At 71.1% G+C, this 55,335-nt stretch carries 58 protein-coding genes, 1 tRNA gene and 1 other RNA gene (1 of these 60 only partly in view); 21 read left to right on the forward strand and 39 right to left on the reverse strand.

The window, feature by feature from the left end; all coding sequences use genetic code 11:
• Together AB0368_RS23850 and glnA are read right to left on the reverse strand one after the other, a co-directional pair.
• Window positions 1-194: toll/interleukin-1 receptor domain-containing protein (locus tag AB0368_RS23850; protein WP_366156161.1), on the reverse strand; the 194-nt coding region annotated here is incomplete at its 3' end.
• Window positions 195-315: 121 nt separating this feature from the next.
• A complete protein-coding gene (gene glnA, locus AB0368_RS23855; RefSeq protein ID WP_366156162.1) occupies window positions 316-1,740 on the reverse strand; it encodes a type I glutamate--ammonia ligase in 1,425 nt (474 codons plus the stop codon).
• Window positions 1,741-1,981: 241 nt separating this feature from the next.
• Between glnA and AB0368_RS23860 the strand changes: the two genes are divergently transcribed.
• Window positions 1,982-2,368, forward strand: a complete 387-nt coding sequence (locus AB0368_RS23860) for an RDD family protein (RefSeq protein ID WP_366156163.1) — start codon at window positions 1,982-1,984, stop codon at window positions 2,366-2,368.
• A 34-nt stretch (window positions 2,369-2,402) separates the two neighbouring features.
• On the opposite strand, the gene AB0368_RS23865 is transcribed toward AB0368_RS23860, so the two are convergent.
• From AB0368_RS23865 to AB0368_RS23890, 6 genes are read right to left on the reverse strand one after another with little or no spacing between them, the layout of a single operon-like run.
• On the reverse strand, window positions 2,403-3,587 hold the full coding sequence (locus AB0368_RS23865; protein WP_366156164.1) for a glycosyltransferase 87 family protein: 1,185 nt from the start codon (window positions 3,585-3,587) through the stop codon (window positions 2,403-2,405).
• Window positions 3,584-5,047, reverse strand: a complete 1,464-nt coding sequence (gene mptB / locus AB0368_RS23870) for a polyprenol phosphomannose-dependent alpha 1,6 mannosyltransferase MptB (RefSeq protein ID WP_366156165.1) — start codon at window positions 5,045-5,047, stop codon at window positions 3,584-3,586. Before mptB (AB0368_RS23870) ends, AB0368_RS23865 begins: the two co-directional genes overlap by 4 nt.
• Entirely contained in the window at window positions 5,044-6,450 is a 1,407-nt protein-coding gene (gene mptB / locus AB0368_RS23875; protein ID WP_366156166.1) for a polyprenol phosphomannose-dependent alpha 1,6 mannosyltransferase MptB, read from the reverse strand. The genes mptB (AB0368_RS23870) and mptB (AB0368_RS23875) overlap by 4 nt, the downstream gene beginning before the upstream one ends.
• Window positions 6,447-7,865, reverse strand: coding sequence for a hypothetical protein (locus AB0368_RS23880; protein WP_366156167.1), 1,419 nt, complete (start codon window positions 7,863-7,865; stop codon window positions 6,447-6,449). The genes mptB (AB0368_RS23875) and AB0368_RS23880 overlap by 4 nt, the downstream gene beginning before the upstream one ends.
• A complete protein-coding gene (locus AB0368_RS23885; protein ID WP_366156168.1) occupies window positions 7,858-10,890 on the reverse strand; it encodes a bifunctional [glutamine synthetase] adenylyltransferase/[glutamine synthetase]-adenylyl-L-tyrosine phosphorylase in 3,033 nt (1,010 codons plus the stop codon). Before AB0368_RS23885 ends, AB0368_RS23880 begins: the two co-directional genes overlap by 8 nt.
• 1 nt (window position 10,891) lies before the next feature.
• Window positions 10,892-11,677, reverse strand: coding sequence for a type 1 glutamine amidotransferase (locus tag AB0368_RS23890; protein WP_366156169.1), 786 nt, complete (start codon window positions 11,675-11,677; stop codon window positions 10,892-10,894).
• 65 nt (window positions 11,678-11,742) lie between these two features.
• Between AB0368_RS23890 and AB0368_RS23895 the strand changes: the two genes are divergently transcribed.
• Window positions 11,743-12,903 (forward strand): low temperature requirement protein A, encoded by a 1,161-nt coding sequence (locus AB0368_RS23895; RefSeq protein ID WP_366156170.1) that lies wholly within the window; start codon window positions 11,743-11,745, stop codon window positions 12,901-12,903.
• Window positions 12,904-12,907: 4 nt separating this feature from the next.
• Here the strand turns inward: AB0368_RS23895 and AB0368_RS23900 are convergent, their stop codons facing one another.
• Together AB0368_RS23900 and AB0368_RS23905 are read right to left on the reverse strand one after the other, a co-directional pair.
• Window positions 12,908-13,333: a DUF350 domain-containing protein gene (locus tag AB0368_RS23900; RefSeq protein WP_366156171.1), complete on the reverse strand. Its 426-nt coding sequence runs from the start codon at window positions 13,331-13,333 to the stop codon at window positions 12,908-12,910.
• Window positions 13,334-13,414: 81 nt separating this feature from the next.
• Window positions 13,415-14,767 carry a glutamine synthetase family protein gene (locus AB0368_RS23905; RefSeq protein ID WP_366156172.1) on the reverse strand — a complete coding sequence of 451 codons (1,353 nt, stop codon included), beginning with the start codon at window positions 14,765-14,767 and terminating at the stop codon, window positions 13,415-13,417.
• A 166-nt stretch (window positions 14,768-14,933) separates the two neighbouring features.
• On the opposite strand from AB0368_RS23905, the gene AB0368_RS23910 reads away from it, so the two are divergent.
• From AB0368_RS23910 to AB0368_RS23920, 3 genes are all read left to right on the forward strand, one after another.
• Window positions 14,934-16,733, forward strand: a complete 1,800-nt coding sequence (locus tag AB0368_RS23910; protein ID WP_366156173.1) for an NAD+ synthase — start codon at window positions 14,934-14,936, stop codon at window positions 16,731-16,733.
• A gap of 111 nt (window positions 16,734-16,844) precedes the next feature.
• The gene (gene panB, locus AB0368_RS23915) at window positions 16,845-17,687 is read left to right on the forward strand and encodes a 3-methyl-2-oxobutanoate hydroxymethyltransferase (protein ID WP_366156174.1); all 843 of its coding nucleotides are present in this window, start codon (window positions 16,845-16,847) and stop codon (window positions 17,685-17,687) included.
• Between the two features lie 62 nt (window positions 17,688-17,749).
• Window positions 17,750-18,199: a VOC family protein gene (locus AB0368_RS23920; protein ID WP_366156175.1), complete on the forward strand. Its 450-nt coding sequence runs from the start codon at window positions 17,750-17,752 to the stop codon at window positions 18,197-18,199.
• 36 nt (window positions 18,200-18,235) lie between these two features.
• On the opposite strand, the gene AB0368_RS23925 is transcribed toward AB0368_RS23920, so the two are convergent.
• Together AB0368_RS23925 and AB0368_RS23930 are read right to left on the reverse strand one after the other, a co-directional pair.
• Entirely contained in the window at window positions 18,236-19,663 is a 1,428-nt protein-coding gene (locus AB0368_RS23925; RefSeq protein WP_366156176.1) for an RNB domain-containing ribonuclease, read from the reverse strand.
• A gap of 65 nt (window positions 19,664-19,728) precedes the next feature.
• Window positions 19,729-19,860: a hypothetical protein gene (locus AB0368_RS23930; protein WP_366156177.1), complete on the reverse strand. Its 132-nt coding sequence runs from the start codon at window positions 19,858-19,860 to the stop codon at window positions 19,729-19,731.
• On the opposite strand from AB0368_RS23930, the gene AB0368_RS23935 reads away from it, so the two are divergent.
• Window positions 19,859-20,890, forward strand: a complete 1,032-nt coding sequence (locus tag AB0368_RS23935; RefSeq protein WP_366156178.1) for a hypothetical protein — start codon at window positions 19,859-19,861, stop codon at window positions 20,888-20,890. The genes AB0368_RS23930 and AB0368_RS23935 overlap by 2 nt on opposite strands.
• On the opposite strand, the gene AB0368_RS23940 is transcribed toward AB0368_RS23935, so the two are convergent.
• Complete coding sequence (locus tag AB0368_RS23940) at window positions 20,883-21,089, reverse strand: hypothetical protein (RefSeq protein ID WP_364685196.1); 207 nt, start codon at window positions 21,087-21,089, stop codon at window positions 20,883-20,885. The genes AB0368_RS23935 and AB0368_RS23940 overlap by 8 nt on opposite strands.
• 169 nt (window positions 21,090-21,258) lie before the next feature.
• On the reverse strand, window positions 21,259-22,284 hold the full coding sequence (locus tag AB0368_RS23945) for an aspartate-semialdehyde dehydrogenase (protein ID WP_366156179.1): 1,026 nt from the start codon (window positions 22,282-22,284) through the stop codon (window positions 21,259-21,261).
• A 111-nt stretch (window positions 22,285-22,395) separates the two neighbouring features.
• Between AB0368_RS23945 and AB0368_RS23950 the strand changes: the two genes are divergently transcribed.
• Window positions 22,396-23,196 carry a methyltransferase domain-containing protein gene (locus AB0368_RS23950; protein WP_366156180.1) on the forward strand — a complete coding sequence of 267 codons (801 nt, stop codon included), beginning with the start codon at window positions 22,396-22,398 and terminating at the stop codon, window positions 23,194-23,196.
• Here the strand turns inward: AB0368_RS23950 and AB0368_RS23955 are convergent.
• From AB0368_RS23955 to AB0368_RS23985, 7 genes are all read right to left on the reverse strand, one after another.
• On the reverse strand, window positions 23,193-23,807 hold the full coding sequence (locus tag AB0368_RS23955) for a M15 family metallopeptidase (protein WP_366156181.1): 615 nt from the start codon (window positions 23,805-23,807) through the stop codon (window positions 23,193-23,195). The genes AB0368_RS23950 and AB0368_RS23955 overlap by 4 nt on opposite strands.
• A gap of 78 nt (window positions 23,808-23,885) precedes the next feature.
• Window positions 23,886-24,500 carry a GTP cyclohydrolase II gene (gene ribA / locus AB0368_RS23960; protein ID WP_366156182.1) on the reverse strand — a complete coding sequence of 205 codons (615 nt, stop codon included), beginning with the start codon at window positions 24,498-24,500 and terminating at the stop codon, window positions 23,886-23,888.
• Between the two features lie 101 nt (window positions 24,501-24,601).
• On the reverse strand, window positions 24,602-25,738 hold the full coding sequence (locus AB0368_RS23965) for a hypothetical protein (protein WP_366156183.1): 1,137 nt from the start codon (window positions 25,736-25,738) through the stop codon (window positions 24,602-24,604).
• A gap of 71 nt (window positions 25,739-25,809) precedes the next feature.
• Entirely contained in the window at window positions 25,810-26,724 is a 915-nt protein-coding gene (locus AB0368_RS23970) for a serine/threonine dehydratase (RefSeq protein ID WP_366156184.1), read from the reverse strand.
• Between the two features lie 34 nt (window positions 26,725-26,758).
• Entirely contained in the window at window positions 26,759-27,820 is a 1,062-nt protein-coding gene (locus tag AB0368_RS23975; protein WP_366156185.1) for a type I glyceraldehyde-3-phosphate dehydrogenase, read from the reverse strand.
• 649 nt (window positions 27,821-28,469) lie between these two features.
• Window positions 28,470-28,826, reverse strand: coding sequence for a hypothetical protein (locus AB0368_RS23980; protein ID WP_366156186.1), 357 nt, complete (start codon window positions 28,824-28,826; stop codon window positions 28,470-28,472).
• 87 nt (window positions 28,827-28,913) lie between these two features.
• Window positions 28,914-29,144, reverse strand: coding sequence for a hypothetical protein (locus AB0368_RS23985; RefSeq protein WP_366156187.1), 231 nt, complete (start codon window positions 29,142-29,144; stop codon window positions 28,914-28,916).
• 81 nt (window positions 29,145-29,225) lie between these two features.
• Here AB0368_RS23985 and AB0368_RS23990 point away from each other — a divergent pair, with 81 nt between their 5' ends.
• The 6 genes from AB0368_RS23990 (at window position 29,226) to AB0368_RS24015 (ending at window position 33,195) form a co-directional block, all read left to right on the forward strand.
• Window positions 29,226-29,669 (forward strand): MarR family transcriptional regulator, encoded by a 444-nt coding sequence (locus AB0368_RS23990; protein WP_366156188.1) that lies wholly within the window; start codon window positions 29,226-29,228, stop codon window positions 29,667-29,669.
• A 97-nt stretch (window positions 29,670-29,766) separates the two neighbouring features.
• The gene (locus AB0368_RS23995) at window positions 29,767-30,156 is read left to right on the forward strand and encodes a hypothetical protein (RefSeq protein WP_366156189.1); all 390 of its coding nucleotides are present in this window, start codon (window positions 29,767-29,769) and stop codon (window positions 30,154-30,156) included.
• A complete protein-coding gene (locus AB0368_RS24000) occupies window positions 30,153-31,202 on the forward strand; it encodes a hypothetical protein (protein ID WP_366156190.1) in 1,050 nt (349 codons plus the stop codon). The genes AB0368_RS23995 and AB0368_RS24000 overlap by 4 nt, the downstream gene beginning before the upstream one ends.
• A gap of 89 nt (window positions 31,203-31,291) precedes the next feature.
• Entirely contained in the window at window positions 31,292-31,714 is a 423-nt protein-coding gene (locus AB0368_RS24005) for a hypothetical protein (protein WP_366156191.1), read from the forward strand.
• Between the two features lie 402 nt (window positions 31,715-32,116).
• The gene (locus tag AB0368_RS24010) at window positions 32,117-32,722 is read left to right on the forward strand and encodes a hypothetical protein (RefSeq protein WP_366156192.1); all 606 of its coding nucleotides are present in this window, start codon (window positions 32,117-32,119) and stop codon (window positions 32,720-32,722) included.
• Window positions 32,716-33,195 carry a hypothetical protein gene (locus AB0368_RS24015; protein WP_366156193.1) on the forward strand — a complete coding sequence of 160 codons (480 nt, stop codon included), beginning with the start codon at window positions 32,716-32,718 and terminating at the stop codon, window positions 33,193-33,195. The genes AB0368_RS24010 and AB0368_RS24015 overlap by 7 nt, the downstream gene beginning before the upstream one ends.
• Window positions 33,196-33,277: 82 nt before the next feature.
• Here the strand turns inward: AB0368_RS24015 and rnpB are convergent.
• Window positions 33,278-33,678: RNase P RNA component class A (gene rnpB, locus AB0368_RS24020), an RNA gene on the reverse strand.
• 92 nt (window positions 33,679-33,770) lie between these two features.
• On the opposite strand from rnpB, the gene AB0368_RS24025 reads away from it, so the two are divergent.
• Both AB0368_RS24025 and AB0368_RS24030 read left to right on the forward strand, forming a co-directional pair.
• On the forward strand, window positions 33,771-34,523 hold the full coding sequence (locus AB0368_RS24025) for a sulfite exporter TauE/SafE family protein (protein WP_366156194.1): 753 nt from the start codon (window positions 33,771-33,773) through the stop codon (window positions 34,521-34,523).
• Between the two features lie 40 nt (window positions 34,524-34,563).
• Entirely contained in the window at window positions 34,564-35,025 is a 462-nt protein-coding gene (locus AB0368_RS24030; RefSeq protein ID WP_366156195.1) for a MarR family transcriptional regulator, read from the forward strand.
• 19 nt (window positions 35,026-35,044) lie between these two features.
• Here the strand turns inward: AB0368_RS24030 and mctP are convergent, their stop codons facing one another.
• From mctP to AB0368_RS24070, 8 genes are all read right to left on the reverse strand, one after another.
• Entirely contained in the window at window positions 35,045-36,691 is a 1,647-nt protein-coding gene (gene mctP, locus AB0368_RS24035) for a monocarboxylate uptake permease MctP (RefSeq protein WP_366156196.1), read from the reverse strand.
• Window positions 36,684-36,920: a DUF3311 domain-containing protein gene (locus tag AB0368_RS24040; RefSeq protein WP_366156197.1), complete on the reverse strand. Its 237-nt coding sequence runs from the start codon at window positions 36,918-36,920 to the stop codon at window positions 36,684-36,686. The genes mctP and AB0368_RS24040 overlap by 8 nt, the downstream gene beginning before the upstream one ends.
• 144 nt (window positions 36,921-37,064) lie before the next feature.
• Window positions 37,065-38,363: a glycoside hydrolase family 18 protein gene (locus tag AB0368_RS24045; RefSeq protein ID WP_366156198.1), complete on the reverse strand. Its 1,299-nt coding sequence runs from the start codon at window positions 38,361-38,363 to the stop codon at window positions 37,065-37,067.
• 81 nt (window positions 38,364-38,444) lie between these two features.
• Window positions 38,445-39,548, reverse strand: coding sequence for a bifunctional RNase H/acid phosphatase (locus AB0368_RS24050; protein WP_366156199.1), 1,104 nt, complete (start codon window positions 39,546-39,548; stop codon window positions 38,445-38,447).
• Window positions 39,545-40,279, reverse strand: coding sequence for a C4-type zinc ribbon domain-containing protein (locus AB0368_RS24055; protein WP_366156200.1), 735 nt, complete (start codon window positions 40,277-40,279; stop codon window positions 39,545-39,547). Before AB0368_RS24055 ends, AB0368_RS24050 begins: the two co-directional genes overlap by 4 nt.
• The gene (locus AB0368_RS24060; RefSeq protein WP_366156201.1) at window positions 40,276-41,136 is read right to left on the reverse strand and encodes a Nif3-like dinuclear metal center hexameric protein; all 861 of its coding nucleotides are present in this window, start codon (window positions 41,134-41,136) and stop codon (window positions 40,276-40,278) included. The genes AB0368_RS24055 and AB0368_RS24060 overlap by 4 nt, the downstream gene beginning before the upstream one ends.
• 90 nt (window positions 41,137-41,226) lie before the next feature.
• Window positions 41,227-41,814, reverse strand: a complete 588-nt coding sequence (locus AB0368_RS24065) for a flavoprotein (protein ID WP_366156202.1) — start codon at window positions 41,812-41,814, stop codon at window positions 41,227-41,229.
• Window positions 41,815-41,827: 13 nt separating this feature from the next.
• Window positions 41,828-43,057 (reverse strand): helix-turn-helix domain-containing protein, encoded by a 1,230-nt coding sequence (locus AB0368_RS24070; protein WP_366156203.1) that lies wholly within the window; start codon window positions 43,055-43,057, stop codon window positions 41,828-41,830.
• 244 nt (window positions 43,058-43,301) lie between these two features.
• Here AB0368_RS24070 and AB0368_RS24075 point away from each other — a divergent pair, with 244 nt between their 5' ends.
• Window positions 43,302-43,997, forward strand: a complete 696-nt coding sequence (locus AB0368_RS24075; RefSeq protein WP_366156204.1) for a bifunctional DNA primase/polymerase — start codon at window positions 43,302-43,304, stop codon at window positions 43,995-43,997.
• Between the two features lie 261 nt (window positions 43,998-44,258).
• Window positions 44,259-44,720: a GNAT family N-acetyltransferase gene (locus tag AB0368_RS24080; RefSeq protein ID WP_366156205.1), complete on the forward strand. Its 462-nt coding sequence runs from the start codon at window positions 44,259-44,261 to the stop codon at window positions 44,718-44,720.
• Here AB0368_RS24080 and AB0368_RS24085 read toward each other — a convergent pair.
• A complete protein-coding gene (locus AB0368_RS24085) occupies window positions 44,717-45,298 on the reverse strand; it encodes an XRE family transcriptional regulator (RefSeq protein WP_366156206.1) in 582 nt (193 codons plus the stop codon). The genes AB0368_RS24080 and AB0368_RS24085 overlap by 4 nt on opposite strands.
• A 47-nt stretch (window positions 45,299-45,345) precedes the next feature.
• Here AB0368_RS24085 and AB0368_RS24090 point away from each other — a divergent pair, with 47 nt between their 5' ends.
• Window positions 45,346-46,296, forward strand: a complete 951-nt coding sequence (locus AB0368_RS24090; protein WP_366156207.1) for an NAD(P)/FAD-dependent oxidoreductase — start codon at window positions 45,346-45,348, stop codon at window positions 46,294-46,296.
• A 71-nt stretch (window positions 46,297-46,367) separates the two neighbouring features.
• Here the strand turns inward: AB0368_RS24090 and AB0368_RS24095 are convergent, their stop codons facing one another.
• From AB0368_RS24095 to AB0368_RS24110, 4 genes are all read right to left on the reverse strand, one after another.
• Complete coding sequence (locus AB0368_RS24095) at window positions 46,368-47,219, reverse strand: hypothetical protein (protein ID WP_366156208.1); 852 nt, start codon at window positions 47,217-47,219, stop codon at window positions 46,368-46,370.
• Between the two features lie 337 nt (window positions 47,220-47,556).
• Window positions 47,557-47,850, reverse strand: a complete 294-nt coding sequence (locus AB0368_RS24100; protein ID WP_366156209.1) for a barstar family protein — start codon at window positions 47,848-47,850, stop codon at window positions 47,557-47,559.
• Window positions 47,851-48,167: 317 nt separating this feature from the next.
• Window positions 48,168-48,854, reverse strand: coding sequence for a hypothetical protein (locus AB0368_RS24105; RefSeq protein WP_366156210.1), 687 nt, complete (start codon window positions 48,852-48,854; stop codon window positions 48,168-48,170).
• A gap of 184 nt (window positions 48,855-49,038) precedes the next feature.
• Window positions 49,039-49,665, reverse strand: a complete 627-nt coding sequence (locus tag AB0368_RS24110) for a maleylpyruvate isomerase family mycothiol-dependent enzyme (RefSeq protein WP_366156211.1) — start codon at window positions 49,663-49,665, stop codon at window positions 49,039-49,041.
• 128 nt (window positions 49,666-49,793) lie between these two features.
• Between AB0368_RS24110 and AB0368_RS24115 the strand changes: the two genes are divergently transcribed.
• From AB0368_RS24115 to AB0368_RS24125, 3 genes are read left to right on the forward strand one after another with little or no spacing between them, the layout of a single operon-like run.
• A complete protein-coding gene (locus tag AB0368_RS24115) occupies window positions 49,794-51,008 on the forward strand; it encodes an MFS transporter (RefSeq protein WP_366156212.1) in 1,215 nt (404 codons plus the stop codon).
• Between the two features lie 54 nt (window positions 51,009-51,062).
• Window positions 51,063-51,599 (forward strand): DUF5565 family protein, encoded by a 537-nt coding sequence (locus AB0368_RS24120; RefSeq protein WP_366156213.1) that lies wholly within the window; start codon window positions 51,063-51,065, stop codon window positions 51,597-51,599.
• A gap of 46 nt (window positions 51,600-51,645) precedes the next feature.
• Window positions 51,646-52,116 (forward strand): GNAT family N-acetyltransferase, encoded by a 471-nt coding sequence (locus AB0368_RS24125; protein WP_366156214.1) that lies wholly within the window; start codon window positions 51,646-51,648, stop codon window positions 52,114-52,116.
• Here AB0368_RS24125 and AB0368_RS24130 read toward each other — a convergent pair.
• The 4 genes from AB0368_RS24130 to AB0368_RS24145 all read right to left on the reverse strand — a co-directional run.
• Window positions 52,117-52,191: transfer RNA gene (locus AB0368_RS24130), tRNA-Val, on the reverse strand.
• 22 nt (window positions 52,192-52,213) lie between these two features.
• Window positions 52,214-52,684, reverse strand: a complete 471-nt coding sequence (locus AB0368_RS24135) for a peroxiredoxin (RefSeq protein ID WP_366156215.1) — start codon at window positions 52,682-52,684, stop codon at window positions 52,214-52,216.
• Window positions 52,685-52,747: 63 nt separating this feature from the next.
• Complete coding sequence (locus AB0368_RS24140; RefSeq protein WP_366156216.1) at window positions 52,748-53,182, reverse strand: DUF3052 domain-containing protein; 435 nt, start codon at window positions 53,180-53,182, stop codon at window positions 52,748-52,750.
• 95 nt (window positions 53,183-53,277) lie between these two features.
• On the reverse strand, window positions 53,278-55,335 hold the 3' portion of the coding sequence (locus tag AB0368_RS24145) for a thiamine pyrophosphate-dependent enzyme (protein ID WP_366156217.1). Its footprint extends 249 nt past the window's final position; 2,058 of the gene's 2,307 nt are visible here — the last part of the coding sequence; the start codon falls outside the window, past its right edge — the gene reads right to left on this strand; the stop codon is at window positions 53,278-53,280.

Raw genomic sequence — 55,335 nt, forward strand, 5'->3', positions numbered from 1 at the left:
TCCAACTCCACCGTGTAACCCGCGTCGAGCAAGGTCCACGCCACCCACTCCGCCCACGCCCGATCCCGGCCCGCGTGACTGACGAACACATCGACCCGGCCGTCCGGATCCGGCGCACTCGCCGGACAGGCAGAAGCAGGCGTTCGAGCCGTCACAGATCCACTGTGCCCTAGTCGACGCCCACCGGCCACCACCGGACGAGTGACCGGAACAGGAAAACGGCGGCCACGTCGGCTGGGAGCCGAGCATGACCGCCGCCCTCTACGTCGTACCCGAGATCAGACCAGCGAGCGTTTCCGCCGCCACGAGCTCACATCAGACGTTGTAGTACATCTCGAACTCGTGCGGGGTCGGGCGCAGCCGGACCGGGTCGATCTCGTTCGCGCGCTTCCAGTCGATCCAGGTCGAGATCAGGTCGTCGGTGAAGACGCCGCCCGCCGTCAGGAACTCGTGGTCGGCCTCGAGGCTGTTCAGGACCGCGTCCAGCGAGCCCGGGACCTGCTTGACGTTGCCCCACTCCTCCGGCGGGAGGTCGTAGAGGTCCTTGTCGATCGGGGCCGGCGGCTCGATCTTGTTCTTGATGCCGTCCAGGCCGGCCATCATCTGGGCCGAGAAGGACAGGTACGGGTTCGACGACGGGTCCGGCACGCGGAACTCGACGCGCTTGGCCTTCGGGTTGCTGCCCGTCACCGGGATGCGGGTGCAGGCGGAGCGGTTGCGCTGCGAGTAGACCAGGTTGACCGGGGCCTCGTAGCCGGGCACCAGGCGCCGGTACGAGTTGACGGTCGGGTTGGTGAACGCGAGCAGCGACGGCGCGTGGTGCAGCAGGCCGCCGATGTACCAGCGGGCCGTGTCGGACAGGCCGGCGTAGCCGGTCTCGTCGTAGAACAGCGGCTCGCCGTTCATCCAGAGGCTCTGGTGGGTGTGCATGCCGGAACCGTTGTCGCCGAACAGCGGCTTCGGCATGAAGGTCGCGGTCTTGCCGTGCTCCCAGGCGGTGTTCTTGATGATGTACTTGAACATCTGCATCTGGTCGCCGGCGTGCAGCAGCGTCGAGAACTTGTAGTTGATCTCGGCCTGGCCCGCGGTGCCGACCTCGTGGTGCGAACGCTCCACGGTGAAGCCGACGTCGATCAGGCGGCGGACCATGGCGTCGCGCAGGTCGGAGTAGTGGTCGACCGGGGCCACCGGGAAGTAGCCGCCCTTGTACGCGGTCTTGTAGCCGCGGTTGCCGCCCTCCTCCTCCTTGCCGGAGTTCCAGGCGCCCTCGATCGAGTCGATGTAGTAGAACGACTCGTTCGCGGAGGTGGAGTGGCGGATCGAGTCGAAGATGTAGAACTCGGCCTCGGCACCGAAGTACGCCGTGTCGGCGATGCCGCTGGAGGCCAGGTAGGTCTCGGCCTTCTTCGCCACGTTCCGCGGGTCACGCGAGTAGGCCTCGCGGGTGAACGGGTCGTGGATGAAGAAGTTCAGGGCCAGGGTCTTCTGGATCCGGAACGGGTCGATGAAGGCCGTCGTCACGTCCGGCAGCAGCATCATGTCGGATTCGTGGATGGCCTGGAACCCGCGGATCGACGATCCGTCGAAGGCGAGGCCGTCGGTGACAACACTGTCGTCGAACGATTCCACCGGCATGTTGAAGTGCTGCATCACGCCGGGAAGGTCACAGAACCGTACGTCGACGAACTTGACGTCCTCGTCTTTGAGGTATCGCAGGAGTTCCTCGGGATTGGCGAACACACGTCCTCCTGGCACAGGTTTTCGAACCGGGGCGGCGTGAGCCGCCACGTGGCAAGGCTGGTCGCGACGCTATGGGGCGGGAGTTGCCCGGGCGTATCCCTATTGTTTCCGCCGTGTTACGGCACCTGAATCCGGCCGCGACCAACCGGACCCTATCGCCGGTGACACGCCGCCGGGAGCAGATCGGCCCACGGGTACGCCCCCAGCATGACCCCGCATACCGGCGATTACGCTGATCAACGTGGCGACCCGCGCGAACGAGTCCGTGACCGAGCCCGCCGACTTCGGCCGGCGCTTCGCGGCGCTGATCATCGACTGGGCGCTGTGCCTGCTGGTGTCGAGCCTCTACGCCGATCCGCGCGTGGTGGCTTGGCCGCCTGTGGTCGTACTCATCGTCATCAACGCTCTATTCATCGGCCCGTTCGGACAGACCCCCGGGATGGCCCTGGCCCGGCTGCGCTGCGTCTCGTTCACCGACGGCGGGGCGATCGGCATCCCGAAGGGTCTGCTCCGCGGCCTCCTGCTGGCGCTGCTGATCCCGGCGCTCGTCATGGACGCCGACCGCCGGGGCCTGCACGACCGCGCCGCCGGCTCGATCGTGGTCAAACAACCGAGGCGCCGGCGCTGAGTGCGGGTCCAGTGAGGAGGCCCACCGGCAGCACTCAGGTGGACGCCGGGGAGACCTCGGGCGTCCGCGGTCTGCCGATTCCCTGCTCATCGGGCTGATCCGTCGCAACCGCATCGGCCGTGGCGGGCATCCACACGAGCAGCGCGACGCCGAGCAGCACGTAGAGGTTGGCCCCGATGACCGCGAGCGGCGGCTTGGGCCCGTTCTCGTACAGGAAAGTCACGCGGGTGCACACGAGGGCGTAGCCGGCCACGCCGACCCGGAAGACCCACGGGTCGGTACGGGCCACCTCGACGCACCGGACCAGCGCCGGCAGCAGCCACACCCAGTGGTGCACCCAGGTGACCGGGCTGATGAGGCACCCGAGGATGCCGGTCAGCGCCAGGCCGCCGAGGGGGTCGGCACGGCGTACCCGCCAGGCCCAGAGCCCGACGGCGAGCAGGACGCACACGACCCAGAGCTTGGACTCGACCGCGTCGACCGGCAGCCGGGCGAGCATGCCGCGAAGCGACTGGTTGGAGACGTATTCCAGGTTCCCGACCCGGTTGGTGTCCCAGAGCGCCGCGGTCCAGAATTCGCGGGAGGCGTCCGGCCACAGGGCCCCGGCTGACAGGGTGGCCGCGGCGGCGGTCGCGGTGGCCGTGGCCGCGGCCCGCCACCGGCGGGTGACCAGCAGATAGAGGATGAAGACGGCGGGAGTCAGCTTGATCGCGGCGGCGAGCCCGATACCCACGCCTGCCCAGCGCCGGCCCCGCGCTACCCCGATCAGCACGTCACCCGCGACGAGGGCGAGCAGCAGCAGGTTCACCTGGCCGAAGCCGAACGTCTCCCGGACCGGCTCGAAGAACAGGGCGAGACAGACGGCGACGGCCAGGGCGTACCACGGCGTCCAGCCCCGGCGGCGGATCAGCGGAGCGACGAACCACCACATGACCACCACCGTCGTGACGACGGTGGCGACGGACGCGACCGCGGCGACCAGCCACAGCGGCAGCCACGCCATGGGCGCCATCAACAGCCCCGCGAACGGCGGATAGGTGAAGCCGTACGGCGTGCCTCCCTTGACGTAGTCGTAGACCAGGCCGCCGTCCCGGAACCAGTAGCGGACCGCGCCGGCGTAGACGCCACAGTCGAAGTAGAAGTGGTGTATCGCCGTCCAGACGAGCGATGCCGCGGTGGCGGTCGCCGCTACGGCAAGGATCACGGTCCGGCGGGTCACGCGACCACCCTACGGTCCCGCCGCCGGCGTACGGCGACCACCACGATCACGACCAGGGCGAGCGTGACGACGAACGCGCCGGGCAGGCGGGTGTAGAGCGCCCAGTTGTAGCCGGCGGGTGTGGTGAGCGTCGCCGCGAAGGCGCAGAGCCCTAGCAGACACCGATTCTCCGGGCGGGTCGCGGCGAGGACGGCCAGTGGCCAGGTGGCGTACCAGGGATGGAAGACCGGGGCGCACAGGACCGTCGCCGCGAGCGCGAGGCCCGCGCCACCGAGGGCGTCGCCGCGGCGGAAGGCCCGCCACCAGAGCAGCACCAGGATGACGGCGAGGAGGAGCACACCGACCAAGCGGGTCACCGGTACGGCGTCCAGCCCGGTGGCGAACTCGACGGTCAGTCCGACGGCCGTGGAGGGTGATCCCCAGGTCACGCTGTCGCCGCTGCGCAGCAGTCCGGCGACCCAGCCGGCGCCGCGGCCCGACACGACCGCCAGCAGGACCGTCGTCAGCAGGAGGCCGCCCCCGATCGAGGCCGTCGGCGGCCACAGCTCGCGCAGGTTCCGGCGGCCCGGCGCAGGCGGAAGCGCGACTGAAAGCGCGGGAGGAAGCGGTGCAAGCGCGGCCAGGACCGCGAACGGCACCACCACGACCGCCGTGGCTTTGACCCCGACCGCCAAGCCCAGGAGCGCGCCGGCCGCAACCAGGGCCGCCTGGCGCGGAACCGCGCCGGCCGCGACGAGCCCGGCCGGCGCGGGGCGGGCGGCGGCGAGCGCGAGCCCGGCGACGATCAGGGCGATCATGAGCGCGTCGTTGTGGGCACCCGAGACCAGGTGCACGAGCACGAGCGGGCAGGCGAGCACCGTCCAGGTCGTGCGGGCCGGGTCGGCGCCGCAGCGGCGGGCGAGGGACGGTAGGCACGCGGCGAGGAGCGCCACGCCCGCCACGGCGACGATCCGCAACCCGGCCACCACCCCGGCGAGCGAGTCCCCGGCGAACGCGACCACGCGCGCGGCGAGGACCAGGAACAGCGGTCCGTACGGCGCCGGCGAGTCCACCCATGACGACGCCACCGAGCTCAGCCACGGGCAGCCGGCCTCGCCCACCCCGCCCGCGTACGGGTCACCGCCTGCCTGCTGGACGTACCCCTGGCACGCGTACGAATAGACGTCCGCGCTGCCCAGCGGCAGGAAGGGGAGCACGGGCAGGAACCACAGCCCGGCCGTGACCAGGACCCAGCGGGTCGACGGCACGACGTGCCGGCCGGTCCACCAGGCGGCGATGAGCAGGGCCGTGCCGAGCACCCAGAGGATCGGCAGCAGCGCCCCGCGCTGGCCGCTGAGCAGCGTGAGTGGATTGACGCTGGGCACCCGCTCGAAACCCGCCCCGCCCAGGTACGCCGTACCGGCCGTGGCGATGCTGCCGACGAACCCGCCCCACCGCACGAGCCGGGGCGTGATCGTCATGAGGGCACTCCGACCGGGGCGGGACGGCGCAACCACCGCACGGAACGCCACGCGATCCAGCCGGCCAGGCCGGTCACCAGGAACGCGAACGGCACCTGCAGCGGTTTCCACGCGCCGTCGCCGTCGGGCAGGATCAGGAACATCGAGGCGATGATCGTCACCTCGAGCCGGCGCATCCGTACCGTCGTCACGGCGAAGAGGGCCAGCGTCCAGAACAGGTACCAGGGCTGGGTGATCGGCGCGAAGAAGATGACTGCGAGGCAGGCGAGCCCGGCGCCGTGCAGCGGGTCGCCACGCCGGAAGTGCCACCAGATCGCGACGAGCGTGACCAGCAGCAGGATCAGAGCGACCGCGCGGACGGCCGGGACGACGTCGAGCGTGACGCCGAACCACTTCGCGACGGCGTTCGCCGCGATCCCGACGGCGGTGGGCGGCGACGTCCAGCTGCGCGACTCCCCCGCGCCGGAGAGCGCGACCGCCCACCCGAAACCGAGCCCGGAGACCACCGACAGCGCCACGAGGGCCGCGGCCGCGCCGCCGACGACCGCACCGCCGCGACGCAGGAAGCGCAGCAGGCCCTCGCGGGTCAGGTCGAGCCCGCCGGCGGCGAGCAGGGCGGCGAACGGCAGCACCACGCCGACCGTGGTCTTGACCGCGATCGCGGCGCCGACCAGCGCGCCGCCGGCGATCAGCAGCCGGGTGGGACGCCGGCCGGCGATGAGCGCCAGACCCGCCAGGAGCAGCGCGATGGTCAGCGCGTCGTTGTGGCCGCCCCCGACGAAGTGCACCGGGACCAGGGGGCAGCAGAGCACGAGCCACAGGGCCCGCTCCACCGGTACGCCCGTGCGGCGAGCCAGCGCGGGGACCACCACGGCCAGCGCCGCCACCGCGAGGACCGCGTACAGGCGGAAGATCCCGAGGGCGACGGCCTGCGAGCCGAAGGAGGCGGCCAGGCCGGTGAGGAGGATCCAGAGCGGCCCGTACGGCGTGGGCGTGTCCCGCCACACCACCGACACGGAGTCGATCCACGGGCACGGTTGCGCCGCGACGCCCACCTCCGACGGGTTGAAGCCGGCGTCGAAGAGGGCGCCCTGGCACGCGTACGCGTACATGTCCCGGCTGGCCAGCGGCGGCACGACCAGCAGCGGGACGATCCACAGCGCGGCCGTCGCGACGATCCAGCGGCTCGTGACGGTGAGGCGGCGCCCGTACCACCAAGCGGCGCACAAGGCGGTGAGCCCGGCGATCCAGAGCAGCATGATCAGGACGCCGTTCGGGCCGCGCAGGATGCTCAGGACCGAGACGTCGCGCCGGATCCACGTCGGCGCCCCGAACAGGACGGCGTCGGCCGCCACGCACACCGCGCCGAAGAAACCCAGCCACCGCACCTTCGCCGGAGTCATGGGTTCGCCCGCAGGATCGTCACTCCCTCGACCACCGTGCCGAGGTGGTAGTGGGCGGCCAGGTCCGCGGCGATCCCGCCGCTCGGGTCCACGGCTTCCGGCGGGGTGTCGAGGACCACCAGGGCGGGTCGCTGCGGCGACGTGAGCATGGCGCGCAGCCGCGGCAGCGCGTCCGGAATCTTGTCGATCGGCTTTCCCCACAGGTACGGATACGGCGACTCCCGGTGGGCCGCGAAGTACAGGTACGCCTCCGACTCCAAGACGTAGATGCGCTCGTCCGGCGTGGTGGAAGCCCTGATCACGGCCGCGATCCGGTCGTCTCGGGCGGCCAGCGCATCGTACGGGATGGTGTCCGCCCGGCGCCCCGGCGACATCGGCACCAGCGTGGCGAGCCACACCAGCGTGGGCAGCACGACGACCGCCCCGAGGGCCCGCCGCCGCCACGGCGACCGCACTCCCACCACCGCAGCCGCCGCGAGCAGCACCAGAGCGGGCAGCGGCTGGACGAAGTAGTGCGGCCAGTACGAGCCGCCGAGGTTGATGCCCACGAATCCGGCGGCCAGCCAGGCGCCGAGCAGCCACCGGCCGCCCCGGTCGAACCGGCGCCATCCCAGCACCGCCACGATGAGGATCAGCGTCAGGTCGAGCGCCACGTCGCCGGCGTGACGGCCGAGGTCGCTCCAGCGCGTCGACGCGTTGGAGCCGTCGCCGCCCATGGCCGACAGCTGATAGCCGACGAGCGCCGTCCAGTAGAAGTTCCAGCCGACCGCGATGCCGTGCAGCACGGACGCGATCAGCGGCACCGCCGCCGCCGACAGGAAGGCCACGGCCGCCCGCCCGCTGCGGACCAGGATCACGATGACCAGCCCGACGACGATGCCGTCGATGCCGGACTGCTTCATGGTCAGCGCGAGGCCGGCGCAGGCACCGGCCGCCGCGAGGACCCACAGCGGCCGGTCCCGCCGCCACCACCAGACGGCAAGCGCGATGGACACCGTCGACGGGATGCTCGCGAGCAGTTCGCCGTTGAGGGTCATGCCCTCCAGGTGCGGGGCCAGCCCGGCGACCGCGTAGAGCCAGGCCGCGGCGATCCCCACCGCCCGGTTCACCAGCATCCACCCGATCGCCGCCAGCGCGGCCGTGATGATCGCTCCCCCGGCGACCATGCCGGCCCGGATCGCCCACGCGGAGTCGTCGATCGCCAGCAGCGCGCGGTAGGTCAGCAGCAGGCCTTGCGGCCGGTCGAGCCAGGCCGTGTCGTAGAGGCGGTCACCCCGGGCCCACTGCCGGGCCACGTACGCGTAACCGCCCTCGTCCGTCGACAGGCCGGTGAAGACGAAGGGCAGGCGTACCAGGATCGCGACCACCACGGCGGCCAGGACCGGCCGGACGCCGCCGAGGTGCCGGTCAAGCATCGAGGACGCGCTCCATCGCCGCCCGCGACCGCCGGGTGATCCGCAGATAGCGGTCGACGAACTCCCCCGGATCGCCGCCACCCAGCAGCTGAACCACCCCGGCGAGCTCGACCCCGTGCCGCGGCAGCTGATCGGTCGGCCGCCCCCGAACCAACGTCAACGCGTTGCGGACCTGGGCGGCGAGGGTCCACCCCGCGGTCATCGCCGCAGCGTCGACCCGGTCGACCAGCTTGGCCTTCAGCTCGGCGGTGAGCGCCTCGAGCGTGCGGGTCTTGCGCAGCACGGGCAGCGCGTACGCGTGCCGCAGTTGCAGCAGCTGCACCGCCCACTCGACGTCGGCGAGCCCCCCGCGCCCGAGTTTGGCGTGGGTGTTGGGGTCCGCGCCGCGCGGCAGCCGCTCGACCTCGACCCGCGCCTTGATCCGCCGGATCTCGATGACCTGCTCGCGGGTCAGCCCGCCGTCCGGGTATCGCATGCCGTCGGCGAGCTGCTCGAAGCGGCGGCCGAGATCCTCGTCGCCGCAGACGAAACGGGCGCGCAGCAGTGCCTGCGCCTCCCAGACCCGCGACCAGCGGGCGTAGTACTGCGCGTACGCGTTCAGGCTGCGGACCAGCGGACCCTGGCGGCCCTCGGGTCGCAGGTCGGCGTCCACGCCCAGCGGCGGGTCCGGTGCGGGGGCGCCCAGGGTCCGGCGCAGCTCCTCGGCGATCGCGTGGGCCGCCGCGCTGGCCTGCCCCTCGGGGGCGCCCTCGGGCGGCTCGTAGACGAACAGCACGTCGGCGTCGGACGGGTAGCTCATCTCGTACCCGCCGAGCCGGCCCATGCCGATCACCGCGAACCGCAACCCCTCGGGTCCGGGGTGGACGCGCCGGGCCGCGTGCAATGCGGCGCCCAGCGTGGCGTCGGTGACGGCGGACAGGGCGATCCCGATCGCGTCGACGTCCAGCGGTTGGGCCGGCGCGAGCTCGCCGGCGCCGCTCAGGATGTCGGCGCAGGCCAATCGGAACAGCTCCCGCCGGCGCAGGGCCCGGACCGCGGCGATGGCCGGGGCCGGGTCGGTGTCGCCGTCGCGCAGGTGCCGCTCGACGGCGGCGATGAAACCGTCGCGCAGCACCTCCGGCGGCCGGGGCTGGAGCTCGGCGTCGTTGGCGAGCAGGCGCAGCGCCTCGGGGTCGCGAATGAGCAGGTCGGTCGCGTACCGGGAGAGGCTGAGCACCCGGGCGAGCCGGCGCGCGACCGGGCCGCCGTCGCGGAGCAGGCGCAGATACCAGGGGGTGCTGCCGAGCTTGTCGGAGACGTGCCGGTAGTTGAGCAGGCCGCGGTCGGGCTCGGGCGCGTCCGCGAACTCCTGGAGCAGCATCGGCAGCAGGGTGCGCTGGATCGCCGCGGTCCGGCTGACGCCACCGGTCAGCGCCTGCAGGTGCCGCAGGGCGCCGGCCGGGTCGGCGAAGCCGAGGATCTCCAGGCGGCGGCCCGCCGACTCCGGGGTCATCCGCAGCGCCTCGGCGGGCACCCGCGCCACCGCTTCGAGCAGCGGTTGGTAGAGCAGCTTGACGTGCAGGCGGCGCACCTGCGCGGCGTGGCTCACCCAGTCGGAGCGGAACGCCTCGACGGCGTCGCGGCCGGCCAGCGCCTTGTAGCCCAGGGCCGCGGCGAGCCAGCGCAGGGCCTGGGGGTCGTCCGGGACCGTGTGCGTACGCCGCAGGTTCTGCAACTGCAACCGATGTTCGACGGTACGCAGAAAGCGGTAGCCGCGAAGCAGCGTCTCGCCGTCCTCACGGCCCACGTAACCGCCGGCGACCAGCGCACGAAGGGCGGGCAGGGTGGCGCCGTCGCGCAGGGTCTCGTCGATGCGCCCGTGCACCAGCTGCAGCAGCTGTACGGCGAACTCGATGTCCCGCAGGCCGCCCGGGCCACGCTTGATCTCCCGGTCCACCTCCTTGGGCGGCACGTTGTCGATGATCTTCCGGCGCATGTCGCGGACGTCGGCCACCGCCTCGGGGCGCTCGGCGGCGTGCCACACCAGCGGCGCGAGGTCGTCGATCCACTCCTGCGCTATGCCGAGATCTCCGGCGGCCGGCCGGGCCTTGAGCAGCGCCTGGAATTCCCAGGTACGCGCCCAGCGGCGGTAGTAGGCCTGGTGGCTGGCGAGCGTGCGGACCAGCGGGCCGCGGTTGCCCTCGGGCCGCAGCGCGGCGTCCACCGGCCACGCGACCATCCCGCAGATCTCGATCAGCTTGGCCGCCACGGTGGTGCCCGCGGACAGGTCCTCGTCGCCGGCGGCCACGAAGATGACATCCACATCGGACACGTAGTTGAGCTCGCCGCCGCCGCATTTGCCCATCGCGACGACCGCCAGCCGCGGCTCGGCGGTGCCCGGCAGACCGGCCACGGCGATCGCGTACGCGGCTGCCAGCGTCTCGTCGGCCAGCCGGGACAGCGCGGCCATCGTCGGTTCCAGGCCGCGGCCGCCGGTCAGGTCCGCGGCGACGATCCGCAACAGCGCGATCCGGTACGCCGTGCGCAGCGCCGGAACGGTCGGCGGCCCCTCCCCCGTCGAGTCGCCGAAGTCCAGGTGCCCCTCCGCGTTCGGCGGCAGGCCGGTCTTGCCCGTGGCCAGCACCCGCCACTGGTCGTGGTTGGCGACGAGGTGGTCGCCGAGCGCGCTGGAGGCGCCCAGCACGGCGACCAGGCGGCGGCGCAGGCCGGCGTCGGTGTCCAGCGCCGACAGGATGGCGTCGGCGTCGGGACTGGCGGGGATCTCCTCCCCCGGGCCGGTGACCGGGCCGCCGTTACCGCGCAGCGCCGCCCGCGACACCGCGTCGACGAGCCGGTGAAGCTGGCGCAGGGCGAGGTTCGGATCGGCCGCCGCGGACAGCGTCTGCAGCAGCTCCGCGGCGGCGCGGTCGGTGGGCTCCTGCGCCTCGGCGTTCCACAGCCGCAGCCCGTGCGGGCCGAGCAGGTCGGCCGCGCGCGCACCGTTGTCGGCGAAGCCGTACCGGGCGAGCCGGCTGGGCCTGGTCATCTCACTGACCCAGCAGCGGCAGCGTACGCGGAGAGCCCGGAACCGGTATGTCGGCGCCGGCCAGCTCGCCCTTGGCCAGCGCGGCGAACCGGGCCGCGAACGGCTGCCAGACCTCCTCGACGTCGGCGAGCACGCCCGCGGTGGCCGCCACGACCGCCTCGGCGTTGTAGCCGAGCTCCGCGAGGACCGCGTGGTCGGAACGGGCCCACCCGGCGATCATGTCGGCGTCGCACTCGATGTGGAACTGGAGGCCCCACGCCCGGTCGCCGAGGCGGAACGCCTGGTGCGGATACCGGGTGGAGGCGGCGAGCAGGACGGCGGCGATCGGCAGCTCGGTGATCTCGTCGGCGTGCCACTGCACCACGTCGGGCAGCAGCGGCACCCACTTGAACAGCGGGTCGGTGTCGGCCGCGTCACGGCGCCCGACCAGGCCGGGGCCGATCTCGGGACCGGAGGTGCTGCGTTCCACCAGGCCGCCGTGCGCCTGGGCGAGCAGCTGGGCGCCGAGGCAGACACCGAGCGTCGGCACACGGTGGCGTACGGCCTTGCGCAGCAGTCCCTCGAGGGCGGGAAACCACGGGGCCCCCGGGCGGCCGGCCGCATCGGCGTACGCGCTCTGATCCCCGCCGAGAACGACCAGGGCGAGGAACCCGTCGAGCGACTCGGGCAGCGGATCGCCCGCGTGCGGCCGCACGATTGTCAGCTCGAGGCCCGCCTCGGCGAACCATTCACCGAGCCGGCGCAGATCGTCGGACGGGTCGTTCTCGATCACCAGTGCTGTGCCCACCCGTCGAGGCTATCGGGTGGGCACGGGTCCCCGCCCTGGTGCCCGGCCGCTTAGGCTGCGGAGTCATGGCTGAACCCGCCGCACCCGAGTCCGAGTCCGGCATCCGCGTCTCGACGCTGGAGCTGTTCTTCGACCTCGTCTTCGTCTTCACCATCACGCAGCTCACCGCGACTCTCGCCGAGCACATCACCGTCGGGACGCTCGTCGACGTGCTGCTCATGCTCTTCGTCATCTGGTGGATGTACTCGGGCTACGCCTGGCTCACCAACGCTGTCGCGCCGAACAGCACGACCCGGCGGACGCTCCTGCTGGCCGGCATGGCCGGCTTCCTGGTGATGGCGCTGGCGATCCCCGAGGCCTTCGGCGAGTACGGCTGGCTGTTCGGCGTCAGCTACCTCGTGGTCAACCTCGTGCACTCGGCACTGTTCCTGCAGGCCGGCCCGGCGGCGGTCACGGCGATGAAGCGGCTCGCCCCGCTGAACATCCTGGCTGCCCTGCTGGTGCTCGCGGGCGGTCTCCTGCCCGAGCCGTGGCGGCACGTCTGCTGGGTCGCCGCGCCGCTGGTGCAGATCGCCGCCGGCCACCTGCACCGCATCGAGATGCATTCGATCCAGGCCGGGCACTTCGTCGAGCGGCACGCGCTGGTCGTCATCGTCGCGATCGGCGAGTCGATCGTGGCGATCGGGCTCGGGTTCAGCGGCGTCCACCTGGGACTCGGCGAGATCCTCGTGGCCGTGCTCGGGCTCTGCGTCGCCTACTACCTGTGGTGGATCTACTTCGCCGGCGACGACGAGCGCTCGGAGCACGTGCTGGCCGGCGTCCAGGACCCGGGCCGGCGGGCCCGCCTCGCGCTGGACGCCTGGGGGTACGCGCACTTCGTGATGCTGGCGGGCATCGTGGTCCTGGCCGTCGGCATCAAGAAGACGGTCGGGCACGCGTTCGAGCCGCTGCACTGGGGCGAGGCGATCGCCCTGAGCGGCGGGGTGGCCCTCTACCAGGCCGGTCACGCGCTCTTCCTGCGCATGCTGGGCATCGGCGGATGGCCGCACCGGGTGGTGGCGGCCCTCGTCGTGCTGGCCGCCGTACCCCTCGGTCATGTCGTGGCAGTGGCCCAGCTCGCGCTGATCCCCGTCGTCATGGCGGCCGCGGCGATCGCCGAGGACCTGCCCGGAGCGCGCCGGGCCGGCAACACGGAGATCAGCAGCTTCGGGCGTACCCGGGACTGAGCCGTCAGGCGATGCAGGCGCAGACGATGAGCGCCGCGCCGAAGTGCGAGGCCGCGCTCACGACGGCCCCGGGGTGCCGGTCCTGGGTGCAGATGACCTCGCCGAGCTTGCCCGGGGTCATCCAGTCGAGCACCAGGAAGGCCAGGCCCATCACGCCGATGCCCAGCACGCCGAAGATGACCGTGGAGGCCAGGCCCTCGCCGAAGTTCTCGTAGCTGGTGAAGATCGCGGTGAAGACGATCAGCGCGATGCCGAGCTGGTTGGCGGCCAGCAGCATGGCGGCGTTCGGGTTCTTCTCCACCCAGATGAGGTCGCGCAGCTTGCCCGGGGTCAGCAGGTCGACGAGCACGAAGCCCAGGGCCATCAGCCCGATGCCCACCGCACCGAACACGATGCTCCGCCCGGCACCCTCAAGCAGATTCTCCAGCACGGTCTCTCCCTCGTCGCGCAGCGTCCGAGGGCACCGTATCGGACCAGGGCACTTTCGTGATCGACCGGCGGGGCGAAAGTCTCAGAGTGTCCCGAGATAACGCTGCCGCTCGTACGGGGTGACCTCGCGCCTGTACTGCTCCCACTCCTGCCGCTTGTTGCGCAGGAAGAAGTCGAAGACGTGCTCGCCGAGGACCTCCGGGACGAGCTCCGACTTGGCCATCACCTCGATCGCCTCGGCGAGGTTCTCGGGCAGCGAGTCGTAGCCCATGGCCTTGCGTTCCTGCGGCGACAGCGCCAGGACGTCGTCCTCAGCGCCCGGCGGCAGCTCGTAGCCCTCCTCGATGCCCTTCAGGCCGGCGCCCAGCATGACCGCGAAGGCCAGGTACGGGTTGGTGGCCGAGTCGATCGAGCGGACCTCCACCCGGGCCGAGTTCGGCTTGCCGAACGCGGGCACCCGGACGAGCGCGGAGCGGTTGAGGTGTCCCCAGCTGACGAACGCCGGGGACTCGGTGATCCGGTCGGGCAGCTGCAGCGGGAAGAGCCGCTTGTACGAGTTGACCCACTGGTTCGTGACCGCCGTGTACTCGCGGGCGTGCACGAGCAGGCCGGCGATGAACGCCCGGGCGGTCTTGGACAGCTTGAGCGGATCCTCGCCGTCGTAGAAGGCGTTGCGCTCGCCCTCGAACAGCGACAGGTGGGTGTGCATGCCGCTGCCGGGCTGGTCGGTGTACGGCTTCGGCATGAACGTCGCGCGCACGCTCTGCGACAGCGCGACCTCCTTCACCACGTGCCGGAAGGTCATGATGTTGTCGGCGGTGGTCAGCGCGTCCGCGTACCGCAGGTCGATCTCCTGCTGGCCGGGGGCGACCTCGTGGTGGCTGAACTCGACGCTGATGCCGATCCGCTCGAGCGCGAGCACGGCCTGGCGGCGGAAGTCGCGCGCGACCGAGTGGGTGGTGTGGTCGAAGTAGCCGCCGCCGTCGACCGGGATCGGCACCGAGCCGTCCAGCGGGCCGTCCTGCACCAGGAAGAACTCGACCTCGGGGTGGGTGTAGAAGGTGAAGCCCTTCTCCGCGGCCTTGGCGAGCATCCGCCGCAGCACGTGCCGCGGGTCGGCCCACGCGGCGCTGCCGTCGGGGAGCAGGATGTCGCAGAACATCCGCGCGCTCTCGCCGCTGGCGCCGCCCTCGAACGGGAAGACCTGGAACGTGGTGGGGTCGGGCATGGCGACCATGTCGGACTCGGAGACCCGGGCGAAGCCCTCGATGGCCGAGCCGTCGATGCCGATGCCCTCCTCGAAGGCGGACTCGAGCTCGGCCGGTGCGACCGACACGCTCTTCAGGGTGCCGAGCACGTCGGTGAACCAGAGCCGGACAAAACGGATGTCGCGCTCTTCGAGCGTACGGAGCACGAACTCCTGCTGTCGGTCCACGTCAACCCCTCGTACTCGCCCTGCGGCCAGTCTCTCTCGTACCGATTACGCCGAGATTACGCTGACCACGGCGCGTCGGCGCGTCCCGGGTCGGGCCGGTGTCGATCACAGACGGTACGGCAGGGACCCGGCGCGCGGGATGCCGACGCTGGGGAAGAATGGCGGCATGCCCTCGTTGCGCATCGCTCTCGCCCAGGTGAACTCCACGGTCGGGGACATCCCCGGCAACGCCGCCGCCGTGCGCCGCTGGTCCCGGCGTGCCGCCGACGCCGGCGCCCAGATCGTCGCGTTCCCGGAGATGATGCTGACCGGCTATCCCATCGAGGATCTCGTCTTCCGGGACTCCTTCGTGGCGGCGTCCCAGGCGGCGCTGCGGCAGCTCGCCACCGACCTGGCCGCCGACGGGCTCGGGGACGTAGCCGTGGTGGTCGGCTACGTGGACGCCGACGGGCCGGCGCCCACCAGCGCCGACGCGGTCCCGGGCAGCGGCCGCCGGGACGCCTCCGCGCTGCTGCTCGGCGGCGAGGTGGCGGCCACCTACTTCAAGCACCACCTGCCCAACTACGGCGTCTTCGACGAGGATCGCTACTTCGAGCCGGGCACCTCGCTGACCGTGGTGCGCTTCGGCGACGTCGACGTGGCCCTGACCGTGTGCGAGGACCTGTGGCAGGCCGGCGGCCCGTTCGCCGCCGCGCGCCGGGCCCGGGTCGGGCTGGTCGTCAACATCAACGCCTCCCCGTACGAGCTCGACAAGGACGACGTACGGCTGCCGCTGGTGCGGCGCCGGGCCGCCGAGGCCGGGGCGACCGTCGCGTACGTGAACATGATCGGCGGCCAGGACGAGCTGGTCTTCGACGGCGACTCGATGATCGTGACCGCGGACGGGCAGCTGCTCACCCGGGCCGGCCAGTTCACCGAGGAACTGCTCGTCCATGACGTCGAGGTGGACTCAACCCCGGTCGACGCGACGGCACCGCCGGCCCCGCAGGCGTCCGCGGAATCGCTTCAGGGCGAGGAGCAGGGCGACGACGACATGACGATCGAGCGGATCAGCCTGCCCTCGGCCCCGCGCCCGCTGACCGACGGCCCGGCCGTGGGCGGCGTCGCCGAGCGGGTCACCGACGAGGCGGAGATCTGGTCCGCGCTCACCCTCGGCCTGCACGACTACGTGGAGAAGAACGGCTTCCGCTCGGTGGTGCTCGGCCTGTCGGGCGGCATCGACTCGGCGGTCGTCGCCGCGATCGCGGTCGACGCGCTCGGCCCGCAGCGGGTCGTCGGCGTCTCGATGCCCAGCGGCTACTCCTCCACGCACTCCCGCGACGACGCGGCCGACCTCGCCAAGCGCACGGGGCTGGACTACCGGTCGGAGCCGATCCAGCCCATGGTCGACGCGTTCCTGGCCAACATGTCGCTCTCCGGCCTCGCGGTGGAGAACCTCCAAGCCCGGGTCCGCGGGGTCATCCTCATGGCCCTGTCGAACCAGGAGGGCCACCTCGTGCTCACCACCGGAAACAAGAGCGAGCTCGCGGTCGGCTACTCGACGCTCTACGGCGACTCGGTGGGCGGCTTCAACCCGCTCAAGGACGTACCCAAGACGATGGTGTGGCGCCTCGCCAAGTGGCGCAACTCCGACGCCGCCCGCCGCGGCGGCGAGCCGCCCATCCCGGAGAACTCCATCACCAAACCGCCCTCGGCGGAGCTGCGGCCGGGGCAGGTGGACACCGACTCGCTGCCGGACTACGAGGTGCTGGACGCGATCCTCAGCGGCTACATCGGCGGTGACCAGGGCCACGACGACCTGATCGCCGCCGGGCACGACGCCGCGCTGGTCGACCGGGTGCTCCGCATGGTCGACATCGCCGAATACAAGCGCCGCCAGTCCGCTCCGGGGACGAAGATCTCCATCAAGGCGTTCGGCCGCGACCGGCGCCTGCCGATCACCAACCGCTTCCGCGAGGGGGCGTAAACAGGGGTGTGACCGGCTCCACTCACCTCTGACCGCTCGCGGCCCCCGGGTGCGACGATTCGAGTCGAACCCGGGGACCGCACTCCGCGGCCTCGAGGGAAGGAGACGACGATGTCCGAGACACCCGCCGAGGTGCCCACCCTGTACGGCGGCCCGCCCACCCGCCGGGTCCGCACCCGCGACCTGATCACGGCCAAGGAACGCGGCGACCGCTGGCCGATGCTCACCTCGTACGACCAGTACACGGCCGCCCTGTTCGACAGCTCGGGCATCCCGGTGCTGCTGGTCGGCGACTCCGCGGCCAACAACGTGTTCGGCTACGAGACGACGCTGCCCGTCACGACCGACGAGCTGCTTCCGCTCGTACGCGCGGTGGTACACGCCACGAAGACCGCGCTGATCGTGGCGGACATGCCCTTCGGCTCGTACGAGGAGGGCCCGACCCAGGCGCTGCGCACGGCCGTACGGTTCATGAAGGAAGGCGGCGCGCACGCCGTCAAGCTGGAGGGCGGCCGCCGCGTCGCCGAGCAGATCAAGGCGATCGTGGGCGCCGGCATCCCGGTGATGGCGCACATCGGCTTCACGCCGCAGAGCGAGCACACCCTCGGCGGTTACCGCGTCCAAGGCCGCGGAAGCGCCGCCGAGGAGGTCATCGCCGACGCCCGGGCGGTGTCCGACGCGGGCGCGTTCTCCGTGGTGCTCGAGATGGTGCCGGGCGAGGTGGCCAAGCAGATCACCAAGGAGCTGGCCATCCCGACGGTCGGCATCGGCGCGGGGCCGGACACCGACGCGCAGGTGCTGGTCTGGCAGGACATGGCCGGCCTCCGCGGCGGCAAGGCACCCCGTTTCGTGAAGCGGTACGCCGACCTCGCCGGCATCCTCGGCGATGCGACCCGCCGCTACGCCGACGAGGTCCGCGGCGGCGAGTTCCCGGCCGCGGAGCACACCTTCTAGAGATCGGGGTACGGCCCGGGCAAGATCGTGGCAGTGGCAGACTTCGTCCCCGGAGGTGTCACATGTCCGTTCCTGCCCGGGTCAGCCTCGCCACCCTCGGCGTGGCCGACGTCGTGCGCGCGACCGAGTTCTACGAGTCGCTCGGCTGGCGCCTGTCCCCGGCCTCGGTGCCGGGGGTGGTGAGCTTCTTCCACACCGCGGGCGGCCTGCTGTCGCTGGTGTCGACGGACGACATCGCGACGGACGCGGGCCTGCCGCCGCGGACAGCGCCGGCCAACCCTGCCACCGACTTCCGCGCCACGATGCTGGCGATCAACGTGGAGAGCCCAGCGGCGGTCGACGAGGCCCTGCGTACGGTCGTGCGGGCCGGCGCGACGCTGGTGAAGGCCGGCGGTGCCACCGAGTGGGGCGGCTACCTCGGCTACTTCACCGACCCGGACGGCCACCTGTGGGAGATCACCCACAACCCCGCCTGGCCCCTGGACGACGCCGGCGTGCCGCAACTGCCCTGAGGCCTGTCCTGCCGGTCATGACGGCCTGCGACGGGCCTAAGCCTGCTCGAACCGCACCGTACGCGTCTTCGGGTCGGCCTCGGCCAGGCGCACCGGGATGCGCTCGCCCAGCGGCAGCTCACCGGTGCAGCGGGCCTGCACGGCCGGATCGTCGATCGCGACGGTCCCGCCCGGCGGCCGGGTCCGCCCGCCGGGCCGTGGCGGCCCGTCGACGTCGAGCACGCCGGCCTCGAACATCTCCCCCACCCGGCCCGCGAGCAGCACCGCCTCGGTCAGCGCCACGGCCCCACGATCGGCGGCGGAGGCCATCCGGTCGGTCGTGGCCATCGCCTCGGGCAGGCGCGGCAGGGCGGCGCGGGCCCAGTCCGGCACTCCCCCGCCGGCGTGCAGGGCCAGGCACACCTCGGTCGCGTAGCGGTCGGCGAGCCGGCGCAGCGGGGCCGTGACGTGCGCGTACGGCGCACCCACCCCGCCGTGCCCGGTCTCGACCGGCGCCTCGCCCTCGAAGGCCGTGTACGCGGCACCGCGCAGCAGTTCCGCGGCCTGGTTGAGGAACGCGGCACCCCGGGGTGAGGCCGGGTCCACGGACGAGACGACGGCGCCGACCGTGGCACCATCGGGCCACTCGACCCCCAGCGACGCGGCAGCGGCACGCAGCTTCGTCACGGCCTCGGGCCGCGGCGCCGGCATCGTCCGCAGCAGGCCCACCCGGCCGTCCAGCATCAGCGACGCCGCCGCCATGCCGGTCAGCAGCGAGATCTGCGCGTTGAACTCCTCGACGGCCAGCGGGGCGCGCAGCACCAGCCGCCAGCCGTCGCCGTCCGGCTCCACCTCCTGCTCGGGCAGGGGCAGGTTCACCGCGCCCCGGGCGGCGGCCCGGGCGGTGAGCAACGCGCCGATCTTCGGCAGCAACGCGATCGGCTCGGGTGCCTCACCGGCGTCGACGGCCCGTTGCAGGCCCGCGTAGTCCAGCTTGGCGCGGCTGCGCACCCGGGCCCGCTCCAGCGCGACGCCGGTGATCGCGGCGTCGGCGTCCAGGTCGATCGTCCAGACCACCGCCGCCCGGTCCACGTCGGGCAGCAGGCTCACAGCGTCCTCGCTGAGCACCTTCGGATGCAGCGGGATCTTGCCGTCGGGCAGGTAGACGGTCTGCCCGCGAACCCAGGTCTCGGCCTCCAGCGGACCGCCGGGCCGGACGTACGCGGCCACGTCGGCGATCGCATACCGCACCCGGAAACCGCCGCCGTCCCGAGAGCTCAGATGCATCGCCTGGTCCAGGTCGCGCGACGTCGCCGGGTCGACGGTCACGAACGGTACGTCGGTGCGGTCGGTCGCGGGCAGGGGCGTCTCGACGGCCTGTTCCGCCTCCTCCAGCGCCTCGGCCGGATAGTCGCCGGGCAGCTCCAGTTCCTTGCGGAGGACGGAGAAGTCGATGCGCGGCGCGAGAACCCGTTTGATCGGCACGGGTCATTCCTAACACGCGAAAGGGCCGCGCCCGTGCGGCGCGACCCTTTCGACGGACTTGCCGGTCAGCGCTTGGCGGTCGCCCTGCGCGCCGGAGCAGCGGTACGCCCGTTGCTCGCCGCGGTGGCCCGGCGGGCGGCGGCGGCCGAGGCGGGCTTCGCGACCCGCCCGGCGTTGGTGGCCGAGTTCTTGGTCATGGACGCGGACTTCGCGTTGCCGGATTTGCCGGCGCCCGCGGCCTTCACCTTGGCGGCCGCGGCGTTGCCGGTCGCCCGGGTGGCGGTCGCCCTCGACGCGGCCGGCTTCGCGGCGGTCGGCTTCGCCGCCGTCGACTTGGCCTTTGTCGCGGGCGCCTTCTTGGCGGTGGTCTTGCTCGCCGGCGCCTTCTTGGCGGTGGTCTTACTCGCCGTGGTCTTCTTCGCCGCGGTGGGCTTGGCCGTGGTCTTCTTCGCCGTGGTCTTCTTCGCCGCCGTCGCCTTGGCAGCCGTCTTCTTCGCGGCCGTGGTGGCCTTGGCAGCCGTCTTCTTCGCCGCCGTGGTGGCCTTGGCAGTCGCCGACTTCGCCGCCGTCGACCTCTTCGCCGTGGTCGCCTTTGACGCCGTCGACTTCTTCGCCGAGGTCGACTTCGCGGCCGTGGACTTCGCCGCCGTCGACTTCGCCGCCGTGGACTTCGCGGCCGTCTTGCGCGTGGTCGCCGACTTGGTGGCGGTCTTGGTCGCCGGGGCCTTCTTGGCGGTCGTCCGGCTCGCCGGGGCCGTCTTCGCCGCGGACTTGGCGGTGCTCTTGGCGGCAGTCCGGCCGGCGGTCTTGCCGGCCGTCTTGGCGGCGCTCTTGGCCGGCGTCTTGCCGGCGGCCGACGCGCGGCCCGCCACCGACTTCGTCGCGGCCGCGGTCGCCGTCGACGTGGCCGCCGACGTGCGCTTCGCGGCAGCCGAAGCGGTCGTGCTGCTCCGCTTGGTGGCCGACGCCGGGCGCTTGGCGGAAGCCGACGCCGTGGTGGTGCGCTTGGTCGGCGCCGAAGTCGCGGCTACGGTGCGGCCGCCGGCCGCCGGCCGCTTCGCCGCGGCCGGCTTCGCGCCGGCGGGCTTCGTGGCGGCCGCCCTCGTCGGGGCAGCCTTTGTGGTCACGGCCATGGGGAAGTTCCTCCTTGCGAATGACTGCGGGCTCGTCTCCGCCTGGAGACCGAAGATTCCGGCTTGGACACAGGGGTCGAGCCGGCCTAGCTGACCTCCCCGGTCCAGCGGGCATCCTCGGCATCCCACGCCGCATTGCGCTTCTCGACCGTTTCGAGTGCCCGCGTGGCGTCGTCAGCGGAGGCGTACGGACCGAGCCGGTACTGGGCAGGACACACGTCGTCCCCGGACTCGACCCGGTCATGCCGGAGGCACCAGAAATAGCCGCCCCCGCCAGGCCCACTGTCGTTCATGCCATCACTGTGCACCTCAAATCGACCATGCGCTACCGATTCAGGCAAAAAGCCCGGATTTTCCATAGTGGAGCGTCAAGAAGACCCCCCGAAGGAACGACAAATTGCTCCCGTACGACGAACGCCCCGCCCCACCTCGAGGGCGGGACGGGGCGTTACGGATGAGGCGTCAGCGCAGGCTTTTGGCGACCAATTCCGCGATCTGGACGGCGTTGAGGGCCGCGCCCTTGCGCAGATTGTCGTTGGAGAGGAACAGCGCCAGCCCGTTGTCCACCGTCTCGTCGGCGCGGATCCGGCCCACGTACGTCGGGTCCTGACCGGCCGCCTGCAGGGGCGTCGGGACGTCGGACAGTTCGACGCCCGGGGCGCCGGCAAGGAGCTCGCGGGCGCGGTCCGGGCTGATCGGCCGGGCGAAGCGGGCGTTCACCTGCAGCGAGTGGCCGGTGAAGACGGGGACGCGGACGCACGTACCGGAGACCTTGAGGTCCGGGATGCCCAGGATCTTGCGGCTCTCGTTGCGGAGCTTCTGCTCCTCGTCGGTCTCGCCGCGACCGTCGTCGACGATCGAGCCGGCCAGCGGGAGCACGTTGAACGCGATCGGGCGGGCGAAGGAGCGGGGCGCGGGGAACTCCACCGCGGCGCCGTCGTGGGTGAGCTCGGTGGCCCGGTCCGCGACCTTCTTCACCTGCTCGTCGAGCTCGGCGACGCCGGCCAGGCCGGCGCCGGACACCGCCTGGTACGTCGTCGCCACCAGGGCGACCAGGCCGGCTTCGTCGTGCAGCGGGCGCAGCACCGGCATCGCGGCCATCGTGGTGCAGTTGGGGTTGGCGATGATGCCCTTCGGCCGGTTCGCGGCGGCGTCCGGGTTCACCTCGGCCACGACGAGCGGGACGTCGGGGTCCATCCGCCAGGCGGAGGAGTTGTCGATCACCACGGCGCCGGCCTCGGCGACGCGCGGCGCGTACTCCTTGGAGCTGCCCTTGCCCGCGGAGAACAGGACGATGTCCAGGCCGCGGAAGTCCGCCTTCCCGGCGTCCTCGACGGTCACCTCACCGCCCTGCCAGGGCAGGGCCCGGCCCGCGGAGCGCGCGGACGCGAAGAGCCGGAGCTGGTCAACGGGGAGTCCGCGCTCGGTCAGGATGCGGCGCATGACGCCACCGACCTGTCCCGTCGCGCCTACGATGCCGATCCTCATGGCCACAAAAGTACGGCCCCAACTGCACCGACGGAAATCCGGTATCCGACCCGCTCCCATATTGCAGGATGATGCTCCCGATATACGAGACAGAGTCGTAGCGTCGGAGGCATGGCTGCTGTCTACACCCACGGGCATCACGAATCGGTCCTGCGCTCACACCGCTGGCGCACCGCAGAAAATTCGGCGGCATACCTGCTGCCCCATCTGACCTCCGGCGCGACGGTCCTCGACGTCGGTTGCGGGCCGGGCACCATCACGGCGGATCTCGCGACGCGCGTCACACCCGGCCGGATCACCGCGCTGGAGCACACCGGGCCGGCCCTCGACCTCGCCCGTACCGAGATCGCCCGGCGCGGTCTGACCACCGTCGACTTCGCCGTCGGCGACGTGCACGCCCTCGACTTCCCCGACGGCAGTTTCGACGTGGTGCACGCCCATCAGGTCCTGCAGCACGTCGGCGATCCGGTGCGGGCGTTGCGCGAGATGCGCCGGGTCACCAGGCCGGGCGGCATCGTGGCGGTCCGCGACAGCGACTACGCCGCCTTCACGTGGTTTCCGCGGCTGCCCGAGCTCGACGAATGGCTCGCTCTCTACGAGCGGGTGGCCCGCGGCAACGGCGGTGAACCGGACGCGGGCCGGCGACTGCTCTCCTGGGCGCACGCCGCGGGCTTCACGGACGTCACCGCCACCTCGAGCACGTGGTGCTTCGCCGACGACGAGGACCGCGCGTGGTGGGGCGGTCTGTGGGCGGACCGCATCCTGAAGTCGGACATGTCACGCCAAGCGCTCGAGTCCGGTGCCGCCACCCCTGACGACCTCGACCGCATCTCGCGAGGATGGCGTACGTGGGCGGCCGACCCGGACGGCTGGCTCTCCCTGCTGCACGGCGAGTTGATCTGCCGCGTCTAGGACTTCGGCTTGTACGCCCAGTGCCACGGTTCGCGCGGCACGTTCTCCACGAAGCCGTACTTCTCGGCGTTGGCGCGCATCCACGTCTGCGCCTTCGAGTTCAGGTCGAGGTCGGTCGCCATGCCCCAGCCGTGCTCGCTGGTGCCGGGCTTGGCGGCCAGCCCGCCCTGCGAGTACAGGCCCTTGCGCCGGGCCAGGTCCACCTGCTCGCTGTAGGGCCGGTAGGAGTCGGTGATGCCGATGGTCACGCCCTGCGCCTTGGCGTCCGCCATCATCTTGGTCAGCGACTGCGCCGCCGGCGCCCACAGCTTGTGCCTGGTGCTGCCGACCTGCTCCAGGGCGTTGGCCGGGATCTTGCCGTTCCCGTACGCCGCCAACTCGGTCGGGATCCCCTTGCCGTTCAAGGTGTACGTCTTGTCGGCGGCCGCCGTGGCCGGGGTGCCGATCGCGTCGGCGAGCGCCGAGGCGAACGAGGCCCCCGAGGCCGATGTGGTGCCCGTGGCGCCCGTTGTGGTGTTCGAGGTCGCGGTCTTGGTCGCCTGCTGGGTCTGCATGGCGAGCATCCGGCTCTGGATGTCGGCGATCCGGTTGTTGACGGCCTCGATGCCCACAGCGAAACCTCCGCGCTCCTCAGACTGACCCCTGCCTGTTCGGCGCAACCGAGAAAACCCTGAGCGGCTACCCGGAAATCAGACCGCGAGGGGTAGGTCGATGGTGTGCGCGGTGTGCGACACCTTCGCCTGCAGGTAGCGGACGTTCGCGTCGGAGGCGTGCACACCCGTGGGGAGGACGGACCGCACGTCGACGTCGAGCGCGCGCAGCTGGGCCGCCTTGTCGGGATTGTTGGTCAGCAGGTCGACCGACGTCACGCCGAGGGCCGTGAGCATCTGCGCCGCCGCGGTGTAGTCCCGCTCGTCATCGGCGTGCCCGAGCGCCCGGTTCGCCTCGTACGTGTCCATGCCGAGGTCCTGCAGCGCGTACGCGTCGAGCTTCGCGTAGAGCCCGATGCCCCGCCCCTCCTGGCGCAGGTAGAGCAGGTAGCCGCCGGCCGTGGCGATCCGCTCGACCGCCTCGCGCAGCTGGGGGCCGCAGTCGCAGCGCTCGGAGCCGAACACGTCGCCGGTGAGGCACTCGGAGTGCGGCCGGACCAGCGGCACATCCGCGTTCGCCACGTCGCCGAGGGCGAGCGCGAGGTGCTCCTTGCCGTCGGTCAGCCCCTCGAAGGTGACGACCTCGGCCGTGGTCCGGTAGCCGTCCGAGAACCTCAGCGGAACGGTGACGCGGCTGCGAATACCTACAGACATGGTGGCTCCCTAAGCACTTGACGCTTCAAGTACGGGATCGACCGTACCCCGCACTTGCCAAGGAGTCCACGCGCCGAACGTCACAACGGATCAAAATCCGGTCAGGAAACCGCGACCGGCTGCCGCACCTCGTTGCCCTCGATCCGGTCCTTCACCTCGAGATCGAGCTCCGAGATGCGATCGGTACGGTTCGGCAGGAGGTTCGTGACCAGGACGAGCAGGCAGCCGATGCCGGCGTAGAGGGCGAGCACGCCCAGGTGCCCCGCGACCGGCGCGTCCGGGAAATAGAGGTCGTCGCGGACCGCCTGCACACCTGCGCCCGTCGGCAGGTTCTCGCCGACCACGCGGCCGAACGGGGGCAGGAACTCCGGAAGGATGCTGGCGCCGCTGATCACCGTACCGATGGTGAAGTAGACGCCGCCGAGTAGCGCACCGCCCGGGCCAAGGAGGGCGACCGCGCCCGCGGTCGACGCGGTGATGGCGAGCGAGACCAGCGCGAAGATGCCCAGCATCACGGGTTGATTCGCGTCGGTCCCGACCCCGAACCAGCTCATCGACCAGAGCACCACCGCGGCCGAGCCGAGGGCGTACACGAACAGGGTGGCCAGGTGGCCCAGCCCGCGCCTCCAGGACCGCCGCGTGCGCGGGATCAGCCGGCCGAGCCCGACGGAGGCGATGGTGCCGCCCAGGGCCAGCGCCTGGGTGAGGAAGCCCAGGGACGCGCCGTTGACGTCGTCGGCCGGCAGCGGCACTACATCCGTGATCGGCGGCGGCGTGGCGAGTGCCTGCGCCTGGGCGATCGAGATCGTGCCGGCCTGCCGGGCCAGGGCCGCGAGCTGCTGGGCGTTCTGCTGCGCGATGACACTCGTGTACGTGTTCCGCAGCAGGCTCGCCGCCGCCGTACCCGCGGCGCCGGCCACGTACAGATGCGGTTGCGCGGCGGTCACGTCGACCCCGCCGTACACCTCGCGGCGTTTGATCGCCTTGCGCATCTCGGCGGGTGCGGGGTAGATGGTCACCTCGAAAACCCCGTCCCGCTCGAGCAGGTCGAGAATCGCGGCCTGCTTGCTCACCGGCGACACGAGGCCCACGGGTATGTCGTGGGGTGTCGCCTTGTGGCCCATGCCGAGGTAGTAGGCCGTCAGGGCGAGCTGCACCAGCGCGCCGGCGAGGCAGACCACCACAGCGAACCGGCGAAACTGGCTCACCGATTTGATCTGGTCGTCCCCATCCGTCATACCTTCAGCATCGCGGACGTCGCGGGTGGGCCGCAGGAGATCGTCGGATCATGGCCGCCCGAGGGCCGCGGTCAGGCGAGGTCGGCCGGATCGGTGTTGGCGCCGCACAGCAGCACGATCACGCGTTCGCCCGGCTCGGGGACGTACGCGCCGGAGTCGAGGGCGGCGCGGGCGGCGGCCGTACCGTTCTCCACCGCCAAGCGATAGTCGTCCCAGAGCCGGCGGCGAGCCTCGACGATGGCCTGGTCCTCCACCAGCACCGAGGTGAGCCCCACCTCGACCGCGGTCGCGAAGGCGATCTCCCCGACCCGGCGCGCGCCCAGCGAGTCGGCGGCGACGCCGGAGACCGGCACGTCCACCGGCTCACCGGCCGCCAGCGCGGCATGCAGCGCCTGCGCCGTCCGCGGCTCCACGGCGACGACCTTGGCCCGGCCGTGCAGGGCCGCGGCGACACCGGCGATCAGGCCGCCGCCACCGACGGCGACCAGCACCGTGTCGAAGCCGTCCGGCAGCTGGTCCAGCAACTCGAGCCCGAGGGTGCCGTTGCCGGCCACCATGTCGGGGTCGTCGTACGCGTGGCAGAAGAGTGCCCCGGTCCGATCGGCCTGCACGACGGCGGCGGCGTAAGCCTCCGCGTACTCGCCGCCGGCCTGGGTGACGTGGGCACCGAGCTTGGCCAGCTTCGCGACCTTGACCGCCGGGGCCGTGACGGGCACGTAGATCTCGGCGGCCACCCCCACCTCCCGGGCGGCGTACGCGGCCGCCAGCCCGGCATTCCCCCCGGACGCGGCGATGATGCCGGACGCCGGCAGCCCCCGCTCGGCAGCGACGAGGATCTTGTTGAGCATCCCCCGGGTCTTGAAGGACCCGGCGTGCTGCACCAGCTCGAGCTTGTAGCCGACGGAACCGTCCATGAGGACCGGGGTCCGCCGCACCCGGCCGCCGATGCGCCGGGCCGCGGCTTCGATCGCTTCGCGGGGTGTCACCGACCCGTTCTACACCACCGCCCGCCCAGCCGGGTCAAGCCACGGCGGTCTTGTACATCAGGCCCGCCGGCACGGGCTCACGCTCCCCCACCAGGCGGGCCAGGTCGAGCAGCCGGTGCGAGAAGCCCCACTCGTTGTCGAACCAGCCGCGCACCTTCACGCCGCCGTCCGCCGTCGTCTGGGTGCCGGACGGGTCGAACAGGCAGGACGCCGGGTTGTCGCGTACGTCGATCGAGACGGTCGGGTCGGGCTCGTAGTCGATGAGGCCGCGCATCGGGCCGGCCGCCGCCTCCGCGATCGCCCGGTTCACCTCCTCGGCGGCGACCGGTCGGTCGGTGAACCCGCCCAGCTCGGCGAGCGACCCGATCGGCGTGGGCACGCAGTAGTAGCTGTAGCGGACCTCCCCCAGCCGCGGCAGGGCGACACTGACCAGGTCACCGGCGACGTGGTCGTGCGGGATGATGCTCTCGGCGGTGGCCCGGCCCAGCCGCGGGTCGTCGCGCGACGTGCCGGACGAGGCGTCCTGCACCCGCTGCCAGCCCTGGATCGCGAGCACCACCGAGGTCTGCACGCTGCGCAGGCCGAACCGGTCGAGCAGCACCTTGGCCATCACCGACAGCGCGTTCACCCCGCAGGACGCGGGCGAGACCACGTCGTGGTGCGCCGGGTCGTACGTGTCGTGGTTGACCCCGTAGACCAGCACCGCATCGGGATCCGTGGCGGAAGCGCTGATCACCACCTTGCGGGCGCCCCCCTGCGTGATGTGCGCGCGGGCGACGTCGCCGTTGCGGAACCGCCCGGTCGCCTCGATCACCACGTCGACGCCGGCGTCACCCCACGGGATGCGACCCGGCTGCGCCTCCTGGTATGTCCACACGGGACGATCGTCGACGATGAGCTGCCCGCCGACGGCATGCACGGAGCCGGCGAATCGGCCGCGTAAGCTGTCGCGTTTCAGCGCGTATGCCAATCGGTCCGGCGGCGCGATGTCATTAATGGCAGTAACAGTGATTCCCGAGGCCGGAGCGCTGCTGATGATGCGCATGACCGAGCGACCGATCCGGCCGAAACCGTTGATGCCGATCCTGACACTCACCAAGCACTCCTCGCGGCCGGTCCAACATCCTGCTACTCACTCGCGACGGTACTGCCAGATTAGCCAGCAAGCACGCGCCGTTACATATCAGACACTATGAGTGTGCAAGTTGCACGTCAACCGAAGCGGCCGGAGGCGATGATCACCGGCACACCCCGTGGGGTCGATGCATCGGCGCCCCACTTTACTCATGCCGCCGTCCTCTCAGGAGGGCCGGTCCAAGCTGCTGTTTTACGCCGCACGCGGGATTCGGCGCCAGCGAGCGAGCCCGGCGGCTGAGTACCGGACCGACCCCTCGTCGACCGGCCACCGCTCATCGCGATCCGGCTACCCAAGCCATCCGGCAGGCCGGCGCACCGGCGGCATCATCGCAGCTCAATCCCATTAGCCGACGCCATTGTGGAACTCTCGGCGGACCTTTCCGATCGAGCCGCGTTTCCACGGCACACCCCGGATGACGACCATTCTTTCCCAGGGCCGCCGGGACCGGCACGGAAGAATCCGGGACCACCCCCGAGCGGCGCCGGGCGAGAATCGCGGAACGCGCTATCCGATTCACGAAAACTTAATGGACGATGTCACGCGGGGCCATTCGCACGCCGAGGGTTCAGAACACGCGCCCGGTGCACAAACCGACCGGTCCAGCCCATCAGACCAGGACGGTCAGCGACTCGACCCCGTCGGCGGTGAAGTAGTAGACCGCGTGCCCCTGATTCCGGACCAGCAGCCGCCCCACCTGCTCCCGCCGGTCCCACGGCGACGGCACGATCACCGGGGAGTGCCCTTTGTGGAGGCCTTCCACGTACAAATTCATGATCGTCGTATCGCCGCCCCAGTCCCGCAACCGGCAATGCCCGGGATGCCGCGGGCGCGCCTCGACCGGCCGGAACCCGGCGGCACGCAACGCCGCGATCGCCGCCTCCGCGCTGCGCCGATCAGGAAGGAGCCCCGCCACGGCGTCCACCGGGCGGGCGAGAAACTCGGCGCTTTGCTGCGGGACCGTCATATCGCCTCCTGCGCAACGACTTGCCCGCAGGTTAGGTCGGGGTGCCGCGGCCCGGAACGAGCGAGCCGGATGCCCGACAGAAATGCATCATCGAGTGGTCGGCCGGCGCCCCTCCCGGTCGAGCCGCTTGCGCTCGCGCTGCTCCCGGGTGAACGCCTTCCGCGCCTCGAGGTCCCGCTTCCACTGCTCCCGCGCCGGCTGCTCACACCCGTGCACGGCATTCGCGGTCTGCGCCGGTCCGATCATCGACCGGAAGAACCAGTCGTGGAAGGTCTCGTGAAACCAGCGCGCGAACCGCCCCGGGCCGATCTTCGCCATGACGGATGCCACTCCCTTGGTGTACAAAACATTGGTACCCCAACTATTGGTAGTCTAGCGGCCGACCTGAGGAGAACAACAGTGAGTGACTCACCCGACACCGACCTCCTGGCCCTGGAGGAACAGGTCTGCTTCGCCCTCTCCGTTGCAGCACGCGGCGTCGTGGCCGTCTACCGCCCGATCCTGGAACCCATGGGCCTCACCCACCCCCAGTACCTGGTGATGCTGGCGCTGTGGCAGTACGCGCCGCTGTCGGTGCGCCGGCTGAGCGAGCTGCTGCAACTCGACCCGGGAACCCTGTCACCGCTGCTCAAACGGCTCGAGGCGAGCGGCTACCTGCGCCGCGAGCGGGACCGCTCCGACGAGCGGAGCCTGGCCATCACGCTGACGCCGGAGGGCAGGAAGCTGCGGGACCGCGCGGAGAAGATCCCGCGGGCGGTGGTGGAGCGGCTCGGCATGCCGATCGAGGAGCTGAGAAGCCTCCACGCGGCCCTCACCCAGGTCATCGCCGCGGCAAAACCGTAACTGCTGGTCACGGCTTCTTCACATTCCATTCCTACCGCTCCCGCTGTGAGCAGGTCGGGGGTCGCGGCAACGTGCGCTTCGCTGTAACACTGCTTCAATGATCAACTGGGAGCGGGAGCTGGCGGAGCTCCGGCGGCGGGTGGATGAACACGTCTACGAGTCCGAGCGGGCCGTCGAACAGTGGCGGCAGCGGGCGGAAGAACGACTCGCGGACGCCGACAGCGCGCTCTTCGACGAGCCGGTCGGGCTGACGACCGTTCCCCGTGATGCTCCTGAGCAGTTCCGTGACGTCGTCGCCAAGTTCGAATCCGGCGAGTTGGACTGGAAGACCGTCATGTCGGGCGCGACCGAGGACGAGGGCGGCCGTGCCGTCTCGATGTGGATGGATCGGCGCCTGCAGCACCTGGAGGATGCCGGCCGGTTCGTGCGGCGAGGCATAACCATGGAGGAGGCCTACGCCGAGACCGCCGGGCAGGTGGGCCCGTGAGCATCCAGGTCGAGACTTCGTTCCTGCGCGGCTACGCCGATCGGATCGAGGCCAACTGTGACTCCGCTTTGGCCGAGATGGCGAAGTACGTGCAGGCTCACTGTCTGGACTTCGAAGGGCTGGACGGCACGCTCACCCCCGCGCGGCCGGCGCTCACATCGGTGGCCGAGTCGACGCTGGACCTGATCGCGGCGGCGCAACGGGGCCTGCGGAGAACGGCTACGGATCTTCGCCGGTCTGCCGACGACTACGACCGGGCCGACTGGACGGCGGCGGAGACGCAATGGTCGGTAGCGTCCGAGTGGAGCGTCCCGTATGACTGGCGTGAGATCGACGTGCAGACGTCGCCCGCCGGAGGCGCCGGCGGCGCGGTCCTGACATTGATGGCGCCGCCGTACACGCGCGAAGTCAGCGAAGCCGAGGACAACCTGAAGAGTTCGTTCGGCACCGTCAACAACATGATCGAGAAGCTGACCGGGTACGACATCCTCGGCGCCGTCATGCCGCTCCTGTTCGGAGACTGGGGCGGTCTCAAGCGCATCGCTCGTGCCTACGGCGAACTGGAAGCCGCCTGGCGGGGCGTGGCTGCCGACTTGAACGACGGCATGGATGCACTGTCGGACCACTGGGATTCCAGCGGTTCCGGCACGATCGGCGCCTCCCAGGCGTTCGACTATCACATCCGATCACGCTGGATGGCCGCGTTCGAGGCGCTCGCGCAGATGGCGGACACAATGCAGCAGATGTGCGAGTCGATGGCCGCCCAGTACGAGCACACCGTCAAAGGCCTGCTGTACACGCTGACCTTCTACATGTCCCGGATCAGCAAGGGCCTGGGGAAGATCATGGTGGCCACGAACTGGGCAAAGCTGGCCACGGCGCTCTATGGTGTCGTCTCGTCGCTGTACGACCTGGTCGTGGACGGCGTCAAGCTGGCGGTGGAACAGGTCCAGATGTTCATCGAAGGCTTCGAGATGATGTCGGCGACCACGGTCGTGCTGCGCCACCAGATGAACGGCGACTTCGACGCCCTCAAGGCCGGGTGAGTGAGATGAAGGTACGAGCGGCGGACGGTCGTCAGTGGCGGGTATTCCGCCGACGACTGGCGTGGCGCCCCCGGCTACCGCGGTGGGTCGTGGAGTGGTGGCCGGAAGGCTGGCCCGACGACAACATCATCGGCCTCATCGTCGGCGTGTACGCGACCACCCTCCTGGCGATCATGTCGCCCTTCCTGGTGTGGTACCTGCTGTCCTGGCTGGCATGCCTCGTCGTCACCCCGGTCGCCTGGCTGGCCCGGTCGACGCTCGGCCGCCCCAGCCCCGTGATCGCCCACTGGGAGGAGAACCCGTGGGCAGAGTGGTCAGGCAGCGCGGATGGCCGACAGGCAGCCGACGAGCTGGTGCAGCGCGTAGCCGCCGAAGTGGCACAGTTCGCGGCTCCGCGTTCACTGACAGCGCCGCGCACCGAGCTGATCGAGCTCACGACAGTGCGCGAGACGCCGATCGTCGAACGGATCGCCGCGCGCTGGCGGAGCCGCCGGACCGGCCCGAACAGCTAGCCGAATCATGCTTGATCGCATGACGACCCCACCGGCTGCACGGCGACGCAACCTTGTTCTGGCGGGACTCACGGGAGTTCTGATTCTGATCGAGGGTGCTCCAGCGACTACTGGAACGACGTCGAAGACATCGACATCATCTCCAGCGCAGGCTGGATCGTGCGGGCCTGGACCGGCGGCGTGCCGCGCTGGGCATGGGGAGCATCACAGATAGGCCAGTTCGGCGCCGTGCCGTTCGCCAGCGTCCACGACGACCCAGCTAAGGACACACCCCGGCGGGTATACGACGGCTACCGCCAGATGCGCACCGCCTGGAGAACTGGACGCGACCGAATCACCCACGGCGAGTAAACAGAGGTCCACAGACGTCTACGGCTCGTCGTCGCGCCGGATGCTTGGCTGATGACCCGTATCCGGGGCGGACCTGTCCGCCACCGCGGCCTCCCGGTCCTTGCAGGCAGCGCGACGGTGGTCGGCGGCGCGGCGCAGATGGTCTTCGCGGTCACCGCCACCGAGATCGGCTATCCGCTCATGCAACGCAGCGGCGCGCTCGTGTGCGTGCGCCGCGGCTTCATGAGCCACAGCGGCCCGTTCGGCCGCCACGCCGGCCGCTCGACGGGCTCGCTGAAGGATCTCGCGCGCGATCCGTACTTGCTCAGCACCCGAGCCCCTCGCCTCACCGATGTAGGCGTCAGTCTCCTTGCGCCGCCGCGCCAGCTCGTCCATGCGTTCCTGGAGTTCAGCACGCCGACGGCCGGACGCCATGCGGTGCTCGCTACGGTCGGCGGCATCCTCGCCCACACCGGCCAGCGTAGCTTTGGCTCCAGTCAGCTGGGCGGTTGCCGACTGCCGAGACACCACCAAGCCTCCGGCGGGCGGGGCCTCCGGCCGTACGACCCCGAGCAGCGGGAAGGCGAAGCCTGCGCGACGGGATGCGTTCAGCCGTGCACACCATCCCTGTGGGCCTCCCGTGGAAACGCGCTACACGGTGAAAGATCGGCGTGGTGAAACCGAAGCCGGAGATGCAGCGCTTGGCGGGCAAGTTCGCCTTCCTCTTCACGGGCGTGTATCTGATCATCCTGTTGTCGGCCGTCGTGACGACGGCGTCCGGGGAACCGATCCCGCTGGTGGGGTGGCCGCTGTTGCTTCTGCCCGCCGCCGCGTTCGTACCCTCGTGCATCGAGGGCGTGCGGCTGCACCGCACCACGGACGCCGCGCTGTCAGGCCGGGATGCGGTGGCGGAGTCTGGGCATGGCGGTGATCGGGCTGGCGCTGGCCGTCGCGGCTGTGCTGATAGTGGGAAGCATCGAGGGGCCATGACATTCGAAGTCGACCCCGCGGCGCTGCGTGTGGCCGCAGCGAAGATCGGGGACACCTGCGGGTCGCCGAGGCGGCGAAGAGCTATGTGTTGCAGCACGGTGGCTTCAGCCTTCACGAGGCAGGCCTCATCGGGAACCTTGCCCCTGGCCACCGCAACCTGATGGCGGACCTGGATCAGATGCTGACCCCCGGGCGACTCCGGGATGCCCGGCCAAGCGTTCTCGCAGCTCAGCGCGTGGGCGACGGACGAGTCGGCCTGTACGCCGGATTTTGTCCGCGGCGATCTCTCGCCGGGGGCGGTCATCCATCTCGGCCTACCGTTGCCGGCAGGCTCTTGCGGCCTACCCGCAGGCTCGGGCGAGCAGCCCTCGAACGCCTGCGCCGGCCCGGTGTCCGGGGACTCCGGGCCTTTCTTGGCCTTGCTCCGGGTGGGGTTTACCGAGCCACCCCGGTCACCCGGGGTGCTGGTGGGCTCTTACCCCACCGTTTCACCCTTACCGGCTCGAAGCCGGCGGTCTGTTCTCTGTGGCACTTTCCCGCGGGTCACCCCGGGTTGCCGTTAGCAACCACCCTGCTCTGCGGAGTCCGGACGTTCCTCGGCGGCACCCGCTCGCGGGTACCGACGCGACCGCCCGGCCGACTCGTCCGTCGCCGTCCCATGGTACGGCAGCATCGGATCGTCGATCTCCAGGGCACGGCACCGGGGCGTGGAGCGGGAACGTAGATTCGTCGCATCATGGATGTCGGACATGTTCTCCTGCTGGTCGCCGCGGGTCTTGCCGCCGGGGTGGTCAATGCCGTCGCCGGCGGGGGCTCGCTGATCACTTTTCCGAGTCTGCTCGGTGCCGGGCTGCCCTCCGTCGACGCCAATGTCACCAATTCCGTGTCCGTGTTTCCCGGGTACGTCTCCAGCGTCGCCGGGAGCAGGGCCGATCTCGCCGGTCAGGGGCGGCGGCTGGCGGCGATCGTGCCGACGAGTGTGGTGGGGGCTGTCGCGGGGTGTGCGTTGCTGCTGGGGACTCCGGCGCGGGCGTTCGAGGTCATCGTGCCGTTTCTGGTGCTGGGGGCGGCCGCCACGCTGGCGTTCCAGGATCGGTTGCGGGCGCTGGTCGGGCATCGCAGTGCCGATCGGCGGGGGGCTCTTCAGGTCGTCGTCTTCGTCGGTGCCGTGTACGGCGGGTACTTCGGCGCCGCGCTCGGGGTGATGTACGTGGCCGCACTCGCCCTCGTGCTGGATGAGACGCTGAACCGGATCAACGCGCTGAAGAATGCGCTGTCCGCGTGCGTCGGGCTGGTGACCGTCGTGGTCTTCGCGTTCTTCGCGCCGATCCACTGGGGTGCGGTGCTGGTGGTCGCGCCTGCGACGGTGGTCGGCGGGTACGTGGGTGCGCGGGTCGCTCGCAGGCTGCCGGGCAGGGTGTTGAAGGGTCTCATCGTGACGTTCGGGGTGACCATCGGGATGGTGCTGTTGTGGCGTGCCTTCGCGTGACGCCCGGGCGGGCACAATACGAACGACGAGGAAAGGGCACATGGTGAGGGACGAGGCGGCGCTCGGCACGATCGAGACCCAGGTCGCGATGCTGATCCGGTTGGGCGAGGCGACCCGGCGCAGTTCGCCCCGGCCGCACCGGGCGCTGGACCGGGCCGCGTACGTGATCCTGCGCCTGCTGCAGGAGTCGGGGCCGCAGAACGTCTCGGCCGTCGCCAACCGGCTCAACCTGGACGGCTCGACGGTCACCCGGCAGGTCAGCGCGATGCACCGGGACGGCCTGGTGCATCGCAGCCCCGACCCGGAGGACGGGCGGGGCACGGTCATCGCCGCTACCGAGCGGGGGCTCACCCAGGTCGACGCGGTGAGCCGGGCCCGCCGCGAGCTCTACGACACGATGCTGAAGGACTGGACGTCGCAGGAGCGCAAGGAGCTCGCCGCGGTGCTGGAGCGGCTGACGCGCGACATGGACACGCACATCAAGGGCCGCGGCCCCCGGTAGAAGGGGCCGCGGCAACAACTCAGGTCGACGAGGCGATGGTGTCCGGCGTGGTACGGGCCTTGTCGAGGCGCGGATCGTCCTCGTCGGCGAAGTAGTCGCTCGGCGCCGTACCGTCCATGCCCTCCGGGGTTTTGGCCGCCCGCAGGATGAGCGTCCCGATCACCGCGACCAGGAGGTTGACCGCCACCGCCACGAAGCCCACGTAGATCGTCTTCTTGGTGTCGAAGCCGAACTCGGACAGCGGGAACGCCGAGCCGCCGAAGTGCTTGCGGCCGGTCGCCGCGTTGGGGATCTGGTAGAGCATCCACATGCCCAGGCCCATGCCCGCGATCCAGCCGGCGATGAGCCCGCCGCGGTGCAGCCAGCGGGTGTAGAGGCCGAGGGCGACGGCCGGCCCCGTCTGCAGGATGATGATGCCGCCGATGAGCTGCAGGTCGATGGAGAACTGTGGGTCGAGGAAGATGATGCAGGCGACCGCACCGACCTTGACGACCAGCGACGTGATCTTGGAGACGTTCGCCTCCTGCGCGTGGGTCGCGTCCTTCTTGATGTACTCCTTGTAGATGTTGCGGGTGAACAGGTTCGCCGCCGCGATCGACATGATCGCCGCCGGGACCAGGGCGCCGATGCCGATGGCCGCGAACGCGATGCCCGCGAACCACGCCGGGAACTGCTGGTCGAACAGCAGCGGCACGACGGTGTTGCTGTCCACGCTGCCGGCCTTGCTGCCGGGCAGCGGCTTCACTCCGGCCGAGATGGCCATGTACCCGAGCAGGGCGATCAGACCGAGCAGGAAACTGTACGCGGGCAGCGCCGACATGTTCCGCTTGATGACGTTGCGGTTCTTGCTGGCAAGCACGCCGGTGATGCTGTGCGGGTACAGGAACAACGCCAGGGCCGAACCGAGCGCCAGCGTGACGTACTGGACTTGGTTGTTGGCGTTGAGCGTAATGCCGTCGCCCGGGGAAGGGGACGCCTGGAACTTGGCGTTGGCGTCGTCGAAGATGCTGCCCCAGCCGCCGAGCTTGTACGGCAGATACAGCACCGCCACGATGATCACGATGTAGATCAGCGTGTCCTTGACGAACGCGATCAGCGCCGGTGCCCGCAGCCCCGACTGGTACGTGTACGCCGCCAGGATCGCGAATGCCACGATGATCGGCGCGTGGCGGGCCAGCGCGCTCTCGCCGGTGACCCCCATCGTCTTGAGTACGGACTCGATCCCGACCAGCTGCAGCGCGATGTACGGCATGGTCGCCACGATCCCGGTGATCGCCACCAGCAGCGCCAGCGTCGGCGAGTCGAACCGGGTGCGCACGAAGTCGGCCGGCGTCACGAAGCCGTGCCGGTGCGACACCGACCAGAGCCGGATGAGGATCAGGAAGAACAGCGGGTAGATGATCACGGTGTACGGCACCGCGAAGAACCCGGCCGCACCTGCGCCGAAGATCAGCGCGGGGACCGCCACGAAGGTGTACGCGGTGTAGAGGTCGCCGCCCACCAGGAACCAGGTGATCCAGCCGCCGAAGCTGCGGCCGCCGAGGCCCCATTCGTCGAGGTGTGCCATGTCCTTGGGTGCGCGCCACCGGGCCGCGACGAAGCCCATGCCACTGACGAGCAGGAACAGCAGCGAGAAGACGATGATCTCGGTGATGTGGTCACTCATCGCCGGCCTCCCGCGGCGCCGGCCGGCGGGTCATCACGTAGACGGCGGACGTGGTGGCCACGCCGAGGATGATGAACGCGAACTGCACCCAGTAGAACGCCGGGAAGCCGAGGAACCGGGGCTTGTCGTGGTTGTACAACGGGACCAGCAGCGGCACGACGATCGGAATGATGAGCAGCCAGTTCCACGGGCTGCGGTCACTGCGCGGAGCACGGGTCTGTTCAGTCATGGTGACACCTCCTCGTCGCCGGTATTCACGGCCATCGGCCGCAGGTTACCGAGAGGCTTCGCACCGAGGTCAGCCCCGAGATCATGATGCGCCGAACGGCAAGGGTGGTGCGCCGAACGGCACACCACCCCCGGGACGTCGTTGTCAGTGCCGCCAGGGCGACCAGAGACCGGCCGAGATGGTACGGGTGAGCGAGGCGTTCTCGTCGTCGCCGTCCAGCGACCACATCATCGCGCCGCCCAGCCCCTGCGTCCGGATGTACGCCGTCTTCTGCGCGATCTGCGCCGGGTCGTCGTACGTCCAGAAGGTGGTGCCGTCGAACAGCCACGAGTGGCCGGCCCGCCAGTCACGGTGGACGGTGAACCCCTGCGCCGGCAGGTGCTTGAGCACCTTGTAGTCCTCGGTGCCGACACCGAACTTCCCGGGTGCACCGACCGCGGCCGGGGCGAACAGCCCGTTGCCGCCGCCGGTCACGCCGGTCCAGCCCTGCCCGTAGTACGGGATGCCGAGCACCAGCTTGCGGTCCGGCGCGCCCAGGTCACGCCACGCCTCGATGGCGACCTGGGCGGAGAAGTCGGGGTCGTCCGGGGCACCCCTCGGCACGCGCAGCGCGGACTGCTGGTTCGTCCGCGACTCCCACGAGCCGTGGAAGTCGTAGCCCTGCACCGTACCGAAATCGAGATATTTGAAGATCTTCGGATCGAACCCCGCGGCGATCTTGGCGGGGGCGGCCGGCAGGAACGCGGTCAGGTCGTAGTGCTTCTTCGTCGTGCGCGACAGCCGGTCCAGCTGCCGGCGGAACTCCGCGGTCAGGAGCTTGAAGTTCTCCTTGTCCTCCAGCCGGAAGACGTTGCCGGCGTTGCCCTCGGAACCGGGCCACTCCCAGTCGAGGTCGACGCCGTCGAAGATGCCGGCGGCAACGCCCGCGGGCAGCCCCGGCAGGTCGCCCTTGATCCACAGGTCCACGCAGGAGCTGACCAGCTTCTTGCGGGAGGCGTCGGTGAGGACGGCGTCGGAGAAGTACGCCGAGCCGGTCCACCCGCCCAACGAGATGAGCACCCGCAGGCCGGGATTCTTCTTCTTGAGCTCGGCGAGCTGGTTGAGGTTGCCGGCGATCGGCTGGCCGGGCACGTCGGCGACGCCGTCGACGCTGAGCTCGGCGGAGAACGGCGTCTGCCAGTCCGCCCAGGGGTCGGCCGAGTCGCAGACGCCGGCCGCGGTGACCGGGCCGAACGCATAGTTGAGGTGGGTGAGCCGGGCGGCCGCGCCCGACTTCTCCACCTTGGCGAGCTGGAAGTCGCGGCCGTAGATGCCCCACTGGGTGAAGTACCCGACCTTGACGTACGGCTTCCTCCCGTGCGCCTGCGCGGCTCCCGGTGCGGCGGTGACGCCGACCAGGACGGCCGCGGCGGCGGCGAGGAAGCGACGGGTGTATCCGCGCATGAGCCCTCCAGGGGCAGAGCATTTAACAAAGTTTCCTGATTGAGGAAGCTAAACGTCCGCTCCTGGAGAAGCAATAAGCGTCTATCGAAGATGCGCCGTCTCGTTGACCGAACGCACCGCTATGCCCCCATCCGGCCACATGTCCATGGTGGAGACGCCGGCCGCGTCGAGGAAAAGCCGGTGCAGGAACGCGTCGCCCGCGGCGAGCGCATCCCGCAGGATCAGCTTGATCGGTGAGACGTGCGAGACCACTACGACGACCGACGACGGGTACGCCGATTGCAGCGTCGCCAGCGCACCGCGGATCCGCTTGGACACGGTCTGGAAGGACTCCCCGCCCGGCGGCGCGACGCTCGTGGACCCGAGCCATCGATCCATCTCGTCCGGCCACCGCTCGCGCACCTCGCCGAACGTCAGCCCCTCCCAGTCGCCGAAGTCGCACTCGATCAGCTCCGGCATGACCGTCACCGCCACATTGCCCAGCTCGGCGGCGATCAGCTCGGCGGTGCGCGTACACCGCTGCAGGGGTGAGGAGACGACGGCCGCGACGTCGCGGCTGATGCCGGCCACCCGCCCGGCCGCGGCCATGGCCTGCGCCTGCCCCTCGTCCGAGAGCGGGACGTCGCCGCGGCCGGAGTAGCGGCCCTGCTGGGTCAGCGCCGTCTCACCGTGGCGGACCAGGATCAGCCGCGTGGCCGAATCCAGCGACGGCGGGGCCCAGTTCCTCGGGGGAGCCTTCTCCTCCGGCTCGATGACGTCCCGGACCGGCTTGCCGGCGGCCTCGTCCATCGCCCGGTTGGCGAGAGCGTCGGCCAGCTTGTTGCGCTCGCGCGGAATCCAGTCGAAGGTCACTCCCGAGAAGCGGTTCACCAGGGTGGCGGCCTCGGCGGCGAGCGGGCGCAGGCCCGGGTTCTTGATCTGCCAGCGCCCGGACATCTGCTCGACGACCAGCTTGGAGTCCATCCGTACGTCGACCCGGGCCGCGCCCAGCTCGGCGGCGGCCTGGAGACCGGCGATCAGGCCCTGGTACTCGGCGACGTTGTTCGTCGTGGTGCCGAGCGCGCCGTAGCGCTCCAGCAGGACGTCCCCCGAGGCGACCTCGCGGACCACGGCGCCGTACCCGGCCGGCCCCGGATTGCCCCGGGAGCCGCCATCCGCCTCGACGACGACCCGCAGGTCGCTCACAGGCCTGACTCCGCCGTACGGACCATGATCCGGCGGCATTCCTCGCAGCGGACCACCTCGTCGGCCGCTGCCGCCTTCACCCGGTTCAGGTCGGCGCCGTACAGCTCGATCCTGCAGCCGCCGCAGCGCCCGGAACGGAACAGCGCGGCGCCCAGCCCGGTCTCCTCCCGGATCTTGTCGTAGAGCTTGATGAGGTCCGGCGGGAGGTCCGCGGCCAGCGGCGCCCGCGACTGGGTCTTGAACTCCTGCTCCTTGGTGATCTCCGCGTACGCCTCGTCCCGGCGGGTCTCGGCCGCGGTGCGGCGCTCGGTCGCCTCGGCGAGCCGCTTCTTCACCTCGTTGAGCGTCTGCTCGGCGGTCTCCCGCTGCTCCATGAGCTCCAGCTCGGCGTCCTCGAGCTCGGACTGGCGGCGGTTGAGCGTGGCCAGCTCGTGCTGCAGACCCTCGATCTCGCGCAGCGCGGCGCCGGCGTCGAGCCGGGCCTGGTCCCGCTGCTTACGGGTACGGACCTGCTCGATGTCCTTCTCGAAGCGGGTGATGTCGCGGTCCAGGTCGTCGACGGCCACCTGGGCCCGGGTGCGCTCGTCCTCCAGCGCGGAGATCTCCCGCGCGACCGTGTCGATCTCGGCCAGCTCGGGCAGCGACCGGCGGCGGTGCGCGAGCTGGTTGAGCGCGGTGTCGATGCCCTGCAGGTCGAGCAGGCGGCGCTGGGCTTCGGGGGCGGCCTTCACAGATGGTTCTCCTTGTCTGGGCTGACCGCGTGCACGGTCCAGGGGTCGGTGTCGAGATCGGACACGAGCGCGGTGACGCCGAACTGCGCGCGCAGCCACCCGGCCACCTCGTCGAGCCAGGGCCGCTCGCTCGCCCAGTGGGCGACGTCGAGCAGGGCCGGGCCGCCCGCGGCGAGGTGCTCGCTCGCGGGATGATGGCGAAGATCGGCGCAGAGGTAGGCGTCGGCACCGGCGGCCGCGGCGTCACGCAGGAAGGAGTCGCCCGCTCCCCCGCACACGGCGAGGGTACGGATCAGGCGGTCCGGGTCCCCGGCGGCGCGGACGCCCGCGGCGGTGGCCGGCAGCCGGTGGGCCGCGAAGGTGGCGAGATCGGCGAGCCGCATCGGCGCGGCGAGCTCCCCGACCCGGCCCGCGCCGCGGCCCTCGCCCTCGGCCGGGGTGCCAGGGGCGGTCGGCACCAGCGGGCGCAGCATGACGAGGTCGAGCCGGGCCGCGAGGGCGTCGGAGACACCGGGGTGGGCGACGTCGGCGTTGGTGTGCGCCACGTACAGGGCGATGTCGGACTTGATCAGCCGATGCACGATCCGGCCCTTGTACGTGTCCGGAGCGACCGAGGAGACGCCCTTCAGCAGCAGCGGGTGGTGCGCGACGATCAGACCGGCACCGGCCGCGACCGCCTCCTCGACCGTCTCGGGCACGCAGTCGACGACGCAGAGGATCGTCTCGACGGCGACGTCGAAATCACCGAGGACCGGACCCACCCGGTCCCACTGCTCGGCCCAGGCCCTCGGATATCGGGCGTCCAGGGCAGCCACGACCTCACGGACGGTGGGTGGGGCAACGGCGCTGTCGGTCACGGCCGTTGACTCTACCGATCCGGGTAGAGCGAGCTCCGGCTCGCTCGGGTGTCATTCTCGGTCACGACCGATGCTTGAGTCTGTTGGATCCTAGGAACGAGCCTTGGGTTCCACTCGGGTGTCGGTGTCGAAGCGGGTGTTCAGGGCCTGCAGCGCCCGGCGCCACGGGAACTGGCTCCGGAAACGGTCGTTCTGCCCGGGACCGCCCAGCCGGACGACGTCGTCGCCGTGCAGCACCTGAACGCCCCAGTTGCGTAGTTTCGCGATGCTGTCGTGCAGCGCCGGGTGCATTGCCATGACCTTGTTCGTGTACGGCACCACCACGGTCGGGATGCCGAAGCCGTACCCCTCGACCAGCAGGCCGAGCACCAGTGTGTCGGTGATCCCGGCGGCCCACTTGTTGACGGTGTTGACCGTCGCGGGCGCCACGATCATGGCGTCGGCGGGCGGGAGCAGATCCTCGTCACCCGGATTCTTGTAGTAGCTGCGTACGGGATGTCCGGTCTGCGCGTGCAGCGCCGCCGCGTCGATGAACTTGCGCCCGTCCGGGGTGGTGATCACGCACACCTCCCAGCCGTCGCGCTGGGCGAGCTCGATCAGCACGCCCACGTCCCGGGCGATCGGCGAGCCGCACACCAGCACGTACAGCACGCCGGGCCCCGTGTCGCCCGTTCTCACCGCAGAACCCACCTCATACGCCGACTCCCATCTGTTCGGCCAGCTCCGCGATGGGGGCCGGCGGGGTTCCCCGGGTGCGCCGCAGCACGTCGGAGATGACCTCGTGGGCGAGCGGACGGCAGCGGATCTCCGAGGGGGCGAGCCGGTCGCCCTCCAGCAGCATCTCGCTGGCCTTCTCCACGTCACCGAGCTGCGTGTAGCCGCGGGCGATGTCCAGGTAGTGGTGGGCCCGCCGCTCGGGCAGCATCGCGGCGAACGCCTCTCCGTCGATCCGCATGTGCGTCTCGATCGCCTTGCCGCCGTCGCCGAGCTCGACCGCGGCCGCGGCCCGGTGCAGTTCCACGTTGGTCGGCCCGAAGGACGTCCAGTAGTAGTTGTAGTCGCCGCCGAGCGCGCCGGCCGCCTGCTCGGCGCCGCTGACCAGGTCGCGCACGGTCGCGCTGTCACCGATGCGCGCCGCCGCCATCGCCCCGGTGAGCAGCAGCAGGCCGTAGACGGATAGCCGCTCCGGCGTGGCCGCCTCGGGCGTGGTCGGCGCGAGCCGGTTGGCGATGTTGACGTTGACCTCGAGCGCCGAGCGGACCCGGCCCAGCGAGAGCAGCGCCATGCCGACCCGGTGGCTCGCCATCCCGGCGAGCAGCTGGTCGCCGGCACGCTGCGAGACCGCGATGGAGCGGTCAGCGGCCAGCCAGGACAGTTCGTGCTCGCCGACCTTGCGCAGCGCCGACGAGGCGATCTGGTAGACCTGGCCGAGCAGGTGCGCCGCGTCGCGGGCCTCGTCACCGCTGGCGTGCGCACTGTCGGCGGCCTGCGCGTCCCGCAGCAACTGCGGCAGCTTGCGGGCGAGGACGCCGTACTTCGCGTGCTGATAGGTCAGCCAGGCGTGGCTGACCGCCTTGCGCATCTCCGTCAGCGGCGGCGCCTGCGGTACGGGATGGAAGAACGCGCTCATCTGGTCGTAACGCTCGAGCGCGGCGCGAATCTCCTCGACCTCGACCTGGTCGATGCAGTTCTGCGTCTCCGGCCGCCGCTCGACGTCCTTACCCAGCAGCAGCTGGACGTCGATGGCGAGCACGTCGGCGATCTCGTAGACGACGGAGAACTTGTCGAGCCGGCGGACGCCCCGCTCCACCTTGTCGACCCAGCTCTTGGACTTGCCCAACCGGTCCGCGAAGACCTGCTGGGACATTTTGCGACGGCCGCGCCAGTAGGCGACTCGGCGGCCGATCGGCAGCTCGTCCACGGTGCCTCCCCAAACTCAACCGGCGACCCCCGCCGGTGAGCACCCGGTGCTTCACATGCAGTGTGGACCTCACTCATCTGTGCTGGTCGCACAGGTTGTGTGATCGCCTGCCCACCGTTGCTCGTAGTTTCTCATGCAACTTGCAAAAGGTGATCTGACCGAACCAACGAAGCGTGTCGTGCTTGGTGACGGCAACTCCGCCTGATATAGCGGCGGGAGCCGGCGAATCGGGGGTATTCCGACCATGCAGTGGAGCAACCGCCAACCGATCGGCCCATGGGCATTGATCGATCGGCTCCGGCAGCGCCGAGCAGCCCTGCGGTACGCCGCACAGGGCTGGGCGGTGACGCCGGGCGCGTACCTGACCGGGGACCGGTTCGACTGCGGCCGTCCCGGGTGCCCGATCATGGGGTGCCACCCCGCGATCGAGTGCTGGGAGGACGACGCGTCCACCGACACCGACCGGATAACGCGCTGGTGGCGGCACCGGCCGTACACGGTGCTGCTCGCGACGGGCGGCCGGTTCGACGCCCTGGAGGTGCCCGCGCCCGTCGGCCTGCGGGTGCTGGGGGCGGTCCGGCTGCACACGGGCGTGATCGGGCCGGAACGGGGAGACGCGCGCGGCCCGGTCGCGGTGACCCCCACCGGCCGCTGGATGTTCCTGGTACGCCCCGGCGAGGAGCTCCGCCCCGAGCTGGCGTCCTGCCTGGACGTCCTGCGCCACGGCCGCGGCTCGTGGATCCCCGCAGCGCCCAGCCGTACCCCTCAGGGCCCGGTCCGCTGGGCGGTCGCGCCGGAGCAGACCGGCTGGCACCTGCCTGCCTCCGCCACCGTCCAGGCGATGCTGCTGGACGCGCTCGACGCCCTTGGACGGCGTCCACAGCGGAGGACGACGGTGGCCGTACCCCGGCAGATGTCCACCGCCCGCCGGGCGGCCTGATCGTGCGTGCCCGGACGGCGACCACCCATCGGCCGCCGGGTCGTGAAGCCTCGTAGCGGACGGTGTTCGGGCTCGACCAGGGGCACGCATGTCAGCAGCCAAGGTATGTGCCTACTATGCGGTAGTCGAGTCACCCGTACGAGTGAACGCACGGTCACGCTACGCAGTTGCGCGATGTTACCGCTTCCGACCTGTGAGGACCGCCGGTCCACGGCCCGAAACCGGTCGCCGGCTCGCCCGTAATTTGGCACGATCCGGCGCATGCTCGAGATCCACCCGCGCCCGCCCGGCGCACCCGACGCCGTTGCGGTCATCCGGCCCTACATGGTCGAGCTCGTGGACCGCTACCACGGCCGCCCGATGCCGGCCTCCCTGGTCGACCAGGCGCTGGTCGACGAGCCCGTCGACGACGTGACGGTGCTGCTGGTCGCGTACCGCGAGGGGGTCCCGGTCGGCTGCGTAGGGCTGCGGCTCGCCGAACCGCCGGTCGGGGAGATCACCAAGATGTACGTCCGGCCGGAGGCGCGCCGGTCCGGAGTGGCGCGCCGGCTGCTCGCCGCGATCGAGGACGCCGCCCGTGACCGGGGACTGCGTACGCTGCGGCTGGACACCCGTACCGATCTCGTCGAGGCCCGTGGGCTCTATGCCGCCTGCGGCTTCCGGGAGGTCGCCGCTTGGAAGAAACGCCGCTTCGCCGACCACTTCTTCGTGAAGGAGATCTAGCCACGGGTGGGGCGGGCGCGGACGTGCATGCGCTCGCCCTGCGGACCGAAGATCGTCAGGATCTCGACGGCCTCCCCCGTCGCGCTGCCGAACCAGTGCGGGACGCGGGTGTCGAACTCGGCCGCCTCACCGGGCGGCAGGACCAGGTCATGGTCGCCGAGGATGATCCGCAACCGGCCGGCGAGGACGTACAGCCACTCGTACCCCTCATGGGTCTGCGGATCCGGCTCCTGCCGCGTGCCGGCCGGGATGAGGTGCTTGAACGCCTGCAGGCCGGTGGACTGGCGGCTCAACGGAATGATCGTCTGGCCGCTGCGATGCTTGATCGGCCGCGCGTAGATCCGCGGATCACCGGTGGCCGGCGCGCCGACCAGCTCGTCAAGGGGCACCCGGTATGCCCGGGCCAGCGGCAACAGCAGCTCGAGGGTCGCCCGCCGCTGCCCGGACTCGAGACGCGAGAGCGTGCTGACCGAGATGCCGGTGATCTCGGACAGCCCGGCGAGGGTCGTGCCGTGCTCCTGACGCAACGCCCGCAGCCGGGGACCCACCGCGGCGAGCACGTCCTCGTTTGCCGTCATGGCAAAGAACTTTGCCACTTCCCCGCCGGTCGCGCCACCGTTGCCCCATGACATACGACGTGATCGTGATCGGCGGCGGACCCGCCGGAATGAGCGCAGCGGTGGCCCTGGGCCGCGCCCTGCGCACGGTGCTGCTGGTGGACGCCGCGACCCCGCGCAACGCCCCGGCGGACGGCATCCACAACTACCTGACCCGCGACGGCATCCCGCCCGCCGAGTTCCGCGAGCTGGGCCGGGCCGAGGTGACCCGCTACGGCGGCGAGATCATCGAAGCTACCGTCGCCACGGCGACGGCCGGCACGACGACGGCCGGCACGACGACGGCCGGCGCCGAGGGCCTGAGCGTGACGCTGACCGACGGCCGACACTTCCGGGCGCGGCGGCTGCTGATCACCACCGGCCTCACCGACGAACTGCCGGACATCCCCGGGCTGCGGGACCAGTGGGGGCACGGCGTGCTGCACTGCCCGTACTGCCACGGATACGAGGTACGCGGCCGCGCGATCGGCATCATCGGCTCGTCCCCGGTGGCGCTGCACCACGCCCAGCTGTGGCGGCAATGGAGCGACGACGTGGTGCTGTTCCAGCACACCGCACCCGCCCCGGACGAATCCCAGGCCGCGGCCCTGACCGCGCGCGGCATCCGCGTAATGACCGAGAAGGTCGCCGAGGTGGTGGCATCGGGTGGGCGATTGACCGGGGTACGGCTGACCGACGGCACGCTGATCGCCCGGGACGCGGTGGTCGTGGCGCCGCGGTTCAATGCCAACGCCGGGCTGGTGCGGTCGCTGGGACTGGAGGCGGTGGAGAACGATTTCGGGTCGTCGATCGCCGCGGATCCCACCGGGCGGACGGCGGTGCCGGGGGTGTGGGTCGCCGGCAATGTCACCGATTCGATGGCTCAGGTGGTCAGTTCGGCTGCCGCGGGGCTGCAGGCGGGGGCAGTGCTGAACATGGATCTGATCGGCGAGGAGGTGGATCGCGCGGTCGCGGGCTGAGGTCGGAAGGGTCGTGCCATGGGGTCTGCTCGCTCGATCCGCTCGAGACGACCGTTGTTCGTGCCGCCCGGTCAGTGGCCGGCGGCCAGCTCGCGGTAGGCGGTGATGACCGCGGCGGTGCGCTCGGCCAGCTCCAGGCCCGAGTCGGCGGGCGCCACGGCTCCCACGGCCAGGCGCGAGATCGCCAGCTCGGCCTCCCGAGCCGTCCGGCCGATCCGCTGCTCCCGGATGAGGTTCTCCCCCGCGAGCGCGGCGGCGTTGATGCCGGCCAGGATCCGGTTGGCCGCCGCGGCCGTCGACCGCCACAGGCCTTCGACCCGCAACCGCTGCTCAGCGAGCGCCTGTACAGCCGGGCTGTCGGCGGGCAGGTTGTGCAGCCCGGCGGCCCCCAGCTCCTCGCGAAGCCGCCGGATCTGCTGGCGCCGGGCCATGATCGACGCGAGCTCACGCAACGCGGCGGCGAGGGCACGGTCCGCGTCGTCCGGGTCGATCATGTGCCGCAGCGCCGGCCACGTCAGCCGGACCCGCCGGGCTACAACGAGAGCCCTGCCGTACGCGGCGCGCTCCTCGGCGGCCTCCAGAACATAGGAGTCGTCGCCGCGCGGCACGGCGAGGGAGCCTTCGCGGGCGGCCCGGGCCTGCTCCACGGTGGCGAAGGTCACCAGCGCGACCGCCCCGGCGGCCGCGACCCACCACGGGATGCCCAGGACGCCCAGCACGGCCACGAGCATGATCAGGACCAAGGAGAGCTGCGACGTGAAACGCACCCGGGTCTCCCGGCTGCGCCCGCTCGGCGGCACCGGCACGACCTCGGTGACCGACCCCTGCCGCTCACGCATGGCACGCCCGGTCCGCATCCGCAGCGGGTGAGCCGACACGACGATCTTCTCGTGGTCGGTCCCGACGAACAGGTGTCCGGTCACGGCGCACCCCTTCCGGCCCGCTGACGTGGTGGTGACTGAGCGGGCCCGGCCGCCGAGGGGGGCACGGCCGGACCCGCTCACCCGCGGAGCCGTCCGCAGGTGCCAGTGAGATCGGGTCGGACCCGGCGTACTTGAGGCGGGCCGGGGTGCAGCGCGGGTGCACGCCGGGCCATCTACAGGTGCCGCCGGGCTATCAGGCGCCGCCGGGCTATCAGACGCCGCCGGGGAAGCCGGCCATCCCCGAGCGCGGGTGTTGGCCTCCGCCGACCCGCACGCGGCCGAGCCGGCGACGAGTCGTGGTCGGCGTCGGCGAGCTCCGGGCGCGGGAGCTCGCCGGCTACTCGAAGACGCGGAAGACGAAGCGGTCGGGCCACCGGCGCCCGGTGTCCGCTGCTTCGATCTCCTCCAGGATGGCGACGTACCGGTCGAAGACGAGAACGCCGAGCGCCATGCACAGGCTGCCCACGTGGATCCATACGAGCTGCAGCGGGCGGGGGTCGCCGGCGGACAGGCGGGCGCACAGGTCGTCGAGGTCGTGGCGGTAGTACGGCCCGTATCCGAGTGCGCCGGCCAGACGCCGGTGCAGGTCGGCCTCGTCGAGGACGAATCGCCCGTCGATGACCACGTGCACTGTGCCAACCCTCCAGACGCCGGTCGACATCTGACTTCGTGTCCGACGACGCATCCGCCAGATCGGAGGGACAGTGGCCGGCATCCCGGCTTCGTTTCCCTGAGAAACCCCCACAAAACCCATTGGCGGCAGCGTGCCGGGCGACACGCCGGGTGGCCGGGCAGCCCGGGCCCCCCGGCTTCGACCCCCGGCCTCGGGCCCCCGGCTCGGAGCCCCCGCTCCGAGCCCACGGCTTCGGGCCCCGGGCGGCGGCGGGTCCGATCGCGGGCCGGTCCCCACCGGACCGACCGGCAACCGGACCCATCGCGGTCATCCGATCACGATGCACCCACGGCGATCTCCTCACTCATTGCGGAAGGCTCGGCACTATCGAGGAAAGACTCAGCACTCCCCCGCGGAGGCTGAGCACTCCCCCCGGCAGCCTCGGCACTCTCCCGGAAAGGCTCGGGGCTCTCCCGGAACGACTCGGCGCTCTTTGCGGGAGGCCCGCCTGGGGAGCCTTTCCCGCTCGCGGGGCCGAAGCGGGCCAGGAAGCCCGATCCTTCCTCCACAGCGATCTCTCCAAGGCTCTCCAACCTGGCCCGGATCCCACCGCGACTGCGTCCGAACTCCTCCATCAGCTCACCGAAGCCGACACCCTCCCGATAGCGCGCCACCAGGCGTTCGTCGTCCTCGGGCGACCAGCGGGCTCCGCGGTTCGGGTAGCGCTTCGGCTTCTCCTTCAAAGCCACGGGGGGCTTGCCGCGGGCGCGGAGGGCGGCCAGTCCGGTGAGCGTCGACGTGAGGGCGTCCGCCACCGCGAGCAGATCGGCCGGCAAGATCCCTCCGCTGATCTCGCTCACCACCTCGCCGCCGGGGTCCCAGCCGGTCACGGTCAGGCGGATGCGTTCGTCCCCTGTGCCCGATGCGGTGACCTGGTAGGTGTTGCCGCCCGAGGTGAAGTGGCGGTCGAGCTGGGTGTGCGGGCGCCGGTCCAGGTCCGGCGTGTACTCGTTGTCATTCATGCGGCGAACGTAGGGCGGCGGTCCGACAGTTTCGGCGCGGCGTGGGGGCCGAGCGCGGCGTGTCAGGGCCCCGAGACCGCGATTTGCCCGGCAAAACGCCTTGAAAGGGACAGGATCCGACAGCAGACCGTCAGGATTCGAAGGCAGGATTCAGGAAGACGGAACGGCTGCGGCGACCCGAGGATCAGCCCAGACGCTTGGCGAGGATTCTCACGCCAGGGCCGTCCAGTTCCCCGAGCGCTACCGTACGCCCGCACATCACCATGATCAGCGCCTCGGCCGGCCCGGCCACCAGCGGCCCCACCCCGGAGAACCAGTTCAGGTCCGAGGCCTCGAAGCGCAGACCCGCCAGCCGCCGCCTCGGCGTGAAGCCGTACGCCCGACCGGATGTCAAGAACTCCAGCGACACCTTCAGCCGCTCCAGCCGCAACCCGTGCGGCAGGCCCAGCGGCCGCCGCATGTCCTGGCCGTGGACCTGGAGGTCGGTGAGCTGACCCGGGTACCCGACGAGCGGCGGCCGGAACGGGTTGTCGGCGTTGTCGCGAAGTCCCTGGGCGAGCTCCGCCGCCGGTCGCTCGGCGGTCAGTACCGCCAGGCGCGCATTCGCCCGGTGCAGTCGGAAGCCGCTGCTGATGAGCAGCTTGGGCACCGACACCCGGGGCTTGCTCACCGCCGCGAGCAGGTGCCCGGCCACCTCCTTGACGGTCCATTCGCCGCAGAGGCTCGGCGTGTCCAGCTGCCGGGGCTCCAGCGAACCGACCAGGTCGGCGATGCGGCGTCGCTCGTCGGCGATGGCGGCACGGATATCCACCGGGCCAGGCTAGCGAACGACCAGCGGCCTCTGCCCCGCACGGCCCGCGGAACACCAGCGACACCGCACCGGTCCGGCGAGCGGCCACCGCTCTGTACAGCACGCGAGTCACCGGCGACAGTCGATGGATGACCGACGCGCCGGGGACACTGTGGCGCAACCGGGAGTTCAACCTCCTGTGGATCAGTCAGTCGCTGTCCGACGCCGGGACCGCGATCTCGGCTCTCGCCGTACCCCTGCTGCTTCTGACATTGACTTCTTCTCCCGTGCAGGCCGGGCTGGTGGCGACCGTCGGGCTCGTCGTCACCGTGCTGACACGGCTGCCGGCCGGGGTGTTTGCCGACCGCTTCGACCGGCGGCGAATCATGCTGGCGTGTGATGCGGTGCGGCTGGTCGCGTACCTGATCCTCGGTCTTGCCGTCTGGCACGGACGGCCGTCGCTCGCCCTGGTCGTCGCGGTGGTCGTGGTGGGTGCCGCGGGCAATGCATTCTTCGGTACGGCGGAGTACTCCTCGCTGCGCACCATCGTGCCGCCCGGCCAGCTGCCGGCGGCGATCGCGCGCAACGAGGCGCGGTCGTACGGGACGTTCCTGGCCGGTCCTCCCCTGGGCGGTCTGCTGTTCGGGCTGGGCCATGCGCTGCCGTTCCTCGGCGATGCGGTGACGTTCCTGGCGTCCATGGCGGGCGTCTCGCTGGTGCGGCGGCCCCTGCAGGGGCGCCGGGAGGGCGGGCGGGGCGGGCACGTGGCGGCGCTGGCCGAGGGCTTCCGGTTCGTCTTCGGCAACACCTTCCTGCGGTCGGTCCTGCTCGTCGCCGCGCCGCTCAACCTGGCGATCCACGGCATCACCTTCACGATCATCGTGACGTTGCAGGCGCACCGCGTACCCCCGGCGATCATCGGTACGGTCTCGACCGTCGTCGCCGTCGGCGGACTGCTCGGCGCGCTGGTCGCGCCGGTCCTGCACCGGCTGATGCCGCTGCCGCTGCTGATCCGTGGCATCTGCTGGGTGGCCGCGCTGCTCATGTCGGCGAGCGCCCTGCTCACCGGGAGTGTGGCGGCCGCCGTACCGGTCGCGCTGACGGTGTTCCTCGGCCCGTCGACCAACGCCGCGCTCTTCGGCCACCAGGCGGCGATCACGCCGGACCGGCTCCAGGCCCGGGTGGTCAGCGTGATCATCGTGGTGGCGACCTCCGTGGCGGCGACCGCGCCGCTGCTGGCCGGCGTACTGATCACCGCCGCCGGCCCGGTGCCGGCGATCCTGACCTTCGCCGCGCTGGTCGGCGGTTCCGCCGTGGCGGCCTCGACCAGCCGCGGAATCCGCAGTATGGAACCGGTTGAATGACCCCACGGAAGATCGACGACCGAATTCGTTTCGGGGCGATGGGATCATGCCTTCATGAACAAGATCCCGACGCTGTTCCTCCGCGACCCTGACGACCGGAAGCGCACCCTGCCGGACGTCCACCCGGACTGCCGGTGGGTCGTCGACGGCGAAGGGACCCCGACCCGCAAATACGACGGCACCTGCGTGATGCTCGACGAGAACGGCGTCTGGTGGGCGCGACGCGAGGTCCGCCCCGGCCGTACCCGGCCGCCGGGCTATCAGCCGGTGATGACGGACGAGGTCACGGGCAAGACCGTGGGCTGGGAGCCGATCGCCCAGTCGGCGTACGCCCGCTACCACGCCGAGGCCCTCACCGAGGGCCCCCGCCACCCCGGCACCTACGAACTGATCGGCCCGAAGATCAACGGCAATCCGGAAAAGGTACGCGGCCACGAACTCGTCCCGCACGCCGAAGCCGACGTGCTGGACGTACCGCGAGACTTCGACGGCCTGCGCGAGTGGCTGCTGGCACACCCGCAGTACGAGGGCATCGTCTGGCACCACCCGGACGGCCGCCGCGCCAAGCTGAAGCACCGCGACTTCGCCTGACCCGGGCGCTCAGCGCTGATCGGCGAGGGCCCACTAGGGTGCGAGCGTGGCAGACGTGGAGCTCCGACCGATGACCGACGCGCAGTACGCGGCCTACCGCGCCTGCGCCGAAGAGGGCTACGCACGCCAAGTCGCCGAGTCCGGCGCGATGTCCTGGCAGGACGCGGTGGACAAGGCGGCCGCCGACTACCAACGTCTGCTTCCCGAGGGCCTGAGCACCCCCGAGCACCACCTCTGGCACGCGTACGACGGCGAGACCGAGGTCGGCCTGCTGTGGCTGCACATCACGGCCAAGGCGGCCGGCCTCGAGGCCTTCATCTACGACGTCGAGGTCGGTGAGAGCCTGCGCGGCCGGGGCTACGGGCAGGCGATCATGCGGGCGGCCGAGGAGTTGTGCCGGGCTCGTGGGGTGGTGTCGATCGGCCTCAACGTCTTCGGCCAGAACGCTGGTGCCCGCCGGTTGTACGAGCGGGAGGGGTACGAGATCACGTCCCTGCAGATGCGCAAACACCTGTGATGGTGGGCGCGGTAGGTTTCGAACCTACGACCCCTCGCTTGTAAGGCGAGTGCTCTCCCACTGAGCTACGCGCCCGGCTCCGTGGATACCGGAGTGGTCATCCTACCTTGAGCATCTCGGCGAGCTTTTCCCGCCAGGTGGTCTGGTCGCGGCGCTCCCCCGGCTGGTTCATCTCGGCGAAGCGGACCACGCCCTGCTTGTCGATGAGGAAGGTGCCGCGGTTGGCGAAGCCGCGGTCGTCGTTGAACACCCCGTACGCCTGTGCCACGCCTCCGTGCGGCCAGAAGTCGGCGAGGAGGGGGAAGTCGTAGCCCTCCCGCTCCGCCCAGATCTTGTGGCTGTAGACGGAGTCGACGCTCACGGTGAGGATCTGGACGTCGCTGGTGGCGTACCCGGGGAGGTTGTCCTTGATCTCGCTCAGCTCGCCCTGGCAGGTGCCGGAGAAGGCGAGGGGGTAGAAGACCAGTAGCACCGCCTTGCGGCCGCGGAAGTCGGTGAGGGTGACTTCCTGGTTGTTCTGGTCCTTCAGCGTGAAGTTCGGGGCCGCGGTTCCCACATCGATCGGCATTTAGCCACCCTAAACGGCCGCGCGGCAGAAGACCGCGCGGCGGTCGGCCGCCGAACCGGAGGGTTACTTCTTCTTCGCCGCTCCGCGGGGCGAGACCAGCCGGGCCGCGGTCCAGTCCTTGCCGGCGTTCACGGTGGACGTCTGCTGGAGGCCGGCCGTCGGCGCGCTCTCGCTGACCTCGCTGGGTTCGACGTGGCCGTCGCGGCCCGCCTTCGGGGTCAGGAGCCACACCACGCCGCTCTCGGCGAGCGGGCCCAGTGCGTCCGTGAGCAGTTCGAACAGGTCACCGTCGCCGTCTCGGTACCAGAGCAGCACCGCGTCGACCACCTCGTCGGTGTCCTCGTCGACCAAATCGCCCACGCGTTCGGTCAGGGCGTCACGGAGATCCTCGTCGACATCGTCGTCGTAGCCCATCTCCATGACCACCATGTTCGGCTCGAGGCCGAACCGGTCCGCCAGGCTGCGTACGCCGTCGGCCTGACCAGCGGTCGCGCTCACTGTCGCATTCCTCCTTGCTGTTCCCGACAATTGTGTGGGGGTAGTCCACACACTCGGGAGGCTGCGCGCAAGTGGCGCACCGAGTGTGTGGCAATTTACCGCGCCAGCAGGGCGTGGGCACCCTGTGTGATGGCATCTTCCCCGATCAGGACCTGTTGCGCTGCCGGACCGAGCGGAACGAGCGAGTCGGCGGAGGCGATCCGGCGGGCCGCGCCCACGAAACCGCCGTCGACCAGGGCCGCGAGGATGCCTTCGCCGACGCCGCCCGAGCGCCGGGTCTCGTCGACGATGAGGACGCGGCCGGTCGCCGACGCCTCGCGGACCAGGTCCGCCACCGGCAGCGGGCTGAGCCAGCGCAGGTCCACCACGCGGGATCCGTACCCGTCGGTGGCGAGCTTGGCGGCGACCCGCAGCGACATCCGGAGCCCGTTGCCGAACGTGAGGATGGTGAGGTCCTCGGCGGAGCCGAACGGGTAGGTGCGGGCGCGGCCGATCGGGATGTGGGCGGCGGACCACTCCCCCGGCGGCGCGTACGGCGCCAGCCACTCGTTGTCGCCCGGCTGGTACAGGTCGCGGGTGTGGTAGAGCGCGATCGGCTCGAGGAAGACGCTGACGGTCCCGTCGACCGCCGCGGCGGCCAGGCAGGAACGGAGCATGGGCGCGGCGTCGGCCGGGCGGGCGGGCACGGCCAGGACCAGCCCGGGTACGTCACGCAGCACGGCCACCGAGTTGTCGTTGTGGAAGTGGCCCCCGAAGTTCTCCTGGTAGGCGAGTCCGGCGACCCGGACGACCATCGGGTTCCGGAAGGCGCCCTGGGAGAAGAAGGACATCGTGGCGGCCTCACCACGAAGCTGGTCCTCGGCGTTGTGCAGGTACGCGAGGTACTGGATCTCCGGTATCGGGAGCAGCCCCGCCAATCCCGCCCCGAGTCCCAGGCCCAGGATGGACGTCTCGTCGAGGAGGGTGTCGAAGACGCGCTCGGCGCCGAAGCGGTCGCGCAGGTTCTTGGTGACGCCGTAGACGCCGCCCTTGACCGCCACGTCCTCGCCGTACAGGACGGCTCCCGGCAGGCCGAGCAGCGCGTCCGTGAGCGTGGCGTTGATGGTGCGGGCGAGCGTGAGCGCGCCGGCCTGCTCGGGCAGCTTCCCGCCGAAGGCCTGGGTGCGGGCCGCGGATCCGGCGCCGCCGGCCCGGGTGGCGGCGTCGGCCACGTGCCGGGCGGCGCGCAGCGGGCGGCGGGGGGCGATCGGCGCCATGATCTCGGCCGGGGTGGTCAGCTTGGGCTCGCCGAGGACCTCCTCGGCCACCTTGCGGACCTGCCAGCCCAGCTCGTCGTACCGGGTGATCAGGTCGTCGGGGGTGGCGAAACCGCCCTCGATCAGCAGCCGGGCGGTGCCGACCAGCGGGTCCCGCTCCAGGTCGCGGGTGATCTCCTCGGCCGGACGGTACGCGATCTCCGCGTCCGCCCCGGCGTGCCCCATGAACCGGACCATGTCCAGGTGCAGCACCGCGGGCCGGCGCTGCTCCCGGACCCAGTCGGCGGCCTCGCGGGCGGCGTCGTACGCGGCCGCCAGGTCGCACCCGTCCGCGGCGAAGTAGCGCAGTCCCGGCCGGGCGCGCAGCGTCTCGGCGACCCAGCCCTTCGGTGAGGGGACGCTGATGCCGAACCCGTTGTCCTCGCAGACGAGCAGCAGCGGCAGGCGCCGGCCCGTGTGGTCGAGCCAGCCGACGGTGTTGAGCGCGGCGGTGGCGGTGGCGTGGTTGACCGAGGCGTCGCCGAAGGAGGCGACCGCGATGGCGTCGGCGGCCCACGGGCTCTCGGCGCCGCGCAGGCCGGGGACCGCGGCGATCCCGTACGCGAGCCCGACGGCCCGCGGCAGGTGCGAGGCGATCGTCGAGGTGGCCGGGATGATCCGCAGGTCGGCCCGGCCGAAGACCTTGTGCCGGCCGCCGGCGATGGGTTCGGCGGCCGACGCGACGACGCCCCGCAGCACGTCGCGGGCCGCCTCGACCAGGGGGTCGGTGTCCTCGTCGGGCGGTGTGGCGGCCTGGGCGGCGCGGGCACAGTAGAACGCCCCGGACCGGTAGTGCAGCAGCGCCGGATCGCCGGGGCGCAGCGCGGCGGCGACCGCGGCGTTTCCCTCGTGGCCGGA

Source organism: Actinoplanes sp. NPDC051475 (assembly GCF_040689425.1).
GTDB lineage: Bacteria > Actinomycetota > Actinomycetes > Mycobacteriales > Micromonosporaceae > Actinoplanes.

Bases quoted from the DNA above. Each gene is read 5' to 3' on its own strand.
- AB0368_RS23935 (WP_366156178.1), top strand. From the start codon at position 19,859: ATGGACGCGGACTTCGCGTTGCCGGATTTGCCGGCGCCCGCGGCCTTC.
- mptB (WP_366156166.1), bottom strand. From the start codon at position 6,450: ATGACTCCGGCGAAGGTGCGGTGGCTGGGTTTCTTCGGCGCGGTGTGC.
- AB0368_RS23920 (WP_366156175.1), top strand. From the start codon at position 17,750: ATGTCCGTTCCTGCCCGGGTCAGCCTCGCCACCCTCGGCGTGGCCGAC.
- AB0368_RS23885 (WP_366156168.1), bottom strand. From the start codon at position 10,890: ATGACCAGGCCCAGCCGGCTCGCCCGGTACGGCTTCGCCGACAACGGT.
- AB0368_RS24120 (WP_366156213.1), top strand. From the start codon at position 51,063: ATGAACAAGATCCCGACGCTGTTCCTCCGCGACCCTGACGACCGGAAG.
- AB0368_RS24040 (WP_366156197.1), bottom strand. From the start codon at position 36,920: ATGACTGAACAGACCCGTGCTCCGCGCAGTGACCGCAGCCCGTGGAAC.
- AB0368_RS23895 (WP_366156170.1), top strand. From the start codon at position 11,743: ATGGCTGAACCCGCCGCACCCGAGTCCGAGTCCGGCATCCGCGTCTCG.
- ribA (WP_366156182.1), bottom strand. From the start codon at position 24,500: ATGTCTGTAGGTATTCGCAGCCGCGTCACCGTTCCGCTGAGGTTCTCG.
- AB0368_RS23945 (WP_366156179.1), bottom strand. From the start codon at position 22,284: ATGAGGATCGGCATCGTAGGCGCGACGGGACAGGTCGGTGGCGTCATG.
- mptB (WP_366156165.1), bottom strand. From the start codon at position 5,047: ATGACGATCACGCCCCGGCTCGTGCGGTGGGGCGGGTTCGTCGGCAGC.
- AB0368_RS23910 (WP_366156173.1), top strand. From the start codon at position 14,934: ATGCCCTCGTTGCGCATCGCTCTCGCCCAGGTGAACTCCACGGTCGGG.
- AB0368_RS23930 (WP_366156177.1), bottom strand. From the start codon at position 19,860: ATGACCAAGAACTCGGCCACCAACGCCGGGCGGGTCGCGAAGCCCGCC.
- AB0368_RS24085 (WP_366156206.1), bottom strand. From the start codon at position 45,298: ATGACGGCAAACGAGGACGTGCTCGCCGCGGTGGGTCCCCGGCTGCGG.
- AB0368_RS23880 (WP_366156167.1), bottom strand. From the start codon at position 7,865: ATGCTTGACCGGCACCTCGGCGGCGTCCGGCCGGTCCTGGCCGCCGTG.
- AB0368_RS24105 (WP_366156210.1), bottom strand. From the start codon at position 48,854: ATGAATGACAACGAGTACACGCCGGACCTGGACCGGCGCCCGCACACC.
- AB0368_RS24115 (WP_366156212.1), top strand. From the start codon at position 49,794: ATGACCGACGCGCCGGGGACACTGTGGCGCAACCGGGAGTTCAACCTC.
- AB0368_RS24090 (WP_366156207.1), top strand. From the start codon at position 45,346: ATGACATACGACGTGATCGTGATCGGCGGCGGACCCGCCGGAATGAGC.
- AB0368_RS24025 (WP_366156194.1), top strand. From the start codon at position 33,771: ATGGATGTCGGACATGTTCTCCTGCTGGTCGCCGCGGGTCTTGCCGCC.
- AB0368_RS23965 (WP_366156183.1), bottom strand. From the start codon at position 25,738: ATGACGGATGGGGACGACCAGATCAAATCGGTGAGCCAGTTTCGCCGG.
- AB0368_RS23980 (WP_366156186.1), bottom strand. From the start codon at position 28,826: ATGACGGTCCCGCAGCAAAGCGCCGAGTTTCTCGCCCGCCCGGTGGAC.
- mctP (WP_366156196.1), bottom strand. From the start codon at position 36,691: ATGAGTGACCACATCACCGAGATCATCGTCTTCTCGCTGCTGTTCCTG.
- AB0368_RS24010 (WP_366156192.1), top strand. From the start codon at position 32,117: ATGACCCGTATCCGGGGCGGACCTGTCCGCCACCGCGGCCTCCCGGTC.
- panB (WP_366156174.1), top strand. From the start codon at position 16,845: ATGTCCGAGACACCCGCCGAGGTGCCCACCCTGTACGGCGGCCCGCCC.
- AB0368_RS24080 (WP_366156205.1), top strand. From the start codon at position 44,259: ATGCTCGAGATCCACCCGCGCCCGCCCGGCGCACCCGACGCCGTTGCG.
- AB0368_RS24135 (WP_366156215.1), bottom strand. From the start codon at position 52,684: ATGCCGATCGATGTGGGAACCGCGGCCCCGAACTTCACGCTGAAGGAC.
- AB0368_RS24045 (WP_366156198.1), bottom strand. From the start codon at position 38,363: ATGCGCGGATACACCCGTCGCTTCCTCGCCGCCGCCGCGGCCGTCCTG.
- AB0368_RS24030 (WP_366156195.1), top strand. From the start codon at position 34,564: ATGGTGAGGGACGAGGCGGCGCTCGGCACGATCGAGACCCAGGTCGCG.
- AB0368_RS23995 (WP_366156189.1), top strand. From the start codon at position 29,767: ATGATCAACTGGGAGCGGGAGCTGGCGGAGCTCCGGCGGCGGGTGGAT.
- AB0368_RS23940 (WP_364685196.1), bottom strand. From the start codon at position 21,089: ATGAACGACAGTGGGCCTGGCGGGGGCGGCTATTTCTGGTGCCTCCGG.
- AB0368_RS23985 (WP_366156187.1), bottom strand. From the start codon at position 29,144: ATGGCGAAGATCGGCCCGGGGCGGTTCGCGCGCTGGTTTCACGAGACC.
- AB0368_RS24075 (WP_366156204.1), top strand. From the start codon at position 43,302: ATGCAGTGGAGCAACCGCCAACCGATCGGCCCATGGGCATTGATCGAT.
- AB0368_RS23950 (WP_366156180.1), top strand. From the start codon at position 22,396: ATGGCTGCTGTCTACACCCACGGGCATCACGAATCGGTCCTGCGCTCA.